Genomic DNA, 54473 nt, shown 5'->3' on the forward strand with positions numbered 1-54473 from the left:
GCGGAGATCTCGCGAGATCTCCGCCCAATCACACGAGATCGCCGTCGGATCACGCGAGATCTCCGTTAGCGGCCGTGGAATTCGGGGCGGCGCTTCTCGGCGAAGGCGCGGGGGCCTTCCTTGGCGTCGGCGCTGGCGAAGACGGCGATGCCGTACTGGGCGTCGAGCTTGAAGGCCTCTTCCTCGTGCATGCCTTCGGTGTCACGCATGGTCTTGAGGATCGCGCGGACGGCGAGAGGGCCGTTGGCGTTGACCAGCGAAGCCAGCTCCAGTGCCCGGTTCAGGGCCTTTCCGTCCGGGACGACGTGCCCGATCAGCCCGATTTCGCGGGCCTCGGCCGCGGTGATGTGCCGTCCGGTGAGCAGCAGATCCGCCGCGACGGTGTACGGGATCTGCCGCGGCAGCCGGACCGCCGATCCGCCCATCGGGTACAAACTCCACCGCGCCTCGGACACCCCGAACTTCGCGCTTTCCCCGGCGACGCGGATGTCCGTTCCCTGCAGGATTTCCGTCCCGCCCGCGATGGCGGGCCCTTCGACGGCGGCGAAGAGCGGCTTCGTGAGCCGACGCCCTTTTAGCAGTCCGTCGATCCGGGCCGGGTCGAACGCCCCGCGATCGAAGGCGTCGCTCGGCGCGTTGCGGGACATCGACTTCAGGTCCGCGCCCGCGCAGAACGCGCCGCCCGCGCCGGTGAGGACGCAGCTGCGGATGTCGTCGTCGGAATCGACGCGGTCCCAGGCCTCGGTCATGATCCCGAGCATCTCGCCGGTCAGCGCGTTCTTCGCCCCGGGCCGGTTCATCGTGACGACGAGCGTCTGCCCGTCCCGCTCCACCAGCGCGTGCGGCTCGCTCAACGGATACCTCCTGGAAACGTCGGTGACCATTGCCCAGAACGATAACATGTTCTACTTTGGGGACGTGGCACTCAACATCGCGGATCTACTCGAGCACGCCGTCGACGCCGTGCCGGAACGTGTCGCGGTCGTGTGCGGTGACCGGCGGGTCACCTTCGCCGAGCTGGAGGCGAGGGCCAACCGCCTCGCCCACCACCTGGCCGCGCACGGCGTGGGACGCGGATCCCACATCGGTGTTTACTCCCGGAACTCCATCGAGGCGCTGGAGGCGATGATCGCGGCCTACAAGCTGCGCGCGATCGCCGTCAACGTCAACTACCGTTATGTCCACGGTGAACTGAAGTACTTGTTCACCAACGCCGACCTCGTCGCGCTCGTCCACGAACGGCAGTACGCGGACAAGGTCGCCGCCGTGCTGCCGGAAACCCCGAAACTGAAACACGTTGTCGTCGTGGACGACGGCACCGGCGGGGATTACGAGAGCTACGGCGGAGTCGACTACGAGACGTCGTTGGCCGCCGAGTCGCCCGAACGCGACTTCGGCGAACGCAGCGCCGACGACCTGTACATCCTCTACACCGGCGGTACCACCGGCTATCCCAAGGGCGTCCTGTGGCGCCACGAGGACATCTGGCGCGCACTCGGTGGCGGCATCAACTTCGTCACCGGCGAGTACGTCCCGGACGAGTGGACGCTCGCCGAACAGGGCAAGTCGGGCAGCCTCGTGCGGCTCCCGGCCGCGCCGCTCATCCACGGCGCCGCGCAGTGGGCCGCGTTCGGCGCGCTGTTCACCGGCAGCCCGGTCGTGCTCGTCCCGCGGTTCGACGCGCACGACGTGTGGAAAGCCGTGCAGGACAACAAGGTCCAGGTCCTCACGATCGTCGGCGACGCGATGGCGCGCCCGCTCATCGAGGCCTATCGCGAGGGCGACTACGACGCGTCGTCGATCGTCGCCGTCTCCAGTCACGCCGCGTTGTTCTCGCACTCGGTCAAACAGGAGTTCCTCGGTCTCCTGCCGAACGTCGTGATCACCGACGCGATCGGTTCGTCGGAGAGCGGGTTCACCGGAATCGGCATGGTGGGCAAGGATTCCGACCACAGCGCGGGCCCGCGCGTCCAGTTCGGCAAGGACGCCATCCTGCTCGACGAGGACGGCAATGCCGTCGCACCGGAGCCGGGCGCGATCGGCCTCATCGCCCGGCGCGGGCACGTCCCGCTCGGCTACTACAACGACCCCGAGAAGAGCCGGACGATCTTCGCGGAGGTCGACGGCGCCCGTTATGTCGTACCCGGCGATTACGCTCGCTACGAAGAGGACGGCACGGTCACGCTGCTCGGCCGTGGGTCCCAATGTGTCAACACGGGTGGTGAGAAGGTCTATCCGGAGGAGGTGGAAGGTGCGCTGAAGTCGCATCCCGACGTCTTCGACGCGCTGGTGATCGGCGTGCCGGACGAGCGGCTGGGCCAGCGCGTGGCCGCGGTGATCCAGCCCCGCGACGGCGCAGCCGTGGACTTCGCGAGCCTCGAGGCGCATGTGCGCGGGGAGATCGCGGGGTACAAGGTGCCCCGCACGGTGTGGCTCACCGAGGAGATCGGCCGTACGCCGAGCGGTAAACCGGACTACCCCTGGGCACAGCGGTACGCCGCCGAGCACCCGCCCGCGAACCAGCCCGTCTAGGAGGTACGGATGCGGACTCCGCTCTGCGATCGGTTCGGGATCGACCTGCCGATCTTCGGGTTCACCCCGTCGGAACACGTCGCGGCCGCCATCAGCCGGGCCGGCGGGATGGGCGTGCTCGGCTGCGTCCGGTTCAATGACGCCGCCGAACTCGACGCCGTCCTCGACTGGATGGACGAGCACACCGACGGGAAACCGTACGGCGTCGACGTCGTGATGCCCGCGAAGATCCCCGCCGAGGGGACCCAGGTCGACCTCGGCAAGCTCGTCCCGGAGGAACACCGCGCGTTCGTCGACAGGGTGCTGGCCGAACTGGGCGTGCCGCCGCTGCCCGGCGAGGGGGCCGAGCGCGACGGGGTGCTGGGCTGGCTGCATTCGGTCGCGCGGTCGCAGGTCGACGTCGCGCTGAAGCATCCGATCAAGCTGATCGCGAACGCGCTCGGCTCGCCGCCGGAGGACGTCATCGCGCAGGCGCACGCCGCGGGCGTGCCGGTGGCGGCGCTCGCGGGCAAGGCCGAGCACGCCGCGCGACATGTCGCCAACGGTGTCGACATCGTCGTGGCGCAGGGCTACGAGGCGGGCGGCCACACCGGCGAGATCGCCTCGATGGTGCTCGTCCCGGAAATCGCCGACGCCGTCGGCGATCAGGTCCCGGTGCTCGCCGCGGGCGGGATCGGCTCGGGCAGGCAGGCCGCCGCGGCGCTCGCGCTCGGCGCGTCCGGGGTGTGGATGGGCTCGTTCTGGCTCGCCACCGAGGAATACCTGCAGACGATGACCGGATCGGGCGCGATCCAGAGCGCGCTCGTGGCCGCGAGTTCCTCCGACACCGTGCGCAGCCGGATCTACACCGGGAAACCGGCGCGGCTGCTCAAGACCCGGTGGACCGAGGCGTGGGCGGCCCCGGACGCGCCCGAACCGCTGCCGATGCCGTTGCAGAACCTGCTCGTTTCCCCGGCACACCACCGGATGCACGCGGTGAAGGACCCGGGCCTCGTCGCCATGCCGGTCGGGCAGATCGTCGGGCGGATGGACCGGGTCCGCAGCGTCGCGGAGGTCATCGCCGAACTCGTGTCCGGTTACGAGGAGGCACTGTCCCGCCTGGACAAGACGCGCTGAAATGCCGTCAAGGCCACCTTACGGGCGTCTGTCGCCCGCAAGGTGGCCTTGACGGCATTGAGGTCCTGCGGTCCGGAAGCTAGATCTTCTTGGCGGCGTCCGCGATCGCCGACGCGAACGTGCTCACCTCGGTGTACACACCGGGCGCGTGCGGCCGGGCGCAGCCGTCGCCCCAGCTGGTGATGCCGACCTGGATCCAGGCGTTGTTGTTGTCCCGCCGGAACATCGGCCCGCCGGAGTCGCCCTGGCAGGTGTCCACCCCGCCGGCCGACACGTTGCCCGCGCAGATTTCCGCGCTCGGGATGAGTTCGCCGTACGACCCGCCCTGTGCCTGGCAGGTGGCGTCGGTGACGAACGGGACCTGCGCCTTGAGCAGGTAACGCTGCTGCGACCCGCCTTCGGTCGCCGCGCCCCAGCCCGCGATCGTGAAGGTGCCGTTGTTGTACGACGACGTCGTCGCGATCGGCAGCGTCGCGAGGCCGGTGACCGGGCTCGCGAGCTTGATCAGCGCCCAGTCACCGCCGGTGTCCGTGCCGTAGGTCGGTGACCGGTACACATAGGTCGACTTCACCTTCTGCGCGCTGGTGCTCTGCAGGTCGACCACGCCGACGGTGGCGGTGATCGAGCTGTTCGCGCCCGTCCTGCTGACACAGTGCGCCGCGGTCAGCACGATCTGGCTGGTGTAGAGCGCTCCGCCGCAGCCCATGGACAGCCGCACCATGAACGGGAATTCTCCTTGCGCGGCACGGGTTCCGCCGACGACGTCGGTGGACGGGGGTTCGGCGGCGACCGCCGGGGTGGCGAACGAGGAGATCGTCGCGGCCGCCGCGAGTCCGATCGCGGCGTTTCTGAGCAGGGTGAACCATCGCTTGGGGGCCAAGGGATCATTCCTTCCGGAGTCCACAGTGGATACTGAGGCACTGCACGCGGCCGCCCATCGACTACACCAGAGGCACCCACATGGGGACTACCGACTTTCTTCGGGTCTTTCCGGCAAATGGGTCACCAGCGGACTGGTTACAAGCCCGTAACCTGGTAGTCCACAATGGACTCAGCGGCGAAGGTGCCGCACACCGTAGGCGGCCGCGCCGAGCGCGAGCACCCCGCAGCCGGTCACCACCGACGTCCACGGCAGGCTGAACGCCAGGACGACACAGCCGAGCAGGCCGGCGACCCCGATGACGCGGGGCGCGCGGTTCTCCTCGCGCCGCAGTGTCAACGCCGCGGAGTTGGCCACGGCGTAGTACGCGAGGACCGCGAAGGACGAAAACCCGATCGCGCCGCGAAGATCGATCGACGCGGCCAGCACCGCGACGATCGTCCCGACCGCCAGCTCGGCCCGGTGCGGGACGCCGAACCGGGGATGGACGACGGCCAGGAACCGGGGGAGGTGCCCGTCGCGGGCCATCGCCAGCGACGTCCGCGACACCCCGAGGATCAGCGCGAGCAGAGAACCCAGCGCGGCGAGCGCGGCACCGGCGCGCACGACCGGCGTCAGCCACGGCCACGGCGACCCGGACACCGCCGCCGCGATCGGGTCGGCGCTCGCGGCGAGTCCCGCGGGGCCGAGCCGGACGAGCAGCACCACCGCGAGGACGGCGTAGACGACGAGGGCGAGCCCGAGTGCGAGCGGGATGGCGCGCGGGATCGTGCGGGCCGGGTCGCGGACCTCCTCACCGAGCGTCGCGAGCCGCGCGTACCCCGCGAACGCGAAGAACAACAGCCCTGCCGCCTCCAGTACCCCGCTCGTCCGGAAGTCCGCGAACGGCGTGACGGCGAACGCCGCTCCACCAGAGAGCATCGAGGCGACCGACAATGCCAGCACCAGCAGGGTGATCGTGACGATCACCCGCGTCGCCAGCGCCGAACGGTGCACCCCGCGGTAGTTGACCCCGGTCAGCGCCGCGACGACCGCCACCGCGAGCATGCTCCGCCACGGCCGGTCCAGTCCCGGCGCGGCGTACGCGACGACGGTCAGCGTCATCGCCGCGCAACTGGCCGTCTTCCCGGTCACGAATCCCCAGCCCGCCAGGAAACCCCAGAATTCGCCGAGCCGTTCCCTGCCGTACACATAGGTCCCGCCGGACTCCGGATACCGCGCGGCCAGCCGGGCCGACGACGTCGCGTTGCAGTAGGCGACCACCGCGGCGAGCGCGAGCGCGGGCAGCAGCCCGGACCCCGCCGCGTGGGCGGCCGGGGCGAACGCGGCGAACACGCCGGCCCCGATCATCGAGCCGAGGCCGAGGAACACCGCGTCGCCGAGGCCGAGCCGCCGGGCCATGGGGGTCGAGCTCATCCAGGTGATCCTTCGCGTCGGCCTGCCTGTCGCGGGACAGCGAACCACGTCTGCGTCCGGAGGGCCTAGTCTCGGGTTCCGTGACCGCACGTTTCTCGCCGACCCGCCTCTCCGCCGACGGCCCCGTCCGCGACGGGATCCCCGAGCACGGCCGCATTCCCCGCTACTACGCGGTCAAGGTCGGCCTGCTGGAGGCGATCGACGAACTCGGCGAGGGCAGCGCGCTGCCCACCGAGCGGGAACTGTGCGAGCGGTTCGAGGTCTCGCGCGCGACCGTCCGCCAGGCGGTCGGGGAACTCGTCCTCGAAGGCAGGCTCAGCAGGCGGCAGGGGAGCGGGACCTATGTCGCCCCGCCGAAGATCGTGCAGCCGCTCGCGCTGGTCAGCTACACCGAAGGTCTGCGACGGCAGGGCATCGAGCCCGGCCGGAACGTGATCACCCTCGAACGCCGGGCCGCCGGCCCCGCGCTCGCCGCCGACCTGCGGATCGAGCCGGAGGACGAGATCATCCACATCGAGCGGGTGCTGCTCGCCGACGCCGAACGCGTCGGCCTCGAGTCGACATATCTGCGTGCCGCCCGGTTCCCGACGCTGCTCGACGTGTTCGATCCGGAGCAATCGCTGTACGCCTGCCTGCGCGAGCGGCTCGATGTCGTGTTCGACGGCGCCGAGGAGCGCGTCGAGACCGTGCTCGCGACGCCGCGGGAAGCGTTGCTGATCGGCACGAACCCGGCGCTGCCCATGCTGCTCATGCACCGGATCTCGTGGGGCCCCGACGGCGAACCGTTCGAACGGGTCCGCTCGCTGTTCCGCGGTGACCGGCTCAGCTTCATGACCCGCCTGGGCCGCGTCGAATAGCGGCGGCTCATGCGTCCAACGCACCCAATGCCGCATTCGGGCGCTCGACCACTGGTAACGAAACGGTAACTCATCCGGTCCAATATTCGGGGGTCCTTTACCCGGCGTTCGTCCGGTGGCCAGGCTCCGTTGGCGGCCGGCGGCGAGCGTAGGCGGCGTGCGAATCCTTGTTGTGGGCGGCGGCGTGCTCGGCACGATGCACGCCTGGCAGGCCGTCGAACGCGGCCATGAAGTGGTCCAGCTCGAACGCGAGCCCGAGGCGCGCGGCGCGTCCGTGCGGAACTTCGGGCTGGTCTGGGTCGGGGGCCGTGCCTCCGGGCCGGAGCTGGCGACGGCCCAGCGCGCGCGGGTGCTCTGGGAGCGGATCGGCGCGAAGGTGCCGGGGGTGGGCTTCCGGCCCAACGGGTCCCTCACCGTCGTCCGGACCGACGCGGAACTCGCTGTCGCGCGGCAGGTGACGGCGAGCGCGGAAGCGGCCGACCGCGGGTTCAAACTCCTCGACGCCGCCGAGGTCCGCGAGCTGAATCCCGCACTGCGCGGCGACTTCCTCGGCGCGCTGTGGTGCGATCGCGACGGCGCCGTCGAGCCCCGCGTCGCCCAGCCCGCGCTGCGGGCCGCGCTCGAAAAGACCGGCCGCTACACCTGGCTCCCGGGGCGCGAAGTCCGTGAACTGACCGGCATCGGCGTCGTCGACGACCGCGGCGAGCGGCACGTCGGGGACGTCGTCGTGTTCTGCACCGGCGCGTGGCTCGGCGGGCTCGTCCGCGAACTGGCGGGGCCGGCGCCGGTGCGCCGCGTCCGGCTGCAGATGGCCCAGACCGAACCGCTCGGCGAGCCGCTCACCACGAGCGTCGCCGACGCCGACAGCTTCCGGTACTACCCGGCCTATCGTGGCGACGCCCTCGACGCGCTCAACTCCGGGCAGCCCCAGGGCGAGGTCGCCGCGCGCAACGCCATGCAACTGCTGATGGTGCAGCGGCTCGACGGCTCGCTGACCATCGGTGACACCCACGAGTACGACGAGCCTTTCGGCTTCGACGTCGACGAGGACCCGTACGACCATCTCGCCGACGTCGCCGCCGCGCTGCTCGGCCGTCCGCTGCCCCGGATCCGCCGCCGCTGGGCCGGGGTCTACGCGCAGGCCACCGATCCGGCGCGCATCGTGCACCGCGCGCGGGTCGCCGACAACGCCGTGCTGGTCACCGGGCCCGGCGGCCGCGGCATGACCTGTTCACCCGCCATCGCCGAAGACACCGCAGAGGAGCTGGGACTGTGACCATCGAACTGGCCGTACTGGACATGGCGGGCACCACCGTCGCCGACGACGGCCTCGTCGTGCGTGCCTTCACCGCCGCCATCGCCTCCGCCGGAGTGTCCGAAAAGGACGGTCGCTACCCGGAGATGCTGAAGTACGTCATCGACACCATGGGCCAGTCGAAGATCACCGTCTTCCGTGCCATGCTCGGTGACGAGGCCAAGGCTGTCGCCGCCAACGAAGAGTTCCAGCGTGCGTACGAAAAGCTCGTCGCCGACGGCGCATGCGCGCCGATCCCGGGCGCCGAGGACGTCATCCGCGGTCTCCGGGAGGACGGCGTCAAGGTCGCCCTTACCACGGGGTTCGCCCCTGCCACGCAGCACGCGATCCTCGACGCGCTGGGCTGGCACGACGTCGCCGACCTCGTGCTCGCGCCGGGAGAAGGCGTGCGTGGACGGCCGTATCCCGATCTGGTGCTGGCCGCGGCGTTGCGGCTGGAGGTCGGCGACGTGCGAAACATCGCCGTCGCCGGGGACACGCCGGTGGATATCCAAACCGGACTCCGCGCCGGAGCGTCCATTGTGGCCGGTGTGCTGACCGGCTCCGGCAAGCGGAACGAGTTCGTCGAAGCCGGTGCCACCCATGTCCTCGATTCGATCCGTGATCTCCCCGAACTGCTGATCCCTGCCTGAGGAGCGAGCAAGACATGAAGACCACCAAGCGGCTGGCGACGGCCGCCCTCGCCGCGACGCTGCTCGCCGTGCTGACCGCGTGCGGGGGCACCGCGGGCGGCGCGAGCGGCGACAAGAGTGTCGTGGTGTACACAGTGGACGGACTGGAGGACTGGTACACCGCCCGGTTCGAGGAGTTCAAGGCCAAGACCGGCATCACCGTCCAGGCGGTCACCGCCGGATCGGGCGAGGTGGCCTCCCGGGTCGAGAAGGAGAAGGCCAACACCCAGGCCGACGTCCTGGTGACGCTGCCGCCGTTCATCCAGCGTGCCGCCGCGCAGGGGCTGCTCGCGCCGTCGAGCCCGCAGGGGGCCGACCAGGTGCCCGCCCCGCAGAAGGACCCGCAGGGCCGCTATTTCGCGATGATGAACAACTACCTGAGCTTCATCCACAACGCTCAGAACCCGGCGCCGAAGACCTGGGACGATCTCCTCGCGCCGTCGCTCAAGGGAAAGATCCAGTACTCCACACCCGGCGAGGCGGGCGACGGCACCGCGGTTCTCCTGCAGCTCCAGCACGTTCTCGGTGAGCAGGGCGCACTGGAGTACCTCGGCAAGCTGGAGGCCAGCAACGTCGGCCCGTCCTCGTCCACCGGCAAGCTCCAGCCCAAGGTCGCCAAGGGCGAGCTCCTGGTCGCCAACGGCGACGTGCAGATGAACCTCGCCGAGATCGACAAGAGCGGTGGCTTCTCGGTGTTCTTCCCGGCCGACGCGCAGGGCAAGCGCTCGACGTTCGCGCTGCCGTACTACGCCGGGCTCGTCACCAACGCACCGCACGCCGACAACGCCAAGAAGCTGCTCGACTTCCTGTTCTCGCCGGAAACCCAGGCGAAGGCGGCCGACGCGTACGGAATCCCGGCCCGCGCCGACGTGACCACGAGCGGACCGAAAGCGGAGAAGGTCAAGGCCGCACTGTCCGGTGTGGACATCTGGCAGCCGGACTGGACCGCGGTGCTCGGCGGGCTCGACGCCGCCCTCGCCGCGTACAAGAAGGCCGTGGGCCGATGACCCCGGCGGTCGAGTTCCGCGGCGTCGAGGTCCACTTCGGACGGACGAGGGCATTGGCGCCGCTTGATCTCACGGTGGCGCGCGGCGAGACGCTGGCCATGCTCGGGCCGTCCGGATCGGGGAAGTCGACCGCGCTCAAGGCACTGGCGGGGTTCGTCCGCCCGAGCGCGGGGCGGGTCCTGCTCGACGGCGAGGATGTCACGGACCTCCCGCCGCACCGGCGGGGCCTCGGCGTCGTCGTGCAGAGTTACGCGCTGTTCCCGCACATGCGGGTCGACGGCAACGTCGCGTTCGGGCTCAAGGCACGCCGGATGTCCAAAGCGGACACTGCCCGTCGCGTCGGCGAAGTACTCGACCTCGTCGGTATGGGGAAGTACGCGCGGCGTTACCCGAGGGAGCTTTCCGGCGGGCAGCAGCAGCGGGTGGCACTCGCCAGGGCGCTGGCGATCCGCCCCCGCGTGCTCCTGCTCGACGAGCCACTGTCCGCTTTGGACGCCGCGCTGCGGGAGGACATGGTCGCCGAACTCCTGCGGCTGCGAGCGGAGTTGCCGGACACGACGCTGATCTACGTCACCCACGATCAGGGCGAGGCGCTGGCGCTGGCCGACCGGATCGCGGTCATGCGGGACGCGCGGCTGGTCGAACTCGGGCCCTGCGAACAGCTCTATCGCTATCCCGCGACGGAGTTCACCGCGAGCTTCCTCGGCGCGTCCAACCTCATCCCGGTCGAGCTGATCCGCGCCGACGGCGACCGGCTGGTGACCGTCCGCCTCGGTGAACGCGAGCTGGCCGCCGAGGCCACCGGTGTGATCGCCGACGGCCAGGCCGTCGCGCTCGGGGTGCGGCCGCATCGCGTCGAGGTGCGCGCGGCGGAGAGCCCGGACGCGCTCCCCGCGCTGGTGCGCGGTGTCCAGTGGCGGGGCAGCGGCTACCGGATCGACCTCGAACTGCGGCACGACGGCAGCGAGATCCGCGCCGAAGTGTCCGGTGTGGACGGACTGCCCGGCGTCGGCGAACCGGTCGGAGTGTCCATTCCGGATGGTTGCCCGCTTGTCGGGATCGGGGTGAAGAGGTGACCGGCATCGCGCTCGAAGCGGCCAGGAGCCGGGGCCGCGAGCGGGGCAGGACGGACCGCGGCTGGCTGCCCTGGCTGCTACCGCCGCTCGTCCTGCTGCTCGGGTTCTTCGGGTACCCGCTGGCGCTCGTCGCGGGGCAGTCGCTGACGGCGAAGTCCGGCGAGGTCGGCCTGTCGGTCTGGGCCGACGTCCTCGGCTCGGCCGAATTCCGCGACGCGCTCGGACAGACTGTCGCGCTCGCGCTCGGCGCGACCGCGGGCTGTGTGCTGCTCGGCACGTTCCTCGCGCTGGTGATCGCGTTCGTCCCGTTCCCCGGCGCGCGGGCGCTGTCGCGGCTGGTCGACACCGTGCTCGCGTTCCCGTCGTTCCTGATCACGCTGGCGTTCACGTTTCTCTACGGCAGCGCGGGAATCCTCGGCGCGGGCGGGTTCCTGTACTCGCCGTGGGGCGTGCTGCTCGCCGAGATCACGTTCTACACCCCGTTCGTGATGCGCCCGGCGCTCGCCGCGTTCGGGCAGGTGCCCGCCGCCCAGCTCGACGTCGCGGCGAGCCTCGGCGCGAAGCCGGGCCGGGTGCTGTGGCGGGTGATCCTGCCCGAAGCGTTGCCGTCGCTGGCTTCGGGCGCCTGTCTCACCATGCTGCTGGCGATGAACGAGTTCGGGATCGTGTTGTTCCTCGGCGCGAAGGACGTCGCCACGCTGCCGACGCTGATCTACGGCAAGGCGATCGTGACGTTCGACTTTCCCGCCGCGTGTGTGGTGGCGATGGTCAACGTGGCGCTTTCCCTTGCGCTGTATGGGTTTTATCGCTGGGCGTCGGAGGCACGACGAGCTTACAATCGCGCAGCCGCTCGTCGTGCCGACCGGGTGCGGGTGTCCCGCAAGACACAGAAGGGAGGACCTCGTGCTGCTGTGGACGCGGCGTAGCAGGATCGTGCTGTGGACGGTGTTCGGCGTGCTGTTCACCGCGGTCGTGCTGGCGCCGTTGGTGATGATCGTGCTCGCGTCGTTCGCCGGCCACTGGACCGGCGTGCTGCCGGGCGGTCTCACCGGCGCGCACTTCGCAGAAGCGTTGTCGGGGGAGACGTTCGCGAGCCTGTCGGTGAGCGTGCAGACCGGGGTGATCACCTCGGCCGCCGCGGTCCTGCTCGGCACGTGGGCGGCGCTGGCGGCGGAGAAGGCGCCGTCGCGCGTGCGCCGCGTCGTGGACACCGTGTTCCACCTGCCGATCGCGGTGCCCTCGGTGGTGCTCGGCCTGGCGCTGCTGGTCGCGTTCAGCCGTCCGCCGCTCGCGTTCAACGGGACGCGCTGGATCGTGCTGCTCGGGCACCTGATGATCCTGCTGCCGTTCGCCTACAGCACGGTTTCGGCCGCGATGGCCCGCGTCGACCCGTTGCTCGCGCAGGCCGCCGCGAGTCTCGGCGCGAGCCCGGCGCGGGTGCTGCTGCGGGTCCGGCTCCCGGTACTGCTCCCGGCGATGTCGGCGTCGGCGAGTCTCGCGCTCGCGATGTCGATGGGGGAGCTGGGCACGACGATGATGCTGTACCCGCCGGACTGGCGGACGCTCCCGGCGAGCATCTTCGCGCTCACCGCTCGCGGCCAGGTGTTCCTCGCCTCGGCGAGCACCGTGCTGCTGCTGGCGGTGACGCTGGCCGGGGTGGTGCTGCTCGGTCTCGTCCGCGGTCGCGCGGCACATCGCTGAACCCGTGCAACCTCCGCGGCGCCCGTTCCGTCTGGAAGATATGCGAAGCGCGGTGAAGGTACTGGGGATCGGCGCGGTGATGGTGCTGGCGGCGGCTTGTCAGGACAACGCGCCGCCGAAGACGCCTGCCGGGAACAGCGTTTCGCCGACGGCTTCCTCGGTGGCTCCGCCGTCCGCTCCGCCGTCGACGTCGGCGACTCCGCCGGTGGCCCAGCCCGGCAACCCGCCGGGCCAGAGCCGTCCGACCCAGGGCGTGCCGGCGGGTGACACGGCGTTGCCCGCGACCCAGGTCGACAGCAGCGGGATGGGCGACGGCTACGCCCGCCCCGTCGCGGCCGCGGACGGCGGGAAGACGCTGTTCGTCCAGGAGGAGCAGCGCGGCTGCGACCAACTCGACGCCAAGGCCACCGAGCAGGACGACCGCCAGGTGGTCGTGCTGATCACGGTGATTCGCGCGGCCCGCAGCCAGGTCTGCCCGGACCACGTCAAGGAGATCACCCTCCCGGTCCCGCTCACCGCGCCGATCGGGGCCCGCAAGGTCGTCCTGCGCCTGGGCTGAAGGGGACTTTCCTCTCGTAGGACGAGCTGAAGGGGACTTTCAGCGCATGCGATGCGAGGAAAGTCCCCTTCAGCCCACCGGGGGTCAGCTCAGGGTGAGCGAGGTGTCGTCCAGCGCGAAGGACGTCTGGAGCGACGAGTCCTCCGTGCCGGTGAAGGTGATCGTCACGGTCTGCCCGGCCAGGGAGGACACGTCGAGCGTGTGCTGCTGGTAGCCGGAGGCGGCGTTGACGTTGGAGTACGTCGCCAACGTCGTCGAGCCCGCCTTGACGGTGAACTTGTCGTACGCCGTCGAACCGGACTCGGCCGTGTCGATGTGCAGCCAGAACGACAGCGACGCGTGGCAGTTGGCCGGGATGCTCACCGACTGCGAGACGGTGTCGGTGTGCGTGCTGCCGTAGCCGTCGAGGTAGGCCACGTAGCTGCCCGAATGCGGTGCCTCACCCGCGGACGCGGTGCTGACGACGCCGCCGGTCGCGGTCCACGGGCTGGTGCCGTTCTCGAAACCGGGGTTGCTCAGCAGCTGGCCGGTGCAGGTGCCCCCGGACGTCGTGATCGTCCACGAGAACGTGGTGCTGCCGGTGGCTCCGCTGCTGTCCTTGGCGGTCGCGGTGACCGAGTAGGTGCTCGCGGTCGTCGGCGTGCCCGAGATCAGCCCGCTCGACGCGGCGATCGAGAGCCCGGCGGGCAGCCCGGTCGCGGTCCACGTGTAGCCGCCGGACCCGCCGGAAGCCGACAGCTGCAGGCTCGTCGCCGTGCCCACGACACCGGTCTTGCTGCCCGGGTTCGTGACCGCGACCTGACCGGGATTGCTGCCGCCCGCGGTGAACGCGGCGGTCCCGTTCGGGGTGCCGAGCCCGGTCGGGCCGTCCCAGCCGGGGCCCGCCTTGCACTGCACGGGCGTCGAGCAGCTGCCGTTGCTGCCGGACGTCACGTCGTAGAGGTTTCCGGTGTGCGCGTACGGGTAGGCGCCGGGAGTGTCCGACGCGCCGGGGGTTCCGGCGAGCGCGTACACCGAGGCGATGATCGGCGCGGACGCGCTCGTCCCGCCGTACACGGCCCAGCCGCTGCCGCCGTAGGTCTGGTAGACCGCGACGCCGGTCTGCGGGTCGGCCACCGCGGAGACGTCGGCGTTCGCCCGTTTGGCGCAGCCGGTGGTGACGTTCTGGAACGACGGCTTGGGCACGCTGGTCGAGCAGCCGCTGCCCGCCCCGTTCCACGCGGACTCCGTCCAGCCGCGGCCGCCACTGCTGCGAGACAGCGAGGTGCCACCGACCGCGGTCACGTACTGCGACGACGCGGGGTAGCTGATCCCGTAGCCGCTGTCGCCGGTGCTCGCGGTGATCGCGACGCCGGGGTGCTTGAAATAGCTGGTGTCGTAGGTGTTTTCGCTGCCGTCTTCACCGCCGCCGTAGGAGTTCGACACGTATTTCGCGCCGAGCGACACCGAGGTGTTCACCGCGGTCCCGAGATCCTGCATCGTGGGCTGGTCCGCCTCGACGAGCAGAATGTGGCAATTCGGGCAGATCGCCGAAACCATGTCCAGATCGAGCGAGATCTCCCCGGCCCAGCCGGTGTCCGCCTTCGGCAGCGGGCTCGTCTGGCCGTTTTGGTTGACCTTCTTGAAACATCCGTTCGCCGTGGTGCACGCGGGCAACCCGTAGGTCGACCGGTAGCTCGCCAGGTCCGACTCGGCGTTCGGATCGTCGTAGGCGTCCACAATGGCCACTGTCGCGGAAGCGCTTCCCGAGGCGGTGAGGTTGTAGGCCGAGCGCAGGTCCGTCGGCCCGTAGCCGCTCGGCGCGGCGTTCGGGACGAGCTGTGCGCCGGCGGTGTCGGTCAGTCGTTGCGCGAAACATGTTGCCCTGCCTGGACTCACATGTTGGTCGCAGGCGTAGGCGGTGGGATGGGCCGCGGCGGGCGCGGCGAGGGCGGGCAGTGCGGGCGCGGTCAGTGCCAGGGCGGAGAACGCCGCCGTGGCAAGGATTCTTCGAACCGATCGGGACATGAACCCTCCAGGGGAGATTCATCCGAATGGGGATAACCCATCGGTGTCACGTTGTATACAGTGCGTGGAATCTCGCCGGTGACGCGTTCGTGTCAGTGGCGCAAAAGTGTCGGTTCGTGCGGTCGAGGAGGCCCGGATGGTCCCGGACTCAATCGGTCATCTCGTGACGCTGGGCCTCAAAGAGGACGAGGCGGAAACCTACCTGCACCTACTTTCGTCGGGCCCCGCCGCGCCCGGAACCCTTGCCACGAACGCGGCCCGGGACGTCGGCGACGTCCTGCGCTGCCTCGCCGTGCTGACCGAGCACGGTCTGGCCGGACCCGCCGAGGGTGACGAAACGTCCTTCGTGGCGCTGCGCCCGGAACTCGCTTTGGCCGCGCTCGTCCGGCGGCGCGAGGCGGAACTCGCCCGCGCGCGGATAGCCGTCGCGCACGCCTTCGACCAACGCCGCCGGAGCCCCGGCACCGATCGCGCCGGACAGTTCATCGAGGTGATCGGCGGACCCGCCGCGGCCGACCGGGTCCGTCAGCTGGAACGGTCCGCCCGCACCGAGGTGCGTGGTCTCGACTCGCCGCCCTACTACGCCGATGCCGACGCCAACGAGGTCGAGCTGGACAACCTCGCGCGCGGCGTCCGCTACCGCGCCGTCTACGGCAGAGCGGCGCTGGAAAGACCCGAGTACCTCGCCGAAAACGTCGTGCCCTGCGGGAAAGCGGGGGAGCAGGCGCGGATCCTGCCGGATGTGCCGGTGAAACTGCTCCTGGTCGACGACGAGTACGCGGTGGTCTCGCCCGCGAACGACGCGGACCGCCCGGTGCTGCTGATCCGCCCGTGCGGCCTGCTCGACGCGCTGATCGGGCTGTTCGACATGTGCTGGCGCGCCGCGCTGCCGCTGGGCTTCGCCGCCGACGTCCCGGGCTCCTCGGTGCGGCCCAGCGAACGCAGGCTGCTCGGCCTGCTCGCGGCCGGGCTGACCGACGACCAGGCCGCCCGCGCGATGGGTGTCAGCAGGCGGACCCTGTTCCGGTATCTGGAGAACCTGATGGAGCGCACCGGCTCGGCCAACCGCTTCCAGCTGGCGCTGCACGCGATCCGGAACGCGTGGATCCACGCCCCCGTGCAACCCGGCGCGGACCCCGCTCCGTCCTTACGGGCATGAGGTACTCAGCGAAGCTGGCCGGTGCAGGCATGGTCCTCGTGCTCGCGACAGCCTGCGGCGGTCACAACACGACAGCACAGCCCGGATCCAGTAACGGCGCACCCGGCGGCAGCGCGTCGTCTTCGCCATCGGCGGCTCCGCCAGGGACCCCGTCCTCGTCGCCGAACGCGAAGCCGGCCGAACCGCCGCGCGGCAGCCCGCCGGGCAAGCCCCGGATGGAAGTCCCCGAGGGCAGCGTTCCGGTGCCGCCGAACAAACTCGACACGAAGGCCCTGCCCGAAGGCTTCCCGAAGGAGGCGTACACCGCCAACGGCGGGGCGGTCCTCAACATCCGCGCCCAGGAAGGCGGCTGCGGCCACGCACTCGGCTCGGCGATCGAGCAGAACGCCCAGCACGTCGTCGTCGACCTGAGCGAGACCAAGGCCCAGACGGGCCAGATGTGCACCATGGACATCCGCTACCCGGTGATCTCCGTGCCGCTTGCGGCACCGCTGGGTGACCGGACCGTCGTCCTGAAGACGTCCCCGGCGAAGTAACCCGAAGAACGCGTACAGCCCCGGCGGGCCTTCCGGCTCGCCGGGGCTGACTCGTGTGAACCGTTTCCGTTATCGAAACGTAGTCAGGGGAGAGGTGGTGATGAGAGAGGAGTGGGCACATGCCCCGGTCGAGTAAGGGCAGGCACCGCAGGCAGGCGACGATCGGACTCGCCGCGCTGCTGGGCGTATCCGGGATCACCGCGGCGGCGATCGCGATGAGCACGGGAGCCAGCCAGGCCGCCGAAAGCTGCACCGGGCTGGACACGGCCCTGCGGAACAACCTCACCTTCATCGAAGGACAGAAGGCGAACCCGGACGCGCAGTCCGCGGCGAGGATCGCGAACCGGCAGTCGGTGGTGGACCTCATCCAGCAGCGCCGCCAGGCCGCCGGATGCACCGCCGACGTCGTCGGCAAGGCGCCGGATCAGCAGAACGGCAAGAACGGGCAGAACTGCCAGGGCAACGCCAAGGACCAGGGCAGCGGCGGCAATGCCAAGGGAGACGACAAGAACAAGCAAGCCGACGGTATGAACGATGCCCAGGGCATGAACAACGGCATGGGCGCCAACGGTATGAACGGTCAGGGCAACGCCAACGGGATGGACAACGCCCAGGGCGACGCCGACCGGAAAGGCATGGCTCAGGACAACGGCAAGAACGGCAAGGACGCCGACAAGAACAAGGACCAGAACGGCGAAAACCAGAACCAGAACGGGAAGGCGGGGCAGAATGGCAACCAGTGCCAGCAGGGCAAGGGCGCCCAGAACGGCAAGAACGGGAAGGCCCAGAACGGCAAGAACCAGAACAGCGGTCAGCAGGCCGGTGACGTCGTCTGCCAGGGTTCGACCGTGACGCTGTCGGGCGAGGGCGGAGCACCCGCCGCGTCCAGCGACCAGTTCCCGGCCGGCACGAAGCTCAAGGTCACCAACCTGGACAACGACAAGTCCACCACCGTGGAGGTGACCTCGGTTTCCGGTAGCTGCGCGCTGCTCAACAACGCGGCCTTCGAACAGGTCGCCGAACCCGGCAAGTTCCTCATCCGGAACGCGCGGATCGAACGCGTCGGCTGAGGTGCGCGAGATCCCTCCCGGCCGTGGTCGTACAGACCACTGTGGACGGCCGGGAGGGATCTCGCCGCGTCAGCGGAAACTGATCTGCAGCACCGGTTCCGAGGTCGCGGCGAAGAAGTCGTTGCCCTTGTCGTCGATGACGATGAAGGCGGGGAAGTCCTCGACCTCGATGCGCCACACCGCTTCCATTCCGAGTTCGGCGTACTCCAGCACGTCGACCTTGCGGATGCAGTCCTTGGCCAGCCGGGCCGCGGGCCCGCCGATCGAGCCGAGGTAGAACCCGCCGTGCTCGCGGCAGGCGCCGGTCACCTGCTTCGACCGGTTTCCCTTGGCCAGCATGACCAGCGAGCCGCCCGCGGCCTGGAACTGCGCGACGTAGGAGTCCATCCGCCCGGCCGTGGTCGGGCCGAACGAACCGGACGCGTAGCCCTCCGGCGTCTTCGCCGGGCCCGCGTAGTACACCGGGTGGTCCTTGAGGTACTGCGGCATCTCCTCGCCGGCGTCGAGCCGCTCGGCGATCTTCGCGTGTGCGATGTCGCGAGCCACGACCAGCGGTCCGGTCAGCGAAAGCCGGGTCTTCACCGGCAGCTGGGACAGCTGCGCGCGGATCTCGGCCATCGGCCGGTTCAGGTCGACGTTCACGACCTCGTCGGACAGGTCGTCCTCGGTGACATCCGGGAGGAACCGCGCGGGGTCACGCTCCAGCTGCTCGATGAACACGCCGTCCGCGGTGATCTTCGCCTTCGCCTGGCGGTCGGCCGAACATGACACCGCGATCCCGACCGGGCACGACGCGCCGTGGCGGGGGAGCCGGATGACGCGGACGTCGTGGCAGAAGTACTTGCCGCCGAACTGCGCGCCGATCCCGAACTGCCGGGTCATCTCCAGCACCTGCTGCTCGAGGTCCGGGTCGCGGAAGGCGTGTCCCAGCTCGGAACCGTTCTGCGGCAACGTGTCCAGATAGCGCGCGGAGGCCAGCTTCGCGACCTTGAGGTTGAACTCCGCGGACATGCCGCCGACCACGATCGCCAGGTGGTACGGCGGGCACGCGGCGGTGCCGAGGCTCCGCAGCTTTTCGTCGAGGAACCGGGCGAGCCGCTTCGGGTTCAGGACGGCTTTCGTTTCCTGGTAAAGGAAAGTCTTGTTCGCGCTGCCGCCGCCCTTGGCCATGAACAGGAATTCGTACGCCGGGTCGTCCTGCCCATCCTTGTGGTACAGCTCGACCTGCGCGGGCAGGTTGGTGCCGGTGTTGCGTTCCTCCCAGAAGTTCACCGGGGCCATCTGCGAATACCGCAGGTTCAGTTCCTGGTAGGCGTCGAAAATCCCCTGGGACAGCGCGCGCTCGTCGTCCCCGCCGGTGAGGACGCCCTCGCCGCGCTTGCCGATCACGATCGCGGTGCCGGTGTCCTGGCACATCGGCAGCACCCCGCCCGCGGAGATCGCCGCGTTGCGCAGCAGATCCATCGCGACGAACCGGTCATTGCCACTGGCCTCGGGGTCGTCGACGATCGCTCGCAGCTGCGCGAGGTGCGACGAGCGCAGCAGGTGCTGGATGTCGGTGATCGCGGTCCGCGCGAGCCGGGTCAGTGCCTCGGGGTCGATCCGGAGGAACTTCCGGCCCGCGGCCTCGACCTGCTCGACACCCTCGGTGGTGAGCAGCCGGTACTCGGTGGTGGTGTCCTTGCCCAGCGGCAGGACCTCGGTGTGCTGGAACGTGGTGGTGGGCGCCACAGCGCGGCTCCTTTGCCGGGCGATTCGGGGAACCCGCCCAAAGTACCCAACGTCCCGTCGCGCCCGCGCGCCGTGTGCCGGACAGCGCGCCGGACTGTGGCACACGACATGTCCGGCCTGCATGTTGCGGAGCGGGATTTGCCCGTGGCCGCACGGAAATCGAAGGCGCCGCCTCGGTGACCGAAGCGGCGCCTTCGCAGGGGAAAGCTTGTGAAGTTGGGTCGGGAGGCCGGGCCCACCCCGACGGACCCGACCTCCCGGGGGATGCGGTCCGGATGCAGGCACATCCGACCGCGAAGCCTCACCTGGCGCCACTTCCGCCCTGGACGTGACACCTGTCACGACAGTGTCGTGACCCAGGTCATAAGTCAACGCGGCCGAACGGGTGTTGCCGACCCCTTCAATGCCCCGCCCCCGGCGCTCTCAAACCCCCAACCGCCCGACCCCGCGAAACTTGATCGAATCACCACCGAGATGCCGGATCCGTTCACCCAAGGTGAGCGGCTACCCCGCGAGGTTTCGCGGTGAGGGCGCGAGGACCGCGCGACACGCACCGCAGAGCCCGTGCCGTGAACGGCACCGTGCCATTCACGACCCCGCCGAAGCCAAGCCGAAGTCGCCGACCGAGCAAGCTGAAGTTACCTACACGAGGCGACCACGGCGGGGGTCCAGGGGGCTTGCCCCCTGGCGGGGGTTTGGGGGTTCGACCCCCAAAGAACACCTAGCTGAGGCCGAGGGGCGAGCGCGTTCCGCGAGCACACTCCACCCAAAACCTCAGCTAGTCCAGACCACGTAGGCGTCGTCGGCGTCGGTGGTCATGGCTTCGATGAACTTCTCGTTGTCGAAGCCGGGGAGGGACTGGAGGCGCTCGATGAGGGCGTCGGCCGCCGGGTCGCCGCTGGGGACGGCGGTGCCCTTGCCGTCGGCGCCGACGAGCATGAAGAAGACGTCCTCGTTCCAGGGGCCGTCGGGGATGACTCTGACCATCACCGAAGACAGGTCCGACCACGTGACGGCCTCTTCGCTGCCATCGGCGAGACGCCGCCGCACGCCGGTGTCGTCGACACTGACGGTCCGGGATTGCGCGCTGGGTGAATCCTGGGACAACCGCTGCTCCCTGTCTGCTTCGTTCCCTTTACCGTACCTGCCGCGTGTGCACCGGATCACTGGGGCGCGGCCGCGTCGAGTCTGCGTAGCGCGGCGCGGGCGACCTCGGGGTCCGTGGTGGGCCAGAACGGTGGCAGCGAGGCGCGCAGGAATCCGCCGTAGCGGGCGGTGGCGAGCCGGGAGTCGAGCACGGCGACGACGCCGCGGTCGCTGATCGACCGGTGCAGCCTGCCGGTGCCCTGTGCGAGCAGCAGGGCGGCGTGGGTGGCGGCGACGGTGAGGAAGCCGTTGCCACCGCGGGCTTCCACGGCACGCTGGCGGGCCGACGACACCGGGTCGTCCGGCCGCGGGAACGGGATGCGGTCGACGACGACGAGCTGGAGCGAGGGGCCGGGGACGTCGACGCCCTGCCACAGCGACAGTGTGCCGAACAGGCAGGTGCGTTCGTCGTCGGCGAACTTGCTGACGAGCAACGACGTGGCGTCGTCGCCCTGGCAGAGGATCGGGTGGTCGAGCCGCTCCCGCATCTCCTCGGTGGCCTGTTTCGCCGCGCGCATCGAGGAGAACAGGCCGAGGGTGCGCCCGCCGGCGGCCTCGATCAGCTCGGCCAGTTCGTCCATTGTGGACTTGGCGAGCCCATCGCGCCCCGGCGAGGGCAGGTGTTTGGCCAGGTAGAGGATGCCGTTGCGCCGATGGTCGAACGGTGACCCGACGTCGAGACCGGTCCACTTCGGGCCGTCGTCGGCGTCGGACGGCGGTGCCTTGTCGGTCGCGGTGCCGGGAGCCTTCTCGACGCGGTCCTGGCCGGGTGGCAGCCCCCACTGCCGGGCCATGGTGTCGAAAGTGCCGCCGAGGGTGAGCGTCGCCGAGGTCAGGATCGTCGTGTGCTGGCCGAAAACGCGCTCACGCAGCAAGCCGGCGACGCCCAGCGGCGCGACCTTGAGCGCCGGGGGACGCGGGTTCGCGGAGTACCGGTCGCCGGACAGCCAGACGACGTCGCGCTGGTGGGCCTGATCGTCCTCGAACGCCTCCAGCAGCCGGACGGCGGTGTCGTGCACCTCCTCCAGCAGCGAACGCGCGAGCTTGCGCGCGGTGGCCTCGTCGACGTCCTCCTTGCGATCCTTGCCGAGCGCGGTGAGGCAGGCTTGCGCGGCGTCCCGGACGGCGGGGACGGCGCCGCGCAGCGGCTGGGGGAGCGCGTCCATCCGGCCGGCGGGCAGGTCGTCGAGGATGAGGGCGAGGCCGTCGCTGGCCTCCATCATGCGGTCGGCGATGTCGGCGTCGATGAGCTTGCCGCAGCGGCGCGCGGCGGCCGAGACCATCGCGCTGGTCAGCTCGCCGGTGGCGACCGAGGTGACCCTGTCGACCAGGTCGTGGGCCTCGTCGATGATCACGACGCTGTGCTCGGGCAGCACCTGGTAGCCCTGGAGCGCGTCGATCGCGAGCAGGGCGTGGTTGGTGACGACGATGTCGGCGCGCCCGGCCTCGGCCCGCGCGCGTTCGGCGAAGCAGTCGGTGCCGATCGGGCAGCGAGAGGCGCCGAGACATTCCTTGGCGGTTACCGAAACCTGGCGCCACGCCTGATCGGTGACGCCGGGGACCAGTTCGTCACGGTCGCCGGTCTCGGTGTCGGACGACCACTCGCGCAGGCGCGTGACCTCCTTGCCGAGGCGGGACACCGCGAACGGGTCGAACAACTGCGCGTCCTCGGGTTCCTCGGGGGCGCCGGAGTCGAGCCGGTGCAGGCACAGATAGTTGCGGCGGCCCTTGAGGATCGCGAAGGTCGGCTCGCGGCCGAGTGGCTTCTTCAACGCCTTCGCCAGCCGTGGCAGGTCCCGGTCGACGAGCTGGCGCTGCAGCGCGATGGTCGCCGTCGAGACCACGACGGTCGCTTCCTTCTGCACCGCGTGCCGGATCGCGGGGACGAGGTAGGCCAAGGACTTCCCGGTGCCGGTGCCCGCCTGGACGGCCAGGTGCTCGCCGCGGCGGATGGCCTGGCCGACGGCCTCGGCCATCTTGACCTGGCCCGGGCGTTCGGCACCGCCGACGGACTCCACCGCGTGGGTGAGGAGTTCGAGGACGCCGGGGAAGTCTGCACGGGCTGGCACAGCGACACACACTAGCCCGGACCACCGTCAGGATCGGCACTACGCCGCGAACGGTCCGCTCGTGCCGTGTGCTTACACATCCGGGTGAGTTCCGCGTTCCGCCATCAGGGGGGCGGTCATGACTGCCGATGACGAGGCGGGTAACCACGTTCAGTCACGAAATCGAGGAGGCCGGTGATGCGGAACGCCAGGAAGACGACGAGGCGGGTGCTGGTGGTGACCACGCTGGCGGGGGTACTGGCGGTGCCGCAGGCGGCGCACGCCGATCCGGTGACTTCCACCGCTTGGGCGTCCGTCGGATCGGTGGACGTGCGGATCGACGACCAGCACATCGTCACCCCCGAGCTGGCCCGCTGCACCGCCGACGGCCCGCTCGGCGAGCGCACGGCAGGTGGCGCGACCGGCGACATCGCGGTGTTCGGCGCCGGCGACACGGCATGCGGGCGCCAGGACGCGATCGCGCTCGGCCGGGCGGAAGGGAAGCGTTTCCAGGCCGACGTGCTCAAGCGGTTCGGCGGACCGGCGCTGAACGTACGGACGTTCTCGGCCAAATGCGGCACGACCAGGGACGGCAGTCTCGGTGACGTCCAGCTCGGCAACGTCACCGGGATCAAGGTGCCAGAGAACATCCCGGCGAACTACCGGGTCAGCGTGCCCGGTCAGGAGGGCGAAGTGCTGGCGACGGTGACGCTCAACGAGAGTGTCGTGCCCTCGCCCGCGGACGGCAGCCTGACCACGCACGCCTTGCACATCAAGCTGTTCCCGAAGGGCGGCCCGGCCAGCGGCGACATCTATCTCGGCACCGCGCGCTGCGATCCCTACGGCAAAGCCAAGGCGAAGCCGTAAGCACTCAGCCGGAGTACGCGTGCCGCGAGGCCGCGGCCACGAACTCGCTCGCCCTGGCGGCCAGGTCCGGCAGGCTGCCGCCCGGGTTGAGCGCGTCGCCGAGCAGCGGCGTCGCGGCGGCGACCGCGATCGCGCCGGAGCCGAGGTAACCCTCGACGTCGGCGAGGTGGACGCCGCCGGTCGGCACCAGCGGCACGTCGGGCATCGGTGCGCGGATCGCCCGCAGGTAGGCGATTCCGCCGACTGCGGCGACCGGGAACACCTTCACCGCCGCAGCGCCGAGGCGCCACGCCTGGTCGATCTCGGTCGGGGTGAGCGCGCCGCAGACCACCGGGACGTCGCGCTCGGCGGCCCGTTCCAGCACCGCGGGGTTGACCGTGGGGGTGATCAGGTACTCCGCGCCCGCGTCCGCCGCTGTGTCCACATCGGACGGTTCGCGGACGCTGCCGGCGCCGATCAGTGCGTCCTCGCCGAGGTCCGCGCGCATCTTCGTGATCGCCTCCGGCGCGCCCGGTGTCGTCAGGGTCGCCTCCAGCAGGCGGATTCCCGCCGCGTAGAGCACGGTCGACGCCTCGGCGAAGCGGCTCGCGTCGGAGGCACGCAGGATCGCGACGAGCCGGTGTTTCGCCAGCGCGCGTTGCAGTTCCTTCATGCCGCAGGCGGGACGGGCGCGGTGCCGGTGTAGGTGACGCCCGCCTTGTCGAAGTCCGCCAGCGCGGCGTCCACGGTGGGCTGCGAGCCGCCGACGGTGTGGTCGAGCAGCACGCGCACGGTGAACCCGGCCTTCGCGGCGTCGAGCGCGGTGGCGCGGACGCAGAAGTCGGTGGCGATGCCGACGACGTCGACCTCGGTGACGTCGTGCTCGCGCAGCCACGCCTCCAGCGTCTTGTCGTCCCCGGACTTGCCCTCGAAACCCGAGTACGCGGCGGTGTACTCGCCCTTGGAGAACACCGCTTCGATCGGCACGACGTCGAGCGCGGGATGGAACGACGCGCCGGGCGTGCCCGCGACGCAGTGTCGCGGCCAGCTGTGGTTGAAGTCCGGGGTCTCGCTGAAGTGGTCACCCGGATCGATGTGGTAGTCGCGAGTGGCGACGACGTGGGCGTAACCGCCCTCGGCGGCCAGCTTCGAGATCGCCGCGGCGGCCGCGGCGCCGCCGGGCAGGCCGAGCGATCCCCCTTCGCAGAAGTCGTTCTGCACGTCGACCACGATCAGCGTGGCGCTCATGTCTTGCCTCCTAGAGGAAAAGCGTCGGAATCGCGGGCTCGCCGTGCGAGAGCTTGAGGCCCTCCCAAGGCAGGCTCACCAGCCCTCGGCGCAGCCGCTGCCGCGCGTCGTCGAGCGTGGGCACATCATCCACCGTGCGCCCGGCCCGGACCAGGGGAATCTGCAGCAGCTGGTCGTCGGCGCCACGTTCGGGCGCGGGCGCGGAGGTGGTCCAGACGACCTCCTCGACGGCGGTGCCGGTGCTGCGCAGCCGCCGCATCGCGGACTTCCGGCCGCCGCGGGACTCCTTGTGGGCACTGCGTTTGGCCACCGGATTGCCGTCCACCTCGACGAGCTTGTAGACCATGCCCGCGGTCGGCGCGCCGGAGCCGGTGACCACCGAGGTGCCGACGCCGTACGCGTCGACGGGCTCCGCGCGCAGCGCCGCGATGGCGTGTTCGTCCAGGTCGCCGGACACGACGATCCGGGTGTCCTTCGCGCCGAGCGCGTCCAGCTGCTCGCGGGCCTTGCGGGCGAGCGGGCCGACGTCGCCGGAGTCGATCCGGATCGCGCCGAGCTCCGGCCCGGCGACGCGGACCGCGGTCTCGATGCCCTTGGTGATGTCGTAGGTGTCCACCAGCAGCGTGGTGTCCGCGCCCATCTTGCTCACCTGCGCGCGGAACGCGGCTTCCTCGCTGTCGTGCAGCAGCATGAACGCGTGTGCGACGGTGCCGCGGGTGGGGATGCCGTAGCGGCGGCCCGCCTCCAGATTGGACGTCGTCGCGAAGCCCGCCAGGTAGGCGGCGCGCGCGGCGGCGACGGCGGCGTACTCGTGGGTCCGCCGCCCGCCCATCTCGATGATCGGCCGCCCGTGCGCGGCGCCGGACATCCTGGCCGCCGCCGAGGCGATCGCGCTGTCGTGGTTGAGGATCGACAGCACCAGCGTCTCGAGCACGACCGCTTCGGCGAAGCTGCCGGACACGGTGAGGATCGGCGAGCCGGGGAAGTACAGCTCGCCCTCGGGATAGCCGTCGATGTCGCCGGAGAACTCGTAGTCGGCGAGCCAGGACAGCGTCGCGTCGTCGACGACCGCGGTGGCTTCCAGCTGCGCCAGTTCGGCGTCGGTGAAGCGGAAGTCCGCGATGGCGTCGAGCACGCGGGCCGTGCCGGCGACGACGCCGTAGCGGCGGCCGTCGGGCAGCCTGCGTGCGAAAACCTCGAAAACGCAGGGGCGTTCGGCCGTGCCATCGGCCAGCGCGCTGCTCAGCATGGTCAGTTCGTAGTGATCGGTGAGCAGCGCCGTGCTGGCGCCGGTGCCCGGCTCCGGTGAACCCATAGGAGTCACCCTATTCACCCACACGGCCGGACCTGGCACGGCGTGCCTTGTCGGCTCCGTGACACCATGGTGTGTATGTCGACGCCAGTCGCCTCCGAACAGACGCAGGTCGAGCCCGCCGGAGCAGAGCACGCCGCTACGGACAAACCGTGGCGCACCATTGTGTGGAACGATCCGGTGAACCTCATGTCATACGTGACCTATGTCTTCCAGAAGCTGTTCGGGTACAGCAGAGATCACGCGACCAAGCTGATGCTGGACGTGCACCACAAGGGCAAGGCGATCGTGTCGTCGGGCTCCAAGGAGAAGGTGGAGACCGACGTGGCGAAGCTGCACGCGGCGGGGCTGTGGGCGACCATGGAACAGCCCTCGTGAACGGTTGGCGCCGCAAGGGCGAAACGATCGTCGCCGGGTTCGAGCAGCAGGAGGCCGCGGTCCTGCGCGGGCTGGTCAGCCAGCTCGAGGACATGCTGCGCGCGCGTGCCGAGGAGGCACCGCAGGACGAGCTGGCCGAGCTCACCGGCATCCGCACCGGCCCGACGGAGTCCCCGGACGACCCGGTGCTCTCCCGGCTGCTGCCGGACTTCCACCGGCTCGACCCGGACAACCCGACGCGCGAGGAGCTCGACTCCGCCGCCGCGATGCGGTCGCTGCACGAGCCGGAGCTGCTGGACCTGAAGGTCGGGGTCGCCGAGACCGTGCTCGACACGCTGCCGCGTGACGGCGGGAACGTGCGGCTGACCTTCGAACAGGCCGACGCGTGGCTGAGCGCGCTCAACGACGTCCGGCTGGCGCTGGGCACCGCGCTCGACGTCACCGAGGACATGCCGGACGAGCTGCCGGAGGAGGACCCGCGCTCGGCGCATCTCGGTGTCTACCACTGGCTGACCTGGGTCCAGGAGACGCTGATCCAGGCGCTCACCGCATGAGCGAAGCTTGCGAGCGAATCATGGATTCTGTGCCATTCGTTACCAATCCGACGGCAGCCACGGCGGAAACGGGTACTTACGAGCTGGTCGGCTGCGGACCGTATCCGCCTGCTTTCGGTCGGATTGGTATCAGGCGCCCAAGAGGATTGAACACTGTCTCGCGGAGCGAGGCCGCCGCGTGACGGCGTCGCTGCGGAACCAGCTCACCGACGTCCCCGGGATCCTGGTCGGCCACCACGAGCGGATCGGCGACGGCTGGGCGACGGGCACGACGGTCGTGCTCGTGCCCGGCGGCGCGACCGGCGCGGTCGACCAGCGGGGCGGCGCGCCGGGAACGCGCGAGACCGATCTGCTGCGGCCGGAGAACGTGGTCCAGCAGGTCAACGCGGTGTGCCTGTCCGGCGGAAGCGCGTACGGTCTCGCGGCGGCCGACGGCGTCATGCGCTGGCTCGGCGAGCGGAACCTCGGCACCCCGGTCGGCAGGGAACCACACGAGGTCGTGCCGATCGTGCCCGGCGCGGTGATCTTCGACCTGCCACGCAGCGAGTGGGGCAAGCGCCCGGACTCCGCTTTCGGTTACGCCGCTTGCGAAGCGGCCGTGCCGGGGCCCGTCGCGCAGGGCAGCGTCGGTGCGGGAGCGGGCGCGGCCGTCGGTTCGCTCAAGGGCGGGGTCGGCACGGCGAGTGAGCGGGTGGGCGGCTTCACCGTCGGCGCGCTGGCCGTGGTCAACGCGGCGGGCGAGGCCGTCGATCTCCGTACCGGGCGGGCATTTGCCGCCGATCACGAGGTCGACGGCGAGTTCGGCGTGCGATGGCCGGACCGGCCCGGCGACATCACGCCACGGCCGACGGACCTGAACACGACGATCGGCGTGGTCGCGACCGACGCGGTGCTGTCGAAGGCGGAGGCGCGCAGGCTCGCCGTCGCCGCGCAGGACGGCGTGGCGCGGGCGGTGCGTCCGGCACACACGATGTTCGACGGGGACACGGTGTTCGCGCTGGCGACCGGCGACCGCGAACTGCCGGACGAGCGGGCGCCACGGGTGCGGGCGTGGAACGAGCTGAGTTCGGCGGCGGCGCGGGTGTTCGCGCGGGCGATGGTGCACGGCATGCTGGCGGCGACCACCGCGGGCGGGATCCCGGCTTACCGCGACGTCTGGCCGGAGGCCTGGCCCGGAACGCCGTAACGCGCTTCGCCGCGTGTGAGGCTCACAGGTCGGGGAGCGGGTCGTCCGGGAGAGCGTTCTGGGTGCTCTCCAGATTCGCCGCGCGGACGGCCGCGATGTACTCCTCGTCGATCTCCAGCTCGATTCCGCCGACCGAGAGCACCGGGCCGAGTGACGACTCGACCTCGAGCGGGCCGAGTTCGGTGGAGCGGGGCAGGCGTTCCCAGATCTGTGTCGGCCGGTTCCGCCGCCACCGGCTGCAGGCGAGGATCGTCACGTGCCGGTCGGTCACCATCACCAGGAACCCGACGTGCATGCGCATCCGGTTGATGGAGATCGACATCCCGGGGATCAGGTACTGGATCCGCTCGTCGGTCCCCAGGTACATCCGGCAGCGGTCGCGTACTTTCGACGACAGGGGCACCTGACCAGTGTTCCGGATCCGGAGACACGGTGGGGAGCCTTTGCGAAGCTCTTGACCAGGGCAAGAGGCGTAAGTCTCACCATCTGGACGCGTTGTGTCCAGCACGTAAGATGTCCCACGTGCTCCGGATTCGCCGTGAACTCGTCGACGAAATCGTCGCCCACGCCCGTCGTGACCATCCCGACGAGGCCTGTGGCGTGATCGCCGGTCCCGTGGGCTCGGACAGCCCCGAGCGCTTCGTCCCGATGCTCAACGCGGCGCGGTCGCCGACGTTCTACGAGTTCGACTCGGCCGACCTGCTGAAGCTGTACCGGGAGATGGACGCGAACGACGAGGTGCCGGTGGTCATCTACCACTCGCACACCGCGACCGAGGCGTACCCGTCGCGGACCGACGCGTCCATCGCCGCCGAGCCGGACGCGCACTACGTGCTCGTGTCCACCAGGGACCCCGATACGCACGAGTTCCGCTCGTACCGCATCGTGGACGCCGAGATCACCGAGGAGCCCGTCGAGATCGTCGACTGACTTCCCGAGCCGGAATAAAGCGGGCCACCTGAGGCGTCTGCGAGAGAGAATCCACCGGAGGTAAGAACCCATGGCCGTGACCGTGTCCATCCCGACCATCCTGCGCACCCACACCGGCGGCGAGAAGTCCGTCGAGGCGGCGGGCAGCACTGTCCTCGAGGTCATCGACGACGTCGAGTCGCGCCACGCCGGGATCAAGGCGCGCCTGGTCAAGGAGGAGAAGCTGCACCGCTTCATCAACGTCTACGTCAACGACGAGGACGTCCGCTTCGCCGGTGGCCTCGGCGCCGAGGTCAAGGACGGCGACACCCTGACCATCCTCCCCGCCGTGGCGGGCGGCTGAGCCATGGCTCGCTTCGAGTCCCTGCTCGACGCGCTCGGCGGAACTCCGCTGGTCGGGTTGCCGCGGCTGTCCCCGACCCACGACGTCCGGTTGTGGGCGAAGCTGGAGGACCGCAACCCGACCGGTTCGATCAAGGACCGCCCCGCGCTGGCGATGATCGAGGCCGCCGAGCGCGAAGGCATACTCCGGCGCGGTTCGACGATCCTGGAGCCCACCTCGGGCAACACCGGGATCTCGCTGGCCATGGCCGCGAAGCTCAAGGGCTACGGCCTGGTGTGCGTGATGCCGGAGAACACCTCGGCCGAGCGCAAGCAGCTGCTGCAGGCGTACGGCGCGCGGATCGTGTTCTCCCCGGCCGCGGGCGGGTCCAACGAGGCCGTGCGCCGCGCGAAGGAGCTGGCCGAGGCCAATCCGGACTGGGTCATGCTCTACCAGTACGGCAACCCGGCCAACGCCGACGCGCACTACCGCGGCACCGGCCCCGAGCTGCTGAAGGACCTGCCGACGCTGACCCACTTCGTCGGCGGTCTGGGCACGACGGGCACCCTCGTCGGTGTCGGGCGCTATCTGCACGAGGCGAAGCCGGAGGTGCAGATCATCGCCGCCGAGCCGCGCTACGGCGAGCTGGTGTACGGGCTGCGCAATCTCGACGAGGGATTCGTGCCCGAACTGTACGATCCGTCCGTCCTCAATGGACGGTACTCGGTCGGCGCGTACGACGCCTTGCGCCGCACCCGCGAACTGCTGGAGCACGAGGGCATCTTCGCCGGGATCTCCACCGGCGCGGTGCTGCACGCGGCGCTCGCCGTGGCCGAGAAGGCGGCAGCACGTGGCGAGCCTGCCGACGTCGCCTTCGTGGTCGCCGACGCCGGGTGGAAGTACCTGTCCACCGGCGCCTACTCCGGCTCCCTCGACGAAGCCGCCGAACGCCTCGACGGCCAGCTCTGGGCCTAGCTCCGCCCTCCACTCTTTGAGGGCATGGGCGCTTGGGCCACGGCGAACACGGGACCGGCAGACTGGCCGGATGAAGACCATCGGGTTGCTGGGCGGGATGAGCTGGGAGTCGTCGGCTGAGTACTACCGGCTCGTCAACAAGCGGGTCAAGGCCGTGCGAGGTGGCTTCCACTCCGCGCGCACGGTGTTGTACTCGGTCGACTTCGCGGAAATCGAGGCGATGCAGGCCGAGGGGCGCTGGGACGACGCCGGCGCGGAACTCAACCGCGCGGCGCGGGCGCTGGAGGCCGCGGGTGCCGACTTCGTCGTGCTGTGCACCAACACCATGCACAAGGTCGCCGACCGGCTCACCGAAGGTCTCGGCATCCCGCTGCTGCACCTCGCCGACACGACCGCGAAAGCGATCCTCGACGCCGGGCTGAAGCGCGTCGGCCTGCTCGGGACCGGGTTCACCATGGCCCAGCCGTTCTATCGCGAACGGCTCGCCGCGCACGGTCTCGATGTCCTGGTGCCAGAACCCGATGACGCCGAACGTGTGCACCGGATCATCTACGACGAACTGGTGCTCGGCGTGGTCACCGAGGAGTCCCGGGAGGCCTACCGCGCGATCATCCGGCGGCTGGCCGGGGCCGGGGCCGAGGGCGTGATCTACGGCTGCACCGAGATCGAGCTGCTGGTCGGCGCCGGCGACAGCCCGGTACCGACCTTCCCGACGACCCGGCTGCACGCCGAGACCGCGGCCGACTACGCGCTGGGCACCACCTCGCTCCCCGCCGCTCCGGCCAGGTGAGCCTCGTGCTGGCCGAGGACCAGGCGCCACAGGCGCTCCCGCTCCTCGCCGGTGAACGCCTCGGCCGGGATGCCGAAGACGTCGGCGAGCGCCGTCCACCAGTCCCCAGGTGACTCCAGGACCGCTTTTTTCTCGACGTCGCCGCTGCGGCTGAGGGTGAGCGCCCGCAGCGTGTCGACGCCGCGGGAATCGAGGCTTTGCACTACGCACACCCGGACGAACCCCGACTCCGGCGACGTGGACAGCCAGTGGTGCCGTTCCGTGAAATCGGGCATCTCGGCCGCGCCAGGCGCGAAGTCCATCCCGACGAAGCTGCCCGCCGGGTCGTGGTCGAACCGCCAGCCGCCGGGGACGACGTCGGAGGCACGCAGCCGGTAGGTGTGCGGGCCCTGGGAGAACTCGCCGTACCGCAGGGGCACCGGCTCATACAGCCCGTCACCGAGCCCGACGTCGGCGAACCACGTCGTCTCCGGATCGTCCGGCAGGCCGGTGACGGTCAGCCCCAGATGGCTGCGGTTGAGGTTCGGCGAGTCCTCGGCGCTGCTCTGCACTCCGCAGAGGTGCCGCGTGACCTGGTAGCCGAGTGCGCGCAGCAGCGCGGAGAACGCGCCGTTGAGGTGATAGCAGTAGCCGCCCCGGCCCCGCAGGATCCGTGCCAGCGAGGCCTCCGGCGCCAGCGGTGTGACACGTTCGAGCGCGATCTCCAGCGCCTCGTACGGGACGCGTTCGATGTGCGCGCTGTGCAGCCGCCGCAGGGCGTCCGCGCTCGGCGGCTCGGCCGCGCAGCCGAGCCGGTGCAGATAGGCGGTGACGTCGAGATTCCCCATGTCGCGCAGGCTAGCGGTGCGCACCGACAAACTCGGCACGGCACAGCCCGGGTCACCCGGGGTGTGGATCAGGGATTTCACCCGAGGTGGGCCGCCGGTCGCCGACGTAGCCTGGGTGATGTGAGCACTTTGCCCGAGCCGTCGTCCGCTGGCGTGCCCGCCACCGATCCGGCCAAACGTGTCCTGCCGCCGAACCCGAAGGCGGCCGCGATCGTCGCGCTGTCCTTCACCGCGCTGCTCTATCTCGTCGAGCTGGTGGACGCGATCCTCCCGGCGCGGCTGGACCTGGCCGGCATCCACTCACGCGAGCTGTCCGGGCTCGACGGTGTCCTGTGGGCTCCGCTGCTGCACGCGGGCTGGTCGCACCTGTTCTCGAACACCGTCCCGGTGCTGATCTTCAGCTTCCTCGCGATGGCCGCGGGAATCGGGCGCTGGGCGATCGTGACGGCGATCATCTGGGTGGTCTCCGGCCTCGGGGTCTGGCTGGTCGGGCCGTCGGACGCGGTGACGGTCGGCGCGTCCGGGCTCGCCTTCGGCTGGCTCGCGTTCCTGCTGGTCCGGGGCATTTTCAACCGGGCGTTCGGGCAGATACTGGTCGCGGTGGTCCTGCTCGGCGTGTGGAGCGGGATGCTGTGGGGCCTGTTGCCCGGCAATCCGGGGATCTCCTGGCAGGGACATCTGTTCGGCGCGCTGTCCGGGGTGCTCGCGGCCTGGCTCATGGCCCGAGCGGACAAGGCCAAGAAGGTCACGCCCGGCGGCCCGGGTAACCTCGGGGTGTGAGTTCAGCGCCCGTCGACGCCCCGATCGGCGTTTTCGATTCCGGCGTCGGCGGGCTCACCGTCGCGAGGGCGATCCTCGAACAGCTCCCCGGTGAACAGCTGCGGTACGTCGGCGACACCGCGCGGAACCCCTACGGCCCGCTGCCCATCGCCACCGCGCGCGAGTACGCGCTCGAGCGGTTCGACGAACTCGTCGAGAGCGGGGTGAAGGCGCTGGTCATCGCGTGCAACACGGCGTCGGCGGCCTGCCTGCGCGACGCCCGCGAGCGCTACGACATCCCGGTCGTCGAGGTCGTCCTCCCCGCCGCGCGGCGGGCCGCGCGCGTGACCCACACCGGGCGGGTCGGGGTCATCGGCACCGAGGGGACCGTTCGTTCGCTCGCCTACGACGACGCGTTCGCCGCCGCCCCGGACATCCGGCTCACCAGCGTCGCCTGCCCGCGGTTCGTGGACTTCGTCGAGCGGGGGATCACGACCGGCAGGCAGGTGCTCGGGCTCGCCCAGGGCTACCTGGAGCCGCTGCTCGACGCCGACGTCGACACGCTCGTCATGGGCTGCACGCATTACCCGCTGTTGGCCGGGGTGTTGCAGATCGTGATGGGGCCCGAGGTGACGCTGGTGTCGAGCGCGGAGGAGACCGCGAAGGACCTCGTCCGCGTGCTCACCGAACGCGAACTGCTCGCCGAGCGGGAGACCCCGCCCCGGCACGAGTTCGTCGCGACCGGGTCGGCCGAGCCGTTCGCGCGGCTCGCCCAGCGTTTCATGGGGTTCGCGCCGGGTGTGCTTGCTCCTACTGGCGGGTAGAAAAGGTTCCGGACGCTTAGGGTGGCGTGGTGCGACTGACGATCCTCGGCTGCTCGGGCAGCATCCCCGGGCCGAACACCGCCGCGTCCGGCTATCTGCTCGAGGCGGAGGGCTTCCTGCTGGCCATCGAGCTCGGCAACGGGACACTCGCGCAGCTCCAGACTGTCGCCGACCCGTTCGACCTCGACGCGCTGGTGCTCAGCCACCTGCATCCGGACCACTGCGCGGACGTCAGCGCGCTCACCGTGTTGCGCCGCTACCATCCGGCGCCGCCCTACCCGGCCAGGCCGCGGCGGCTGCCGGTGCACGCTCCGGTGGACGCGCCTTGGCGGCTCGCGAACGCCTACGCGCCGAACGAGACCGAACGCGCCGAGACCGACCTTTCGGACGTCTTCGCGTTCCATCCGCTGCGGGACGAGCGGACGCTGATCGGCCCGTTCGAGGTCACCGCGGTGCCGGTCGATCATCCGACGCCCGCCTTCGGCCTGCGGATCTCCTACGGGGGCAGGATTCTCGCCTACACCGGGGACACCGGCCCGTGCGCGGCGCTGGGCGAGCTGGCCGACGGCGTCGACGTCCTGCTGTCGGAGGCGTCCTGGACCGACTCCGCGGACCGGCCGGCGGGGGTGCACCTGTCGGGCAAGCAGGCCGGCGAACTGGCCAAGGACGCCGGCGCCGGACGGCTGCTGCTCACGCACGTCGCCCCCTGGACCGATCGGGACGCCGTGCTGGCCGAGGCGAAGGCGATCTTCCCGAACGCCGAACTCGTCGAGCAGGGCGCGGTCTATGACGTCTGAGGCGATCGGTGAAGGGTTCCTCAACCCCGACGGGCACGACCAGTTGCTGCGCACGGATCCGGCGGTGTTCGGGGAGTTTCCCGGCACGCTGGGCATCACCACCGTCGAACTGAGCGACCGGCACGGCTGTTTCGAGCTCACCGTGCGGCCGGAGTTCCGGTCGCAGTTCGGGATCCAGCACGGCGGGGTGGTGGCGGCGCTCGTCGACCACAGCCTCGGTTCGGTGCTGCTGCCGCACGTCGAGGCGGGCACCTGGCCGGCCACCCTCGAGTTCAAGATGAACTTCCTCGCGCCCGTGCGTGCCGGGGTGGTGCGGGCGACGGCGACAATCCTGGCCAGGCGGCGTTCGGTCGCGATCGTGCGGATCGACGTCGAGAACGACGGTCGTCAGGTCGCCGCGGCGCAGGGCACGGTGTCCTTCCAGACGCCCTCGCGGTCCGGGGACGGGGCCCCGGGAGCGACGCCCTAGAGTGCAAGGCGTGGCGAGAAAAGATGGCAGGAACGACGACCAGCTGCGCGACGTCAAGATCACCCGGGGTTTCCAGCGGTGGCCCGCGGGTTCGGTGCTGATCGAGTTCGGCGACACGCGCGTGCTGTGCGCGGCGAGCGTCACCGAAGGCGTGCCACGCTGGCGTGCCGGGTCCGGGCTGGGCTGGGTGACGGCCGAGTACGCGATGCTGCCCTCGGCGACGAACACCCGCGGCGACCGTGAGTCCGTCAAGGGTCGCATCGGCGGGCGTACCCACGAGATCTCCCGGCTGATCGGCCGGTCGCTGCGCGCGTGCATCGATCTGGCCGCGCTCGGCGAGAACACGATCGTCATCGACTGCGACGTCATCCAGGCCGACGGTGGCACCCGCACGGCCGCGGTGACCGGTGGCTATGTCGCGCTCGCGGACGCCGTCACCTGGCTCGGCGCGGCGAACCGGCTGGCCGACCCGCAGCCGCTGTCCTCGTCGGTCGCCGCGGTCAGCGTCGGCGTCGTCGACGGGCGCGTGCGGCTGGACCTGCCGTACGAGGAGGACTCGCGGGCCGAGGTCGACATGAACGTCGTCGCGACCGACGCGGGCACGCTCGTCGAGGTACAGGGTACCGGCGAGGGCGCGACGTTCGCGCGGTCCACTTTGGACACGATGCTGGACATGGCACAGGCGGGCTGCGCGGAGCTGACGCGGCTGCAGAAGGAGGCACTGGCGTTGCCCTACCCCGGCGAGCTGCCGGAGCCGCGGCCGGACAAGAAGAAGGGCTCGAAGTGACCCGACTGCTGCTGGCGACCCGGAACGCGAAGAAACTCGGCGAGCTGCGGCGGATCCTGGACGCCGAGGGCATTCAGGGCATCGAGGTCATCGGTCTCGCCGACGTCGAGGAGTTCCCCGAGGCGCCGGAGACGGCCCCGGACTTCGAGGGCAACGCCGTCGCGAAGGCCCGCGACGCTGTCGCGGCGACCGGCCTGCCTGCCATCGCGGACGACTCGGGCATCTCCGTCGACGCGCTGAACGGCATGCCAGGTGTGCTTTCCGCGCGCTGGTCCGGGAAGCACGGTGACGACGAGGCGAACCTCGATCTCGTCCTGGCACAGCTTTCGGACACCCCGGACGAGCGGATGGGTGCCGCGTTCGTGTGTGCGGCGGCTCTTGTCCTGCCGGACGGGACGGAAACCGTGGTGCGCGGTGAATGGCGGGGCTCGCTGGTGCGGGAACGCCGTGGTACCAACGGGTTTGGTTACGACCCGATCTTCGTGCCGGACGGTGAGACGCGGACATCGGCGGAGCTGTCGCCGGAGGAGAAGGACGCCGATTCGCACCGGGGCCGTGCGTTGCGTGCTCTGCTGCCGGACCTGCGCAAGCTGGCTGGTTAGTAGATCTTCAGCTTTACGCCAGGACCGAGCCGGTCCAGGCCGGTTATGTCCCCCACCGTGTCTACCTCGATGTGCAGGTCGAGGTCGGCCAGTGGGGAGAGATCGATATTCGAGTGGAGTCGGGTGAACTCGATCTGCTTCAAGGTGGGTATCGCTGCCAATGGTCGTAGGTCGCCAACGGTAGCGTCCTGGAATTCGACGCTGGTCAAGGGAAGTTCGCTCAGTGCACTCAAATCGTGGAGGATGCAGTATCCGAGTGTGAGTTTCTTCAGATTTGGAAATGTATCGGTGAGATATTGTAGCATATTCTTGACGGGGCTGTCGTAAAGCACGAGAATTGACACACTGGACAGTGGCTTGGCGGTCGGCATTATGTCGTGTGTGCAGCCGTTGAGGTAGAGGTGATCCAGCTTCGGAAGGTCTGCAAGTGCCTCGATATCGCGAGCATGCATAAGGCCCAGGTATTGGAGACCCTCCATGTCTCCTAGTGCTGTTATGCTGCGGAGGGGCTTCTTGGGAAGTAGGTACAAGAAGTTCAGATTCGCCAGCCTCTTCAACTTTGCGATGTTAGTAAATGTTCCTGCGAACATGAGTGTCAGCATTTCAAGATGATCGTGTTCGGAAATTGGGCTCAGGTCTACGTCTGCGGTGCGCCGGAAGGTCGCGTTCAGTGTTTTTAGGTGCGGGATGCCTGAAAACTGTAGTAGGTCGGTGTATTCCTCGGTGCTGTTGAGTGCAGCGCGCAGTCCGCTTAGCTGTGACAACTGTTTGGCGTAGGGTAATAGTCGACCTGTCGTTATGGTGATTTCACCCTCGTCGAGTGGGGCGTTCGTCAGGACTTCGTTTACATAGTTCTGAGGATCGAAGTATCGCCAAACAGACGCGAGTTGCCGCTGTACGGCAGGGCGAGGGTCCGGTGCGTATCGCTTCAGCGTTGCCAGTGCCTCGGAGCCGCCGGTCAATGCCGCGGCCCGGACGGTGGCTGCGGCGGCGCTCTCGGTCAGACTATCCAAAGTAGACGGTAGATAGCGCAGGATGCGCGGCCCGATCGTCGAGAGCGACCGCGTCTCCCGGATATTCCTCGGCGGTACCAGCTTCGTCTGGATCACGCCCTCCACCCGGGCGAGCACCTCGGGGTCCACATCGCTCACCGTTTCCAGGCACGCCGCCGCGAGGAGCCGCAGGCGCCGGGCATAGCGCGATTCGGCATCCGCCCGGTCCAGAATCCCGCGCAACAGCTCGCCGACCTGGTGGTGCTTCGCGTGCCCACAAGCCATGATCGTGGTTTCCCACCACGTGTCCAGATGCGCGTGGCTGACCAGCACGTCCAGATAATCGTGCTCGGTCGCCTCGCTCGCGGCCAGGTACTCCTGGAACGTCCGGTGCACGAAGTCGATCCGGCCACGCACTGGCTCCCGCAGCACACCGCTGCGTTCCACCAGATGATCGAGCACAGCGGCGGGCTCGTGATCGACGCGCGGCACTGAACGGAGGCGGCGCGTAACGTGCTCGGAGACCTTCTCCCGGGGCAGTTCGACCTTGCCCGCCAACGTCAGCCGCCAAGCCAGATCACCGAGCAGCACCTGTTTCTGCGATTCGGTCAGCAGCACCGCGATGCCGCGTTCGGTGTCCCGCAGGTGCATCAGCATCGCCATGGCCTTGCGGTACAGATCCATCCGGTCACGCGGCAGTTCCGACCGGTGCGCGAGGTTGAGCGCGCACAGCATGGCGCACAGGAGCGGGCTCGCGGCGAGTTTGCGCAGCTGGGGGTGGCTGTCGAGCTGGTTGAGCAGGCGCCGCTGGACGGCAGCCAGATCGACGTCGTGGCGGGCTGTGCCGCTCGCCGCCTGGTGCCAGCGTTCGGTGAGTGTCTGGATGTCGTCGGCGGACATCGGTTCCAGCAGGACCGAGCCGAAACCCTGCTGGCGCAACCAGTTCTGGTCCGCAGCGGCCGTTCGTGAGGTGACGACGAACCGCGCCTTCGGGAAGGTGAGGGTCAGCTCGTTGAGCCAGTTCCGGATTTCCCGGCGATGCGACGCACCCACCTCGTCGACGCCGTCGACCAGCACCATGGCCTTACCGCTGTCGAGGACCCGGCGCGTCCAGTCCCGGGGCATCTTGCTCGCCAACGTGGGCGTGACGTGCGCGACGAAGTCCTCGTGCCCGGGAGGTGGCTCGGCGGCGAAACTCCGTAGCCGGACCGGGAAGGCGACATAGCCGTTCCAGTCGGCCAGTTTGCCGGTGAATCCGCCGCGCGCGGCGGTGACGGCGAGCCAGTCGAGCAGGGTCGTCTTGCCCGAGCCCGCCTCGCCACGGACCAGCGTCCGGAGCTGGCCGCCGATCGCGGTCTCCACACGCATGGTGGCGTGGCCGTCCCGGCGATGGCGTTTGTCGAACCACAGCTCGTCCGGCCCGTGATCGCGCAGCCGAGGCCCCTCGCTCGTCGCTGACACGCTCAGGCTCAGATACGCGACGGACAACGGCAGCGCGGGCTGGTCGTCCATCGGCAGGCCGAGCAGTTCCAGCCGGTCGAGCTTGCGCGCCAGCAGGTCCAGATACTCCGCGCGGAACTCGCTGTCGGTGTCGACAGGGGCGTCGAGAGCGGTCTTCGGTAGCCGCGCGAGCAGTTCCTCCAGCTGCTCGGACTGACGGCTCAGCCTGCCGAGCAGCTCGACCAGCGTCCGGGGCTGGAACGACGGCAGATGCCGGATGATCTGCACGAGATGGCGGCAGGACAGGTCGAGCGCCAGTTCGTACAAGGCGGTCGCGCGGGGTGCGAGCATCCGTTGTTCGGCGAGGTCGGGGAGGCCCTCACGGACCCGCCGGGCGAGTTTCTCCGGGGAAAGGTCGTCGGAGAGTAGCGCTTCGTCCGAAAGATCCGCCTCGTTCAGGGCGTCCTCGACGGCGAGGAAGGCGGCGTTGACCTCGTTGCCCGGCAGGGTGGCGAACCGGTCGGCCAGCACCGGTTCCAGCTGCTCGGCCACCTGGGTCCCGATCGTCTGGACCAGGTTCTCCAGTTTCCGCTGCTCCAGCGGTCCTTTGAGCTCCTGCGCGGCGAGTTCCGCCAGGTCGGCCGCACGTTCGAACCGGTCCTTGCGCCGCTGCAGCCACGATTTCGCGGCGTGCGTCGCGATGGTGCCGCCCAGTTTGAGCGCGAAAGTCTCCAGCCCGGCCACATGCCCTCCCCAAGCATTCGGTGGGGGCATGATTCCGGCGAATGGCGGCCGGGACAAGCCCGCATCCGGGTGGCCTCTCCACACTCTATTCTCGGCGTCATGTGTGCCCACATCGTGCTGGCCGAGGACGACGAGAAGCAGGCGGAACTCGTCCGCCGCTACCTCGAACGGGAGCAGCACCTGGTCGTCGTGGTGCCGGACGGCCGCGAGGCACTCGCCCGCGTCCGTCGCGATCCGCCGGATCTGCTCGTGCTGGACGTGATGCTGCCGGGGATGGACGGCCTGACCGTCTGCCGCACGCTCCGCGCCGAATCGGACATCCCGGTGCTGATGCTCACCGCACGGTCCACAGAGGACGATCTGCTGCGTGGTCTCGACCTCGGCGCGGACGACTACATGACCAAACCGTTCAGCCCCCGCGAGCTGGTGGCCAGGGTGCGGACGTTGTTGCGGCGCACGAAAGCCGCGCACGGGGCGGATGCCGCGCTGCGCGTCGGCGGGATCACCGTCGACCCGATCCGCCACGAGGTCACCGCGGACGGCCGTCCGATCGAGTGCACGCCCGGCGAGTTCCGGCTGCTCGAGGTCATGGCCGCGCAGCCGGACCGGGTGTTCACCCGCGGCCAGCTGCTGGAACGGCTGCACGGTTTCGACCGCTACATCACCCACCGCGCGATCGATGTCCACGTGATGAACCTGCGCAAGAAAATCGAGGCACAGCCCCGGAAGCCGACGCGGCTGCTCACCGTCTACGGCGTCGGCTACAAGCTGACCGCGGGGCCGTCGAATGGCGCGTAGCCTGCTGGTCCGGCTGCTCGCGGTGTCGGCGCTGATCGTGCTCTGCTCGATCGCCGCCACCGCCTGGCTCGCCGCCCGCACCACTTCCGGGGCGATCCGGCAGGAGCAGGGCCAGGCACTCGCCGAGGACAGCAGGATCTACCAGGACGTGCTGAAGTACGCGGCCACTCATCCGGACTGGCGGGACGTGCCCGCGCTCGTCCAGTCGCTCGGGCGGTCGTCCGGCAGGCGGATCGTGCTGGCGACGTCGTCCGGCGGCACGATCGCCGATTCCGCGCCCCGGCCGGGACCGTTGCCGAAACAGCCGTCGGTGGTCGTCGATCCGCTGTCCGTCGACGCCGGGCTCGGCGTCTCCACGAGCACCGACCGTATCGACCCCGACGCCGTCGGCCCGTACGCGCTGGCCCCCGACGAGCGGGAGTTCCTGGCACAGGCGGGTGCTCGCGCGCTGAGCTGCGTGCGGAAGAACGGCGGCAGCGGTTCGCTGGTCACCGAGCCGAACGGCCGCACCCGTGTCGAATCCTCCGATCCCTACACACTTTCGTACTGCTCCAAGGTCTTCACTCCGGAACCCGTCCACGCCCTGGTGCCGTTCGGCTTCGATGTACCCACCAAGACCGAACAGGCCGCGCTGGACAAGCTGACCGGCCTGGTCAACGAGTGTCTCGGCCGGGCGGGCAGGCCACCGGTCCAGATGATGCTCGGTTTCACCTGGGTACGGAAGGAGGTTCGGCCCAGCGGGCCGGACCCGGCTGTCGACTCCTGTATCGCCGCGAGCCGCCGCGAACAGCTGACGCCCTACGTCGCGCCCGCCGCGTCGCTCTACCTCATGAGCGCCGGTGACGATCAGCCGAGCGGGTTCACGTTGTCGGCGGAGAACAAGGTCCGGCTCGCCGCCGTCGCGGGCGCGGTGCTGGTCATCGCCGTCGCCGTCACCGTGCTGGCGGGGATCCGGCTGATCCGGCCGCTGCGCGCGCTCACCGGTGCCGCGCAGCGGATGGAGGCGGGGGAGACGGGCGCACGGGTCGAGGTCAGGGGCAGGGACGAGATCGCGCGGCTGGCCACCGCGTTCAACGACATGTCCGCGGCGCGGGAACGGCTCGAGGCGACGCGCCGGGGCATGGTCAGCGACATCGCGCACGAACTACGGACGCCGCTGAGTAACATCCGCGGCTGGATCGAGGCGGTGCAGGACGGCGTCGCGCAGCCCGATGACGAACTCCTGGCGCTGTTGCACGAACAGGCCGTGCACCTGCAGCACATCGTCGACGACCTGCAGGATCTCGCGCTGGCCGACGCGGGCGAACTCCGGGTGCATCCGGAACCGCTGGACGCGAACACGCTGTTGACCCAGGTTGCCGCCGCGCACGTCCCGCGCGCCGAGGCCGCCGGGGTCACGTTGTCCGTCTCGCCGCTGGCCGATCCGGACCTGACGGCGGATCCGGTCCGGTTGCGCCAGGCACTCGACAACCTCGTGTCCAACGCCGTCCGCCACACGCCTGCCGGGGGCACGGTTTCGGTGCGGGGCAAACGCGACGGGGAAGACGTCGTCTTCGAGGTCGCCGACACCGGAACCGGGATCGGCGAAGAGGATCTACCGCACGTGTTCGACCGGTTCTGGCGGGCCGACCGGTCGCGGGCCCGCCAGTCCGGTGGCAGCGGCCTCGGGCTCGCCATCGTCCGCAAACTCGCGGAGGCACACGGCGGGACCGTGACCGCTGCCAGCGTTCCCGGTGCGGGTTCGACGTTCACGCTGCGGCTGCCGGGCTGAGGACGCTCAGGAGGCGATGCCGAGATCCTTGATCAGTTTGGCGACATGGCCGGTGGCACGGACGTTGTAGGCCGCCTTCGCGATCTTGCCGTCGGCGTCCACGATGAACGTCGAGCGGATCACGCCCTGCACGATCCGCCCGTAGTTCTTCTTCTCCCCGAACGCGGACCACTCGGTGAGCACCTTCTTGTCCGGGTCCGAAAGCAGCGGGAAGGTCAGCTTCTCCGCCGCGACGAACTTCGCGAGCTTCTCCGGCTTGTCCGGCGAGATGCCCAGTACCTGATATCCGGCGTCGTTCAGTTCCGCCAGGTTGTCGCGGAAGTCGCAGGCTTGCTTGGTGCAGCCGGGCGTGCCCGCCGCCGGGTAGAAGTACACGACCACGGACTGACCGCGGAAGTCGCTCAGCGAGACGTTCTTGCCCTCGCTGTCGGGCAGGGTGAAGTCCGGCGCGGGGTCGCCGGGGGTAAGTCGCTCGGTCATGGCCGAAGAGTAACGCCTGGCACCGACATTCACGCGGGCCCGCAATAGGTGGCCACCGTCGGGTCCGTGGCACTCGGCCGCAACTGCAGGCGCATCTGCACCGGCTGCGTCGGCGCGGCGAACGCCAGGGTGATCCGCGCCGAACGTCCCGGGAGGACGTCCTTGCCCGCGTCGTAGACGCCGGTGAATCCTTGCGTCGCGTCGACGAGCTGTTTCGCGGGCGCGTCGCCGATCGTCGCAGTCACCGAAAGGCCGGAGAGCCGGTACGTCTCGACACCGTTGTTGACGACCTCGATGTCGAACGCCGCACCGCGCGGGCTCGGCGGGTACGCCGCGCTGCTCGGCTGGAACGACTTCGGCGCCGAGACCACGAACGACACTCCGCTCGCGAACCGGTGATCGGTGCCGAACCGCAGGTCGTGCCCGGCCTGCGCGGCGGGCGAGCCCGCCGGGGCCCCGCCCGCGCCGAGTGCCGCCGTCCCCTCCCGCGCGGGAACCCCGCAGGCCACCGCCGTGAAGAGCACACAGGCGGCGAGCAGGGCTTTCGGGGTGCGCGGGGGCGCCATCTCGGTTACTCCAGTCGGGGTGCAGGTTCGGCCGTTCGGCCTAGGTGGCGAGCCGAACCCGCTCCACTCTGGCCGCCTTCTCGCGCGCGTACGAGCGGAAGCGGGGTGTTGACGCGGACCTGGTGTACACCCGTGGCCGATCCGTGATCGGAACGGCACCCCCGGTGACCGAACTCACAGTGGCGTGGTCGCGCTTTCTGGAGGCGCTTTCCGGCTCAGCCGGCGAAGGCGGCTCAGATGGCGAAGGCGAAGAGGAAGATGAAGAGCGCGACCCCGAAGAACCAGGCGGTTATCAGCCACCCGAAGTCACGGACCGGATCGACCGAGCGGTTCTCCTCACCCGGCACGTACACGCCGCGCTCCTCGAACCAGTCCGCCCAGCGGGCCAGCCAGCGCAACGGATTCCGTGACGTCACCTCTCACCTCCCGCTCGCCGCGCCACTCTGCCACAGTACGTCCGGGAAATCCCGCACCGGAAGGGGACGCCATGCGCCGGACTTTCTTGCGATACCGCCGGAAGGTGGCCGTCCTGCTCGCGCTCCTCACCGGGCTCGGACTTCTCGGCGCGGTACCGGCGAATGCCGAAACCGGCGCCCCGCTCGCTCACCCGGTGTGGTTGTGCCGTCCCGGCTTGGTCGCCAATCCCTGCAACCAAACCCTGACCGGTGAGTCACAAGCCGCCGAACCCGGCGGAAAGTTCACCGCGGGTTACCCGATGTCCCACGGACGGGTGCCGCTCGACGTCACCCGGGTCGAGGCGGACGGACGCACCGGCGTCGAGCCGTTCGAATCCCCTTCCGCGCCGCCGGTCGACTGCTTTTTCGTCTATCCCACCGTCAACGTGCTCCCCAATCCGTTGCCGCAGCTCGGTTCGCTGCCGCCCGCGCGGGGCGACGACCAGATGGCCGTCACGCTCGCGCAGGCCGGTCCGCTGCTCGGCCGGTGCCGGATGTTCGTGCCGTCGTACCGGCAGGCGTCGCTGGCCGCGCACGTCGTCGGCGTCGCCACTCGCACGACTCCCGACTACGCGCTGGGTCTGCGTGACGTCGAGCAGGCGTGGGACACCTACTGGCGCGACTACAACGTCGATCCGGTGACGCACCGGCGTCGCGGGGTCGTCCTGCTCGGCCATTCGCAGGGAGCCGCCGACGTCGCGAGCCTGATCCGCGACCGCGTCGACGGACGGCCCGACGTCCAGCCTTCGCTCGTTTCGGCGCTGCTGCTCGGCGGGAACGTCCCGGTCCCGATCGACCGTCCGGCGGGCGGTGGTGCCGATCCGGACGCGGCCTTCCAGTACGTGCCCGTCTGCGCCCGCGCGTCGGCGGCCCAGCCGGTGCCCACCGGATGCGTCACCGGCTACTCGTCGTACAAACAGCCCGGCGACCGGACGCTCCCACCGGACTCGGTGTTCGGCGTGCTCGCCAAACCAGGCCATCGCATTCTGTGCCTCAACCCCGCCACCCTCCTGACCGGCGCGCCCGCCGACGCCTCGGCGGACCTCGACGCGCGCCTGCCGACCCAGCGGCTGGTGGAAGGTAATCCGCTCCTGCCGGGCGGCCATCTGGCGCTGTTGCTCGCCGGGACGACGTTGACGACTCACCCGACCGGCTACGCGCGCTACCCGGGCCTGGTGAGCGGTCAGTGCCTGTTCCGCGAATACCCGGGCGGTAACGCCAGCTGGCTGCAGGTCCGCGGCGGCGACGCGCAGATCGGCGGCCCGGGGACCGGACAGGGGCTCGGGCTGCACGTCAAGGATTTCAACCTGGCGCTCGGGGACTTGACCGCGCTGGTCGCCGCCCAGAGCGCCGAATGGCTGCGGACCCACTGACGCGGGCGGTGCGAAGGTGAACTGTTCAACGCTGCCGGAAAAAGAATTCCGGGGCGTGACCCGGCGGTGACCTGGTAGACACGAGTTGGTCATCCACGCGCCCGCCGTGAGACAATCCCAGCGGTGTCGCAGCCGATTCCGGCGGGAAATGTCCTTTTCCGCCCGGCTTTTTCTTACAGATTCTTTCAAGGTCCGACTGACTTTTACAGCTGGGCCGCGGGTCTTCTTTTGTGCCGCTTTCCCCGGTTAACGTCGGGAAGTCCCCGTGAGGGGAAGCCGACACTCCTGTTCCGCGCCGGTCGCGGATAAGCCGTACGGAAGTGAGTTGCGTTGCTCGTGAGCATGTCGTCCGAGGTGACCGTGTTTTCCGATCGTCCAGAGGCATGCGAGGCCATCGCGGCCCTGCTTACCCGCGCGCCCGCGTGTCGCGGCGCGGACGTCGCCGTCGTCGCGTACGGCGGCACGCTGCCCGCCACAGCGCTGCGGCACTGTGTCGAGCGGCTCGGCCGGTCCTACCGGGTGCTCGTCGTCCTGCCCGAGGGTGCGGCCGCCCAGGTGCCGGACCTGTTGCGGGCCGGGGCGCTGGGATTCGTCGACGCGCGTTGTGACGAGCAGGAGTTTTTCGACGCTCTCGCAGTGGTCGCGCGTGGAGCGGTGTACGTGGCCGCGGACGCGCGACAGGCCTTGACCGCGTCGCCTGCATCGACGCCCGCGCCTCCGTCGGTGCTGACCCCGCGTGAGCGCGAAGTGCTGTGCTGGATCGCCAACGGTTACACGCATTCCCAGACCGCCCGCCGGATGGGGCTTTCCAGCGCCACCGTCGACACCTACGTCAAACGGATCCGCGCGAAGCTCGAGGTCCGCAACAAGGCCGAGCTGACCCGCAAGGCGATGGAACTCGGGCTCGTCGGACAGGAGCCGGTGTCAGTCGCCGCCTGACCGGCGTGCCGGCGGCAGGGACACGCTGAACCGGCAGCCGCCGGGGATGTTCCGCACCGCGACGCTGCCATGGTGCGCTTCGACGATCCCGCGCACGATCGCCAGCCCCAGCCCGCCCCCGGTGTCGCTCCCGGAGCGAGCCGGGCTGCCTCGCCAGCCCGGCTCGAAGACCTTGCCGAGATCCTCGGCCGCGATACCGCCGCAGGCGTCCGACACTGTGATCACCGCCTGGCTCTCGTCGGCGGCGGCGGCCACCGTGACGGTCCCGCCGGGCCGGGTGTGCCGGATCGCGTTGCCGAGCAGGTTTCCCAGTACCCGCGACAGCTGCCGGACGTCGACGCGGACCTCGACCGCCGCGATGCCGCCGGGCGCAAGGTGAACGCCCCGGCCACGTGCCTGCGGTTCACATGCCGAGACGGTGTCGCTGATCAGGTCGAAGAGCGGCACCGTCCGCAGGGACAGGGTGAGCGACTGCGACTGGATGCGGGAGAGGTCGAACAGATCGGTGACCAGCTGGTCGAGGCGCTGGGTTTCCTGCAGGATCTGCCGGTGGTACCGGTCCTGGTCGGGGGCGACGCCGTCCTGCAGCGCCTCCGCCATCGCGCGCAGGCTGCCGAGCGGAGTGCGGAGATCGTGCGAGACCCACGCGATGAGCTGCCGCCGCGAACTCTCCAGCAGCCGCTCGTGTTCCCGCGACGCGGCGAGCGCGGTGCTCATCGCCGCGAGCTCCTGGCTCAGCACTTCCCATTCGGCGGCACTGTCGCCGGCGGGCGCGGCGAACCGGCCCTGGACGCCCATGCTCCGCGCCGCCTGCGCGAGGTCGCGGCTGCCGTGCAGGAACCGGCGGCCGAGCAGCAGGCAGACGACCAGTGAGACCGCCGTGCACGGAATACAGGCGAGCAGGATTTCCCGCAGTTCCGGATACGCGACCCGCTCCATAAAAGCGAGCGCGAACATGCTCGCCGCGATCCCCGCCACCGGAATGACGATGAGTACGACCATCATCACCACGAGCGAGGACCGGCGCAGCAGCCACAGGAAAGCGGAACCGATCAAGGCGACCGCGACCGAGCACCACAACGACACGAGGGCTATTTCGAGCAGAGGGTGCATCCGGGCCGATTTCCCGAGGTCTCGTGAGTTCGCTTGCGGTGAAGAACGGCGTGAACCGGCATCTGTACAATCTGTTTCCAGGCGCGGCCGAAGTATAGGCTACTCGGAGGTATGTGAGACCTGTGGCGTCCGATTCCGACCGTCAGCGTTTACAGTCCCCGCAGGACGCGGCCGCAGCCGAACCAGTTCGGACCCTGCGTGTCTTCCCGCCCGTCGACGCGGGCGACGGCGACCGGGCGCGGCTGAAACTGGTGGAGGACACCGGTTCCGCCGCCGGGATTCCCGTGCCAGGGTCCGAGTCCGCGCCGGAACCCGACTACGAGAAGGTCCCGCTCGAAGTCCTGTCCGGAACCGCCGCCCGTACCACCGCGGCGCCGGAGGGCACCGCGCCCGCCGCGGGCAAACGGTGCAAGCTGCCGTCGACCCCGGCGCTGATCGCGCTCGCCGGAGCCGCGGTGGTGCTGGTGTCCGTTCCGTTCCTGATCACCGGAATGTGGGACGACCCGAAGGCGGGCATGAGTAACGAGCCCGCCACCGAGGTGTCCGGTGTCCCGGTGCTGACCGGTGGGCCCGCGCCGGGTCCCGCGGGACGGCCGATGCCCGGAGCGCCCTCCACGCCGAACGCGCTGGGCGGCGCGCCCGCGTCCGGTAGGTCGGGCGATCCCGCTGGTGTGCCGGGAGCCGGTCGGCCGCACCTCCCGGCGCGGGCCGATGCCGTGTTCGCGGGGCCGGGCTGCGCCAACACCGCCCGGGTGTCGTACCAGAAGGTCGGTGAGTACGCGAAGGGCCGCGAGGGCTGGAACACCTACCAGGGCGGTTCCACCGAGGCGGGGTGTTCGGGCGTCTTCGACGCGGTGCCGATGGCGGGCAACGCCGACGGTTCCCCCGATCCCCAGACCTACACGAAGTGGCTCTTCGACGTTTCGGATGTCGTCACGGTCGGCCAGTGCACGGTCTCGGCGTACATCCCGAACGACACCAGCACCGATCACGTCGGCGCGGTGAAAGCGCACTATTCGGTCTTCCACTCGCTGACCTCGTCGGCCGACAACGTTGTCGGAGTGGCGGATGTCGATCAGACCGCCCATCTCGGGCAGTGGGTGAGCCTCGGCGGGCCGTTCAAGATCGACACCGGCAGGCTGTCGGTCAAGCTCAACAACAGCGGTCTCGACTGGAACACCGGCGACGGCAAGACTAACTACCGGCACATCGCGTCCGCCCAGCTGAAGGTGAGCTGCTCGCCGAGCTGAGCCTCATCCGGCCCGCCAGCCGCGACGGCGGGCGCGGGGGAGGACGACGGCACCGATCGCCACGAGCGCGATGATCGTACCCGCCACCGCGGCGACGATCCCGGCGAGCACCTCGGGCCCGCGTTCCGCGGGTGCGGGCATGCGTACGGCCGCGGGTGCCGCCGCGGACGTGGCGGCACCGGAAGGCAGTTCCGCGGTGACCGCCGCGGCCGGGTCGACGACGCCGTTGCCGAGCAACGGATCCGGTATGCCACCCGCCGGTGGGTAAGCGGTTTCTTTCAGGCGCCGCGCGGTTTCCGGGCCGGACAGCGCGGGCCGGTACGACCGGACGAGCGCGGCGGTGCCGGACACCATGGCCGCCGCGACGGCGTCGCCGCTCGCGGTGAACAGGCCAGGGCCGCCGGGGCCGGGGCCGGTGATGGCGGCGCCCGGCGCGGCGAGATCGACCCGGATTCCCGGGAGATCCGTCCGCATCGGCGCGCCCTGCGGGGTGAGCGCCGCGACCGAGACCACCCCGGGGTAGGCGGCGGGGTACGCGGCCACCGGTTTCCGCCCGGCGGCGACCGCTGCCGGTGCGACGATCACGGCGCCGGCCGCGACGGCTCCGGCGACCGCGTCGGCGAGTTCCGGCGAGGGCTCGACGACCGCCGCCGACACCTGGACGATCCGTGCGCCCGCCGCGAGTGCCGTGCGGATACCGGTCGCGAGCGAGGGGGCGGTGGTGCCGCCGGTCCGGTCGGTCACCGGCACCGAGAGCACGCGCGCGCCGGGCGCGATGCCGCTGAAGCCGCCGCCGGGACGGGGCGCGGCGGCGACGATGCCTGCCACGAACGTGCCGTGCCCGACGCAGTCCTTTCCGGCGCCTTGCACCTTGCCGGACAACGCGGGCGACGTCGCGTCCACACCGGTGTCGAGCACCGCGACGGTGACGCCGGAGCCGTCGGTGTGCGTCCAGGCTCGCTCCGGCCGTAGCCTCGCCTGCGCCCACGGCGGGTCATTGGTGTCCACTGTGGACGCGGTGCGGCAGGCCTGGTTCTCGTTCAGCGACTGGGTGATCGGCGGCATTTCCGGCGCGGCGGACGCCGGGGCCGCGCCCAGTACCAGCGTCACCGCCACACAGAGCACGGCCGTCCAACGGAGAGCAGATCGCACACCACGACGGTAGCCGTCCCGCGTCCACTGGGGACAGTCCCGGAAAAGGGTCTTCACCCCACCGGGACGGGCAGATCCTCGGCGCGGAGCAGGCGCAGGTCGTCGAGGGTGGGCGAATCCAGCCGGGTGATCCGCCCGGCCTGGCGGGTCATCGCCGATTCCAGGAGCTGACGCGCATAGCGGGCGTTGCCGAAGGAGCGGTCATGCGGCACCTGCTCGAAATGCGCGCGCAGTGCCGCCACCAGCTCCGGTCCGCAGTCGTAGCCGCTGGAGGCCGCGCTGCGCGTGACGATGTCGACCAGTTCGGCGGGTTCGTAGTCGGTGAAAACGACGGTGCGGGCGAACCTCGACGCCAGACCCACATTGGAGGCGAGGAACTCCCGCATTTCCTCGGTGTACCCCGCGACGATCACGACGACGTCGTCGCGGTGGTCCTCCATGAGCTTGACCAGCGTGTCGACCGCTTCCTGGCCGAAGTCGTTGCCGCCAAGGGAGGTCAGCGTGTAGGCCTCGTCGACGAACAGGACGCCGCCCAGCGCCCGCTCGAACGCCTCCTTGGTCAGCCGCGCGGTGTGCCCGACGTACTTGCCGACGATGTCGGCCCTGCTGACCTCGACCAGCTGCCCAGTCGGCAGCACCCCGAGTTCGGCGAGGAGTTCGCCGTAGAGCCGCGCGACGGTCGTCTTGCCGGTGCCCGGCGGTCCGGCGAACACCGCGTGATTGCCGATCGGCGGGGTCGGCAGGCCCGCGGAGGCGCGCTTTCTGTTCGCCTCCAATAGGTTCACCAGATCCTCGACGGTGTCCTTCACCGCGCCGAGCCCGATCATCTCGCGCAGCCGCGACAGTGCGGACGGCGGTTTCCGGTCGGGCGGCAACGCGGCGTTCTCGCTGATGTCGGAAGGCAACAGCAGGGAAAGGTCCTCCTGTCCGGCGTCCGGCCGCGCGGCCAGCCGCACCGCCTGCCGGTCGATCATCTCCTCGAACAGCTTGCGCGCGGCGCGGCCGTTGCCGAAATCCGGGCCGCGGTGCATGCTCCGGAAGTGCTCGCGCAGTGCGCCGCGCGTGTCGTCGGCCAGCCGGTAACTGTGCGCGGCACAGGTCCGCTCGACGATGGTGACCAGTTCGTCCACCGAGTAATTGCCGAATTCGACGGTGCGGTTGAACCGGGAGGCGAGACCGGGGTTGGAGGCGAGGAATCCGCGCATCTGCTCCGAGTACCCGGCCGCGATCACGACGACGTCGTCGCGATGGTCTTCCATGAGTTTCACCAGCGTGTCGACGGCCTCGCGGCCGAAATCGGGGCCATTGCCCGATTCCTGCGCGGTCAGCGTATACGCCTCGTCGATGAACAGCACGCCGCCGAGCGCCTTGGTGAACGCCTCGGTGGTCTTGATCGCGGTACCGCCGACGATGTGCGCGACCAGATCCGCCCGCGAGACCTCGACGAGATGCCCGCTGCGCAGTGCGCCGAGCGACGCGAGGATCGTGCCGTACAAGCGCGCGACGGTCGTCTTGCCAGTGCCCGGCGGGCCCGCGAAGATCAGGTGCCTGCTCATCGGCAGGCCGGGCAATCCCGCGCGCTGACGGCGTTTGGCCATCTGGTTCAGGTTGATCAGGGTCGTGACCTGGTGTTTGACGCCGTCCAGCCCGACGAGCGCGGTCAGTTCCTTGACCGGACCGAGGCTTTCCGTGTCGTCGTCCCCGGCCGCGCGGTTGTCCCGGCTTTCCAGGTTCTCCACCGAAAGCCGTTCGCTCGTGCCGGGATGTCCGACGCCGGCACCGCCGTTGCCCACGGCGACGCAGTCGGTGACCTCGACCGGCTCGGTGGTGTCGACGTGCAGGCCGTCGCGGGCGTTGCCGAGCAGTTCGCAGCCGGTGAGCGTGCTGCGTCCGCCGGGGCTGACGAGCACACCGTGTCCCTTGTTGTCCCGGACCTTGCTGTTCGACAGGGTCAGCTCGGCGTGCTCGGCGACGCTGACGCCGTCGCCGCCGCAGGCGCGGATCTCGCAGTCGCGCAGCAGCCCGGTGCCACCGGGTTCGATCACGACGGCGCCGCCGGGCAGGTCGTGGAGCATCGTGGTGCTCACACAGGGATCGGCGTCGTCGCCGATCCGGATGCCCGGCCCGGCGGTGCCGGTGATATCGGAGTCCTCCAGCCTGCCGTGCCCACCGGCGAAGAAGGCGGCACCATCGCCGCGTACGTCCTCAATGGACACTCGGCGCAGGAGCGGGTTGGCGCCCGCGCGGACGGTGATCGCGGTGCCCTCGACGTCGCGGATTTCCAGCTTGTCGAACTCCGCGACGCATTCGTCGGTGAGCTCGACGCCGTCCTGTGCGCAGTCGTACACGGTGAGATCGCGGAAAACCGGGCCGGCGAGTTCGCCGACGTGGACCGCCGCCCGCCCCGCCGAGAACACCCGCAGGTTTTCGTAGCTGCCGCGGGCCTTGTCCTTGACGAAGACGCCGTGTGCCTTGGCCCGGCCGATCTTGCAGTCCCGCACCACGGGATCCCCGCCGAGGACGACGATCCCGTGTTCGCGGGAGCCCACGAAGGAACAGTCCCGCAGGACGGGCCTGCCGCTCGTGTTCAGGTACGCGCCGATGGCGACGTCGGTGACGACGGTGCCGGTGACGGTCGTGGTGGTGCTCGCCTCGAGGGCGATGGCGGGCTTGTCGGTGCGGGAGATCTGGCAGTTCTCGACGAGGCCGGACGATTCGGCGTTCGCGCAGACGCCGTTGCCGCGGCTGTCCCGCATGACACAGCGCCGGATGACCGAGGCGGCGCGGTCGCTGAGCACCACCGCGGAACTGCCAAGATGCTCGAAAAGGCTGTCCTCGACGACACTTCCGGCCTCCGAAGTGTCCACGATGCCCGCACCGGCCGCATTGGACACTCGGCAGCCACGCATCGCGAGTGAGCCCGATTCCCTTGCCAGTACGGCGGTCCATGCCGAACCGACGACCTCGCAGTCGTCCATCGCCGCCTGTCCACGAGGAACGTCCACAGTGGGCAGTTCGGCGTCCTTGCCGCGGAGAACGAGCCCGGACAGCTGCACGGCTTCCGATGTCACGCGCACGACACTGCCGCGGACGGGAGCCAGCTCGACGCTGCGTGATCCCTCGGCCGCGGTGATGGTGACCACCTTGGTGATCACCAGGTTTTCCCGGTACCGCCCGGGATGGACCGAGATCACCGAACCGGGGCGGGCCGACTCCAGTGCGGCGGTGATGGTCCGGTAGCCCTCGGGTCCTTCCGGGCTGACCGACAGGACGGGCCGTGCCACGCTCCACTCTCCTCACGAGCTGACGGGTGCGCGTCCAGTTTGCCCGCCGTGTCAGGGAACCGGCAGTCCCACAAAGCGGCCCTGGCGTCCCTTCTTCTGGGACTGGCAGGGGGCGTGGGCGGGGAGTGGAATGGACGGGATGACGATGGGGTTCCGCGCCTTGCTGTCCACTGTGGCCGGACGTCGCGCGGCGCCGGGGTCCCGCCGCGCGCTGCGGGCGGAGATCGACCGCCTGCGGCGGGAAGTGGCGCGGTCGGGACGACGGCTGGCCGAGGCGGAGCGGGAACGCGCGGCGCTGCGCCAGGCACAGCGTGACCTGATCACGGGGCTCTCGCACGAACTGCGCACCCCGCTCGCGGCCATCCGCGCCGCCGCCGAGGCGTTGGACGACGGCGTCGCGGCCTCGCCGGAGAAATACACGGCGAGCGTCGTGCACCAGTCGCGGCGCCTGGACCGCGTGGCGGGTGACCTGTTCGAACTCGCGAAGGCGCAGAGCAGGGCGGGACGGGTGGACCGGACGGTGGTGCCGGTCGGCGAACTGCTCGATTCCGCCCTCGCCACGGCGCTTTCGTTCGCGCTGGAGCGCGGCGTGCGGTTGCGGCAGACCCGGCCGGAGCCCGAACTGACCGTCGCCGTCGACATCGCGGTGCTGACCAGGGCACTCACGAACGTGGTCCTGCACGCGGTCCGGCACACGTCGGCGGGCGGGCAGGTGACCGTGCTGGTGACCGGCACCGCGGGCGACGTCGAGATCGTCGTCGACGACGCCTGCGGTGGACTCCCCAGCGGCGAGCCCCTCGGCGCGGCCGAACCCGGCGAGGCCGCCCTGTCGGTCACGCGCGGCCTGGTCCGCCAGCACGGCGGCGACCTCCTGACCACCCACGCCCCCGGCGCCTGCCGCTTCACCCTCCGCCTCCCCGCCTGATCACGTGAGTTACGCGCCTGATCACGCGAGATCTCCCTCGGATCACGTGAGTTCGCCGCAACGTACCTGGCGACGTCCCGTGCGCGAACCGAGATCTCCCGTGATTGGCCGGAGATCTCGCGTGACGGGAGACGCAACTCGCGTGATTGGAAGCGTAACTCGGGTGGTCAGCCGAAGCGGTAGCCGACGCCCCAGACGGTGGTGAGGATGGTCGGGGTGGCGGGGTCGGTTTCGATCTTTTCGCGTAGCCGCCGGACGTAGACGCTCACCATCGCGGTGTCGCCGACCTGCCACTGCCAGACCTGTTGCATCAGTTCGTCCTTGCGCAGGGTTTGGCCGGCGTGGGTGAAGAAGAACTCCAGCAGGTCGAGTTCGCGGCTGGTGAAGCGCAGCGGGCGTCCCGCCTTGGTGACGTGCCGGGTCGCCGGATCGAAGGTGAGGTCTTCGACCCGCAGTTCCCGCGGGGCCGCGGCGACCGGCTGCGCGGCGGAACGCCGGAGCAGCGCCTGGGCGCGCAGGGCCAGTTCACGCGGGCTGAACGGCTTGGTGACGTAGTCGTCCGCGCCGAGTTCGAGGCCGTGGATGCGGTCATCCTCCTCACCGAGGGCGGTGACGAGGATGATCGGCACCGAGCTCATCTCCCGCAGTCGACGGCCCCCCGGGGTGGCGGGGGGCCACCCGCCCCAACCAACCACCAAACCCCCCGCCGGGGGGGACACCGGGGAACATTAACCCCCCCAGACACCCGCGCACGGCCC

The 54473-nt window shown here is 70.1% G+C and carries 53 protein-coding genes; 33 read left to right on the forward strand and 20 right to left on the reverse strand.

The window, feature by feature from the left end; all coding sequences use genetic code 11:
- Nucleotides 1-65: 65 nt before the first annotated feature.
- Nucleotides 66-854 carry a crotonase/enoyl-CoA hydratase family protein gene (locus ACFWY9_RS00445; protein WP_378327597.1) on the reverse strand — a complete coding sequence of 263 codons (789 nt, stop codon included), beginning with the start codon at nucleotides 852-854 and terminating at the stop codon, nucleotides 66-68.
- A gap of 64 nt (nucleotides 855-918) precedes the next feature.
- Between ACFWY9_RS00445 and ACFWY9_RS00450 the strand changes: the two genes are divergently transcribed.
- The gene (locus tag ACFWY9_RS00450) at nucleotides 919-2532 is read left to right on the forward strand and encodes an acyl-CoA synthetase (RefSeq protein WP_378327596.1); all 1614 of its coding nucleotides are present in this window, start codon (nucleotides 919-921) and stop codon (nucleotides 2530-2532) included.
- A 9-nt stretch (nucleotides 2533-2541) separates the two neighbouring features.
- Nucleotides 2542-3648, forward strand: a complete 1107-nt coding sequence (locus tag ACFWY9_RS00455) for an NAD(P)H-dependent flavin oxidoreductase (RefSeq protein WP_378327595.1) — start codon at nucleotides 2542-2544, stop codon at nucleotides 3646-3648.
- 79 nt (nucleotides 3649-3727) lie between these two features.
- Here the strand turns inward: ACFWY9_RS00455 and ACFWY9_RS00460 are convergent, their stop codons facing one another.
- Together ACFWY9_RS00460 and ACFWY9_RS00465 are read right to left on the reverse strand one after the other, a co-directional pair.
- Nucleotides 3728-4528 (reverse strand): S1 family peptidase, encoded by an 801-nt coding sequence (locus tag ACFWY9_RS00460; protein ID WP_378331275.1) that lies wholly within the window; start codon nucleotides 4526-4528, stop codon nucleotides 3728-3730.
- Nucleotides 4529-4699: 171 nt separating this feature from the next.
- Nucleotides 4700-5944 (reverse strand): APC family permease, encoded by a 1245-nt coding sequence (locus tag ACFWY9_RS00465; RefSeq protein ID WP_378331276.1) that lies wholly within the window; start codon nucleotides 5942-5944, stop codon nucleotides 4700-4702.
- 80 nt (nucleotides 5945-6024) lie between these two features.
- Here ACFWY9_RS00465 and ACFWY9_RS00470 point away from each other — a divergent pair, with 80 nt between their 5' ends.
- The 8 genes from ACFWY9_RS00470 to ACFWY9_RS00505 all read left to right on the forward strand — a co-directional run bounded on the left by ACFWY9_RS00470 (nucleotide 6025) and on the right by ACFWY9_RS00505 (nucleotide 13130).
- Nucleotides 6025-6801 (forward strand): GntR family transcriptional regulator, encoded by a 777-nt coding sequence (locus tag ACFWY9_RS00470; protein ID WP_378331277.1) that lies wholly within the window; start codon nucleotides 6025-6027, stop codon nucleotides 6799-6801.
- A 157-nt stretch (nucleotides 6802-6958) separates the two neighbouring features.
- The gene (locus ACFWY9_RS00475; RefSeq protein ID WP_378331278.1) at nucleotides 6959-8077 is read left to right on the forward strand and encodes a TIGR03364 family FAD-dependent oxidoreductase; all 1119 of its coding nucleotides are present in this window, start codon (nucleotides 6959-6961) and stop codon (nucleotides 8075-8077) included.
- Entirely contained in the window at nucleotides 8074-8748 is a 675-nt protein-coding gene (locus tag ACFWY9_RS00480) for a phosphonatase-like hydrolase (protein ID WP_378331279.1), read from the forward strand. The genes ACFWY9_RS00475 and ACFWY9_RS00480 overlap by 4 nt, the downstream gene beginning before the upstream one ends.
- 14 nt (nucleotides 8749-8762) lie before the next feature.
- Nucleotides 8763-9794 (forward strand): 2-aminoethylphosphonate ABC transporter substrate-binding protein, encoded by a 1032-nt coding sequence (locus ACFWY9_RS00485; protein WP_378331280.1) that lies wholly within the window; start codon nucleotides 8763-8765, stop codon nucleotides 9792-9794.
- Nucleotides 9791-10870: an ABC transporter ATP-binding protein gene (locus ACFWY9_RS00490; protein WP_378331281.1), complete on the forward strand. Its 1080-nt coding sequence runs from the start codon at nucleotides 9791-9793 to the stop codon at nucleotides 10868-10870. Before ACFWY9_RS00485 ends, ACFWY9_RS00490 begins: the two co-directional genes overlap by 4 nt.
- Complete coding sequence (locus tag ACFWY9_RS00495) at nucleotides 10867-11796, forward strand: 2-aminoethylphosphonate ABC transporter permease subunit (protein ID WP_378331282.1); 930 nt, start codon at nucleotides 10867-10869, stop codon at nucleotides 11794-11796. The genes ACFWY9_RS00490 and ACFWY9_RS00495 overlap by 4 nt, the downstream gene beginning before the upstream one ends.
- Complete coding sequence (locus ACFWY9_RS00500; RefSeq protein ID WP_378331283.1) at nucleotides 11774-12571, forward strand: ABC transporter permease; 798 nt, start codon at nucleotides 11774-11776, stop codon at nucleotides 12569-12571. Before ACFWY9_RS00495 ends, ACFWY9_RS00500 begins: the two co-directional genes overlap by 23 nt.
- 40 nt (nucleotides 12572-12611) lie before the next feature.
- Nucleotides 12612-13130, forward strand: a complete 519-nt coding sequence (locus ACFWY9_RS00505; RefSeq protein WP_378331284.1) for a hypothetical protein — start codon at nucleotides 12612-12614, stop codon at nucleotides 13128-13130.
- Nucleotides 13131-13214: 84 nt separating this feature from the next.
- On the opposite strand, the gene ACFWY9_RS00510 is transcribed toward ACFWY9_RS00505, so the two are convergent.
- On the reverse strand, nucleotides 13215-15137 hold the full coding sequence (locus tag ACFWY9_RS00510) for a putative Ig domain-containing protein (protein WP_378331285.1): 1923 nt from the start codon (nucleotides 15135-15137) through the stop codon (nucleotides 13215-13217).
- Between the two features lie 136 nt (nucleotides 15138-15273).
- Between ACFWY9_RS00510 and ACFWY9_RS00515 the strand changes: the two genes are divergently transcribed.
- The 3 genes from ACFWY9_RS00515 to ACFWY9_RS00525 all read left to right on the forward strand — a co-directional run bounded on the left by ACFWY9_RS00515 (nucleotide 15274) and on the right by ACFWY9_RS00525 (nucleotide 17902).
- Nucleotides 15274-16296, forward strand: coding sequence for a helix-turn-helix domain-containing protein (locus tag ACFWY9_RS00515; RefSeq protein WP_378331286.1), 1023 nt, complete (start codon nucleotides 15274-15276; stop codon nucleotides 16294-16296).
- Nucleotides 16293-16832 (forward strand): hypothetical protein, encoded by a 540-nt coding sequence (locus ACFWY9_RS00520; protein ID WP_378331287.1) that lies wholly within the window; start codon nucleotides 16293-16295, stop codon nucleotides 16830-16832. Before ACFWY9_RS00515 ends, ACFWY9_RS00520 begins: the two co-directional genes overlap by 4 nt.
- 119 nt (nucleotides 16833-16951) lie before the next feature.
- Nucleotides 16952-17902 carry a hypothetical protein gene (locus tag ACFWY9_RS00525; protein ID WP_378331288.1) on the forward strand — a complete coding sequence of 317 codons (951 nt, stop codon included), beginning with the start codon at nucleotides 16952-16954 and terminating at the stop codon, nucleotides 17900-17902.
- Nucleotides 17903-17971: 69 nt separating this feature from the next.
- Here ACFWY9_RS00525 and ACFWY9_RS00530 read toward each other — a convergent pair whose 3' ends face one another.
- The 3 genes from ACFWY9_RS00530 to ACFWY9_RS00540 all read right to left on the reverse strand — a co-directional run bounded on the left by ACFWY9_RS00530 (nucleotide 17972) and on the right by ACFWY9_RS00540 (nucleotide 22848).
- Nucleotides 17972-19633, reverse strand: coding sequence for a fumarate hydratase (locus ACFWY9_RS00530; RefSeq protein WP_378331289.1), 1662 nt, complete (start codon nucleotides 19631-19633; stop codon nucleotides 17972-17974).
- 774 nt (nucleotides 19634-20407) lie between these two features.
- Entirely contained in the window at nucleotides 20408-20740 is a 333-nt protein-coding gene (locus ACFWY9_RS00535; RefSeq protein ID WP_378328638.1) for a hypothetical protein, read from the reverse strand.
- A 56-nt stretch (nucleotides 20741-20796) separates the two neighbouring features.
- Nucleotides 20797-22848 (reverse strand): ATP-dependent DNA helicase, encoded by a 2052-nt coding sequence (locus ACFWY9_RS00540; protein ID WP_378337800.1) that lies wholly within the window; start codon nucleotides 22846-22848, stop codon nucleotides 20797-20799.
- A 177-nt stretch (nucleotides 22849-23025) separates the two neighbouring features.
- Here ACFWY9_RS00540 and ACFWY9_RS00545 point away from each other — a divergent pair, with 177 nt between their 5' ends.
- The gene (locus tag ACFWY9_RS00545) at nucleotides 23026-23694 is read left to right on the forward strand and encodes a choice-of-anchor P family protein (protein ID WP_378337801.1); all 669 of its coding nucleotides are present in this window, start codon (nucleotides 23026-23028) and stop codon (nucleotides 23692-23694) included.
- Nucleotides 23695-23698: 4 nt separating this feature from the next.
- On the opposite strand, the gene ACFWY9_RS00550 is transcribed toward ACFWY9_RS00545, so the two are convergent.
- From ACFWY9_RS00550 to ACFWY9_RS00560, 3 genes are read right to left on the reverse strand one after another with little or no spacing between them, the layout of a single operon-like run.
- Entirely contained in the window at nucleotides 23699-24346 is a 648-nt protein-coding gene (locus ACFWY9_RS00550; protein WP_378328635.1) for a bifunctional 4-hydroxy-2-oxoglutarate aldolase/2-dehydro-3-deoxy-phosphogluconate aldolase, read from the reverse strand.
- Complete coding sequence (locus ACFWY9_RS00555; RefSeq protein ID WP_378337802.1) at nucleotides 24343-24921, reverse strand: isochorismatase family protein; 579 nt, start codon at nucleotides 24919-24921, stop codon at nucleotides 24343-24345. Before ACFWY9_RS00555 ends, ACFWY9_RS00550 begins: the two co-directional genes overlap by 4 nt.
- Nucleotides 24922-24931: 10 nt before the next feature.
- The gene (locus ACFWY9_RS00560; RefSeq protein WP_378328633.1) at nucleotides 24932-26236 is read right to left on the reverse strand and encodes a nicotinate phosphoribosyltransferase; all 1305 of its coding nucleotides are present in this window, start codon (nucleotides 26234-26236) and stop codon (nucleotides 24932-24934) included.
- Nucleotides 26237-26311: 75 nt separating this feature from the next.
- On the opposite strand from ACFWY9_RS00560, the gene clpS reads away from it, so the two are divergent.
- The 3 genes from clpS (at nucleotide 26312) to ACFWY9_RS00575 (ending at nucleotide 28351) form a co-directional block, all read left to right on the forward strand.
- The gene (clpS, locus tag ACFWY9_RS00565; protein ID WP_378328632.1) at nucleotides 26312-26611 is read left to right on the forward strand and encodes an ATP-dependent Clp protease adapter ClpS; all 300 of its coding nucleotides are present in this window, start codon (nucleotides 26312-26314) and stop codon (nucleotides 26609-26611) included.
- The gene (locus tag ACFWY9_RS00570) at nucleotides 26608-27165 is read left to right on the forward strand and encodes a DUF2017 domain-containing protein (RefSeq protein ID WP_378328631.1); all 558 of its coding nucleotides are present in this window, start codon (nucleotides 26608-26610) and stop codon (nucleotides 27163-27165) included. The genes clpS and ACFWY9_RS00570 overlap by 4 nt, the downstream gene beginning before the upstream one ends.
- Nucleotides 27166-27343: 178 nt before the next feature.
- Entirely contained in the window at nucleotides 27344-28351 is a 1008-nt protein-coding gene (locus tag ACFWY9_RS00575; RefSeq protein ID WP_378328630.1) for a P1 family peptidase, read from the forward strand.
- 22 nt (nucleotides 28352-28373) lie between these two features.
- Here the strand turns inward: ACFWY9_RS00575 and ACFWY9_RS00580 are convergent, their stop codons facing one another.
- Complete coding sequence (locus ACFWY9_RS00580) at nucleotides 28374-28754, reverse strand: hypothetical protein (RefSeq protein ID WP_378328629.1); 381 nt, start codon at nucleotides 28752-28754, stop codon at nucleotides 28374-28376.
- Between the two features lie 110 nt (nucleotides 28755-28864).
- On the opposite strand from ACFWY9_RS00580, the gene ACFWY9_RS00585 reads away from it, so the two are divergent.
- The 4 genes from ACFWY9_RS00585 (at nucleotide 28865) to ACFWY9_RS00600 (ending at nucleotide 31368) form a co-directional block, all read left to right on the forward strand.
- A complete protein-coding gene (locus ACFWY9_RS00585) occupies nucleotides 28865-29281 on the forward strand; it encodes a Mov34/MPN/PAD-1 family protein (RefSeq protein WP_378328628.1) in 417 nt (138 codons plus the stop codon).
- A gap of 70 nt (nucleotides 29282-29351) precedes the next feature.
- Nucleotides 29352-29624, forward strand: coding sequence for a MoaD/ThiS family protein (locus ACFWY9_RS00590; protein WP_378328627.1), 273 nt, complete (start codon nucleotides 29352-29354; stop codon nucleotides 29622-29624).
- A 3-nt stretch (nucleotides 29625-29627) separates the two neighbouring features.
- Nucleotides 29628-30578, forward strand: a complete 951-nt coding sequence (locus ACFWY9_RS00595) for a PLP-dependent cysteine synthase family protein (RefSeq protein ID WP_378328626.1) — start codon at nucleotides 29628-29630, stop codon at nucleotides 30576-30578.
- A 70-nt stretch (nucleotides 30579-30648) separates the two neighbouring features.
- Entirely contained in the window at nucleotides 30649-31368 is a 720-nt protein-coding gene (locus ACFWY9_RS00600) for an aspartate/glutamate racemase family protein (protein WP_378337803.1), read from the forward strand.
- Here ACFWY9_RS00600 and ACFWY9_RS00605 read toward each other — a convergent pair.
- Nucleotides 31323-32195, reverse strand: a complete 873-nt coding sequence (locus tag ACFWY9_RS00605; protein WP_378337804.1) for an arylamine N-acetyltransferase — start codon at nucleotides 32193-32195, stop codon at nucleotides 31323-31325. The genes ACFWY9_RS00600 and ACFWY9_RS00605 overlap by 46 nt on opposite strands.
- 120 nt (nucleotides 32196-32315) lie before the next feature.
- Here ACFWY9_RS00605 and ACFWY9_RS00610 point away from each other — a divergent pair, with 120 nt between their 5' ends.
- From ACFWY9_RS00610 to rdgB, 6 genes are read left to right on the forward strand one after another with little or no spacing between them, the layout of a single operon-like run.
- Nucleotides 32316-32975 (forward strand): rhomboid family intramembrane serine protease, encoded by a 660-nt coding sequence (locus tag ACFWY9_RS00610; protein WP_378337805.1) that lies wholly within the window; start codon nucleotides 32316-32318, stop codon nucleotides 32973-32975.
- Nucleotides 32972-33778 carry a glutamate racemase gene (gene murI / locus ACFWY9_RS00615; RefSeq protein ID WP_378328622.1) on the forward strand — a complete coding sequence of 269 codons (807 nt, stop codon included), beginning with the start codon at nucleotides 32972-32974 and terminating at the stop codon, nucleotides 33776-33778. Before ACFWY9_RS00610 ends, murI begins: the two co-directional genes overlap by 4 nt.
- 29 nt (nucleotides 33779-33807) lie before the next feature.
- Nucleotides 33808-34575, forward strand: a complete 768-nt coding sequence (locus ACFWY9_RS00620; RefSeq protein ID WP_378328621.1) for an MBL fold metallo-hydrolase — start codon at nucleotides 33808-33810, stop codon at nucleotides 34573-34575.
- Entirely contained in the window at nucleotides 34565-35044 is a 480-nt protein-coding gene (locus ACFWY9_RS00625) for a PaaI family thioesterase (RefSeq protein WP_378328620.1), read from the forward strand. The genes ACFWY9_RS00620 and ACFWY9_RS00625 overlap by 11 nt, the downstream gene beginning before the upstream one ends.
- Nucleotides 35045-35054: 10 nt before the next feature.
- The gene (gene rph / locus ACFWY9_RS00630; RefSeq protein WP_378328619.1) at nucleotides 35055-35831 is read left to right on the forward strand and encodes a ribonuclease PH; all 777 of its coding nucleotides are present in this window, start codon (nucleotides 35055-35057) and stop codon (nucleotides 35829-35831) included.
- The gene (gene rdgB / locus ACFWY9_RS00635; RefSeq protein ID WP_378337806.1) at nucleotides 35828-36433 is read left to right on the forward strand and encodes an RdgB/HAM1 family non-canonical purine NTP pyrophosphatase; all 606 of its coding nucleotides are present in this window, start codon (nucleotides 35828-35830) and stop codon (nucleotides 36431-36433) included. Before rph ends, rdgB begins: the two co-directional genes overlap by 4 nt.
- On the opposite strand, the gene ACFWY9_RS00640 is transcribed toward rdgB, so the two are convergent.
- Complete coding sequence (locus ACFWY9_RS00640) at nucleotides 36430-39609, reverse strand: NACHT domain-containing protein (protein ID WP_378337807.1); 3180 nt, start codon at nucleotides 39607-39609, stop codon at nucleotides 36430-36432. The genes rdgB and ACFWY9_RS00640 overlap by 4 nt on opposite strands.
- 99 nt (nucleotides 39610-39708) lie before the next feature.
- On the opposite strand from ACFWY9_RS00640, the gene ACFWY9_RS00645 reads away from it, so the two are divergent.
- Together ACFWY9_RS00645 and ACFWY9_RS00650 are read left to right on the forward strand one after the other, a co-directional pair.
- On the forward strand, nucleotides 39709-40407 hold the full coding sequence (locus ACFWY9_RS00645; RefSeq protein WP_378328616.1) for a response regulator transcription factor: 699 nt from the start codon (nucleotides 39709-39711) through the stop codon (nucleotides 40405-40407).
- Nucleotides 40397-42178 carry a sensor histidine kinase gene (locus tag ACFWY9_RS00650; RefSeq protein WP_378328615.1) on the forward strand — a complete coding sequence of 594 codons (1782 nt, stop codon included), beginning with the start codon at nucleotides 40397-40399 and terminating at the stop codon, nucleotides 42176-42178. Before ACFWY9_RS00645 ends, ACFWY9_RS00650 begins: the two co-directional genes overlap by 11 nt.
- Nucleotides 42179-42184: 6 nt before the next feature.
- On the opposite strand, the gene bcp is transcribed toward ACFWY9_RS00650, so the two are convergent.
- The 3 genes from bcp to ACFWY9_RS00665 all read right to left on the reverse strand — a co-directional run bounded on the left by bcp (nucleotide 42185) and on the right by ACFWY9_RS00665 (nucleotide 43640).
- A complete protein-coding gene (gene bcp / locus ACFWY9_RS00655) occupies nucleotides 42185-42658 on the reverse strand; it encodes a thioredoxin-dependent thiol peroxidase (RefSeq protein ID WP_378328614.1) in 474 nt (157 codons plus the stop codon).
- A 29-nt stretch (nucleotides 42659-42687) separates the two neighbouring features.
- Entirely contained in the window at nucleotides 42688-43224 is a 537-nt protein-coding gene (locus ACFWY9_RS00660) for a hypothetical protein (protein ID WP_378328613.1), read from the reverse strand.
- A gap of 233 nt (nucleotides 43225-43457) precedes the next feature.
- Complete coding sequence (locus ACFWY9_RS00665) at nucleotides 43458-43640, reverse strand: hypothetical protein (protein ID WP_378328612.1); 183 nt, start codon at nucleotides 43638-43640, stop codon at nucleotides 43458-43460.
- A gap of 71 nt (nucleotides 43641-43711) precedes the next feature.
- On the opposite strand from ACFWY9_RS00665, the gene ACFWY9_RS00670 reads away from it, so the two are divergent.
- Both ACFWY9_RS00670 and ACFWY9_RS00675 read left to right on the forward strand, forming a co-directional pair.
- Complete coding sequence (locus ACFWY9_RS00670; protein ID WP_378328611.1) at nucleotides 43712-45052, forward strand: DUF3089 domain-containing protein; 1341 nt, start codon at nucleotides 43712-43714, stop codon at nucleotides 45050-45052.
- A 342-nt stretch (nucleotides 45053-45394) separates the two neighbouring features.
- The gene (locus ACFWY9_RS00675) at nucleotides 45395-45991 is read left to right on the forward strand and encodes a response regulator transcription factor (RefSeq protein ID WP_378328652.1); all 597 of its coding nucleotides are present in this window, start codon (nucleotides 45395-45397) and stop codon (nucleotides 45989-45991) included.
- Here the strand turns inward: ACFWY9_RS00675 and ACFWY9_RS00680 are convergent.
- Nucleotides 45977-47104: a sensor histidine kinase gene (locus tag ACFWY9_RS00680; RefSeq protein ID WP_378328610.1), complete on the reverse strand. Its 1128-nt coding sequence runs from the start codon at nucleotides 47102-47104 to the stop codon at nucleotides 45977-45979. The two genes, ACFWY9_RS00675 and ACFWY9_RS00680, sit on opposite strands and share 15 nt — an antisense overlap.
- Nucleotides 47105-47226: 122 nt before the next feature.
- On the opposite strand from ACFWY9_RS00680, the gene ACFWY9_RS00685 reads away from it, so the two are divergent.
- Nucleotides 47227-48354 (forward strand): hypothetical protein, encoded by a 1128-nt coding sequence (locus ACFWY9_RS00685; protein WP_378337808.1) that lies wholly within the window; start codon nucleotides 47227-47229, stop codon nucleotides 48352-48354.
- A 3-nt stretch (nucleotides 48355-48357) separates the two neighbouring features.
- Here ACFWY9_RS00685 and ACFWY9_RS00690 read toward each other — a convergent pair whose 3' ends face one another.
- Both ACFWY9_RS00690 and ACFWY9_RS00695 read right to left on the reverse strand, forming a co-directional pair.
- Nucleotides 48358-49506, reverse strand: a complete 1149-nt coding sequence (locus ACFWY9_RS00690; protein ID WP_378337809.1) for a S8 family serine peptidase — start codon at nucleotides 49504-49506, stop codon at nucleotides 48358-48360.
- 53 nt (nucleotides 49507-49559) lie between these two features.
- Entirely contained in the window at nucleotides 49560-52790 is a 3231-nt protein-coding gene (locus ACFWY9_RS00695) for a right-handed parallel beta-helix repeat-containing protein (RefSeq protein ID WP_378328607.1), read from the reverse strand.
- Between the two features lie 139 nt (nucleotides 52791-52929).
- Between ACFWY9_RS00695 and ACFWY9_RS00700 the strand changes: the two genes are divergently transcribed.
- Nucleotides 52930-53715 carry a sensor histidine kinase gene (locus tag ACFWY9_RS00700; RefSeq protein ID WP_378337810.1) on the forward strand — a complete coding sequence of 262 codons (786 nt, stop codon included), beginning with the start codon at nucleotides 52930-52932 and terminating at the stop codon, nucleotides 53713-53715.
- Nucleotides 53716-53882: 167 nt separating this feature from the next.
- Here the strand turns inward: ACFWY9_RS00700 and ACFWY9_RS00705 are convergent, their stop codons facing one another.
- A complete protein-coding gene (locus ACFWY9_RS00705) occupies nucleotides 53883-54434 on the reverse strand; it encodes a response regulator transcription factor (RefSeq protein WP_378337811.1) in 552 nt (183 codons plus the stop codon).
- Nucleotides 54435-54473 lie beyond the last annotated feature (39 nt).

The organism is Amycolatopsis sp. NPDC059027 (genome assembly GCF_042739735.1).
In the GTDB taxonomy this organism is placed as follows: Bacteria; Actinomycetota; Actinomycetes; order Mycobacteriales; family Pseudonocardiaceae; genus Amycolatopsis.

Coding starts and splice junctions, on each gene's coding strand:
- ACFWY9_RS00660 (WP_378328613.1), bottom strand. CDS start 43,224: ATGGCGCCCCCGCGCACCCCGAAAGCCCTGCTCGCCGCCTGTGTGCTC.
- ACFWY9_RS00605 (WP_378337804.1), bottom strand. CDS start 32,195: ATGGGGAATCTCGACGTCACCGCCTATCTGCACCGGCTCGGCTGCGCG.
- ACFWY9_RS00595 (WP_378328626.1), top strand. CDS start 29,628: ATGGCTCGCTTCGAGTCCCTGCTCGACGCGCTCGGCGGAACTCCGCTG.
- ACFWY9_RS00550 (WP_378328635.1), bottom strand. CDS start 24,346: ATGAAGGAACTGCAACGCGCGCTGGCGAAACACCGGCTCGTCGCGATC.
- ACFWY9_RS00600 (WP_378337803.1), top strand. CDS start 30,649: ATGAAGACCATCGGGTTGCTGGGCGGGATGAGCTGGGAGTCGTCGGCT.
- ACFWY9_RS00505 (WP_378331284.1), top strand. CDS start 12,612: ATGCGAAGCGCGGTGAAGGTACTGGGGATCGGCGCGGTGATGGTGCTG.
- ACFWY9_RS00560 (WP_378328633.1), bottom strand. CDS start 26,236: ATGGGTTCACCGGAGCCGGGCACCGGCGCCAGCACGGCGCTGCTCACC.
- ACFWY9_RS00545 (WP_378337801.1), top strand. CDS start 23,026: ATGCGGAACGCCAGGAAGACGACGAGGCGGGTGCTGGTGGTGACCACG.
- ACFWY9_RS00485 (WP_378331280.1), top strand. CDS start 8,763: ATGAAGACCACCAAGCGGCTGGCGACGGCCGCCCTCGCCGCGACGCTG.
- ACFWY9_RS00585 (WP_378328628.1), top strand. CDS start 28,865: ATGTCCCACGTGCTCCGGATTCGCCGTGAACTCGTCGACGAAATCGTC.
- ACFWY9_RS00520 (WP_378331287.1), top strand. CDS start 16,293: ATGAGGTACTCAGCGAAGCTGGCCGGTGCAGGCATGGTCCTCGTGCTC.
- ACFWY9_RS00625 (WP_378328620.1), top strand. CDS start 34,565: ATGACGTCTGAGGCGATCGGTGAAGGGTTCCTCAACCCCGACGGGCAC.
- ACFWY9_RS00490 (WP_378331281.1), top strand. CDS start 9,791: ATGACCCCGGCGGTCGAGTTCCGCGGCGTCGAGGTCCACTTCGGACGG.
- clpS (WP_378328632.1), top strand. CDS start 26,312: ATGTCGACGCCAGTCGCCTCCGAACAGACGCAGGTCGAGCCCGCCGGA.
- ACFWY9_RS00555 (WP_378337802.1), bottom strand. CDS start 24,921: ATGAGCGCCACGCTGATCGTGGTCGACGTGCAGAACGACTTCTGCGAA.
- bcp (WP_378328614.1), bottom strand. CDS start 42,658: ATGACCGAGCGACTTACCCCCGGCGACCCCGCGCCGGACTTCACCCTG.
- ACFWY9_RS00675 (WP_378328652.1), top strand. CDS start 45,395: ATGTCGTCCGAGGTGACCGTGTTTTCCGATCGTCCAGAGGCATGCGAG.
- ACFWY9_RS00590 (WP_378328627.1), top strand. CDS start 29,352: ATGGCCGTGACCGTGTCCATCCCGACCATCCTGCGCACCCACACCGGC.
- ACFWY9_RS00650 (WP_378328615.1), top strand. CDS start 40,397: ATGGCGCGTAGCCTGCTGGTCCGGCTGCTCGCGGTGTCGGCGCTGATC.
- ACFWY9_RS00645 (WP_378328616.1), top strand. CDS start 39,709: ATGTGTGCCCACATCGTGCTGGCCGAGGACGACGAGAAGCAGGCGGAA.
- ACFWY9_RS00455 (WP_378327595.1), top strand. CDS start 2,542: ATGCGGACTCCGCTCTGCGATCGGTTCGGGATCGACCTGCCGATCTTC.
- ACFWY9_RS00670 (WP_378328611.1), top strand. CDS start 43,712: ATGCGCCGGACTTTCTTGCGATACCGCCGGAAGGTGGCCGTCCTGCTC.
- ACFWY9_RS00680 (WP_378328610.1), bottom strand. CDS start 47,104: ATGCACCCTCTGCTCGAAATAGCCCTCGTGTCGTTGTGGTGCTCGGTC.
- ACFWY9_RS00515 (WP_378331286.1), top strand. CDS start 15,274: ATGGTCCCGGACTCAATCGGTCATCTCGTGACGCTGGGCCTCAAAGAG.
- ACFWY9_RS00700 (WP_378337810.1), top strand. CDS start 52,930: ATGACGATGGGGTTCCGCGCCTTGCTGTCCACTGTGGCCGGACGTCGC.
- ACFWY9_RS00525 (WP_378331288.1), top strand. CDS start 16,952: ATGCCCCGGTCGAGTAAGGGCAGGCACCGCAGGCAGGCGACGATCGGA.
- ACFWY9_RS00510 (WP_378331285.1), bottom strand. CDS start 15,137: ATGTCCCGATCGGTTCGAAGAATCCTTGCCACGGCGGCGTTCTCCGCC.
- ACFWY9_RS00465 (WP_378331276.1), bottom strand. CDS start 5,944: ATGAGCTCGACCCCCATGGCCCGGCGGCTCGGCCTCGGCGACGCGGTG.